Raw genomic sequence first — 44,535 nt, forward strand, 5'->3', positions numbered from 1 at the left:
AAGATCCATTGCCCCCAAGCTACCCTGCCCCGCGAAAACCTGTCGATGGGCACCCCTCCCCATCGCACCCGATCCGCCCAGTTGCCCTATCACTCACGGTCCCCAATCCGGCCCGGAAGCAACCACAACTGATAGGGCAACGGGTAGGGCGCCCTCGATCCCGGACGCGAAGGCACTTAGCATGAAGACATGTGCCGAAATATCCGGACCCTCCACAATTTTGAACCCCACGCCACGAGCGCCGAGGTGGAAGCAGCCGCACTGCAGTACGTGCGCAAGATCAGCGGCAGCACCGCCCCGTCCAAGGCCAACGAAGAGGCCTTCAACCGGGCTGTGCACGAGATCGCGCACGTCACGCAGCACCTGCTCGATTCGTTGGTGACCCATGCCCCGGCAAAGGACCGCGCGGAGGAAGCCGCCAAGGCGAAGGCCAGGGCTGCCGTCCGCTTTGGCGCCGCCTGAGGGAGGCGCCGGCGCGAAGCAGGGCTACTTGGCGAAGCCGCCCTACTTGCCGAAGCTGCGCAGCCGCAGCGAGTTGGCCACCACCAGCACGGAGCTCGCAGCCATCGCGGCGCCTGCAATCATCGGGTTGAGCAGGCCCAGGGCCGCCACCGGGATGCCCACCGCGTTGTAGAAGAACGCCCAAAAAAGGTTCGTCTTGATGGTGCCGAGCGTCCGGCGGGAGAGCTCGATCGCCTGCGCCACCTGCCTGAGGTCGTTTCCCATCACCGTCAGGTCGGCCGCCTCAATCGCGACGTCCGTGCCGGAGCCCATCGCGATGCCCAGGTCCGCCTGCGCCAGCGCCGCGGCGTCGTTGACGCCGTCCCCGGCCATGGCCACGGTGGCGCCCGCCGCCTGCAGCTTCCGCACAGCCTCGACCTTGCCTTCCGGAAGCACACCCGCGAAAACGTCTACCGGGCTGATTCCGACGGCGGCTGCCACCTGGGCGGCCACGGTGGCGTTGTCGCCGGTCAGCAGGATCGGCCGGAGCCCGAGCCCGCGGAGCCGGGTGACCGCCGCCGCGGAGCCGGGCTTGAGCGTATCGCGCAGGCTGATGATGCCGGCGGCCTCCCCGTCGACGGCGACCCAGATCGCGGTGGCACCAGTCGCCTCGGCCGCGTCGAGGGCCTCCCGCTGCACGGTGCCCGGCTCCACGCCGTTCTCCCGCAGCCAGCCGATCCGGCCCGCGGTCACGGGCCGTCCGCCGACGAGGCCCTGGACACCGCCGCCGGGGGCGGACCGGAATCCGACGACGCCGGGGAGGCGCCCGAAGTCGTCGTTCCTGCGTTCCGCCGATGCCGCAGCCGCCGTGATGGCATGGGCGATGGGGTGTTCGGAGGCGGCCTCCACGGCGCCCGCGAGGCGCAGGACCTCGGCCGGACCGAAGGGGGCGAAGGCGTTCGTCCCCTCGACGGCGAGGTGGCCGGTGGTGACCGTTCCGGTCTTGTCCAGGAGGATGGTGTCCACAGTCCGGGTGTCTTCGAGGACCTGCGGCCCCTTGATGAGGATTCCCAGCTGGGCTCCCCGCCCGGTCCCCGTGAGGAGTCCGACCGGGGTGGCCAGCCCCAGGGCGCAGGGGCAGGCAATGACCAGGACGGCAACCGCTGCCGTGAAGGCGGCCCGGAGCTCCGCCTCGCTGATGGCCGGTCCGGCGCTGAGCAGCCATACGGCGAAGGTGATGCCGGCGATGGCCAGGACAACGGGTACGAACACGGAGCTGATGCGGTCGGCGAGGCGGGCGATCGGCGCCTTCCCGGTCTGGGCCTGGGAGACCAGCCGGCCCATCTGCGCCAGGGTTGTCTCCGACCCGACGCGGGTGGCGCGGACCAGGAGCCGGCCGGAGGTGTTGAAGGTGGCACCCGTGACAGGACTGTCCGGACCGACCTCCACGGGAACGGATTCGCCGGTCACGAGGGAGGCGTCGACGGCGGAGGAGCCGTCGATCACGACGCCGTCGGTGGCGATCTTCTCGCCGGGGCGGACCACGATGACGTCTCCGACGGCCAGCTGATCGGCCGGGATTTTGTGCTCGGTGCCGTCGCGCAGGACCGTGGCGTCTTTCGCGCCGAGGTCCAGCAGGGCCTTGAGGGCGTCGCCCGCCTTGTGTTTGGCGTTGGCCTCGAGGTAGCGGCCCAGCAGCAGGAACGTGGTGACAACCGACGCCACCTCGAAGTAGAGCCCGCCGCCCATGCCCTCCATACCGGCGTGTTCGGTCATCCCGGGATCCGCCAGCAGTTGCCAGGCGGAGAAAACGTACGCCGCGGTCACCCCGATCGAGACGAGGGTGTCCATGGTGGAGGCAAAATGCCGGGCATTTACGGCGGCGGCACGGTGGAACGGCCACGCCGCCCAGCTCACCACCGGCAGGGCGAGGGCCCCCGCTACCCAGCCCCAATTGGCGAACTGGAAGGCAGCGAACATCGAAATCACGAAAACCGGCACCGTCAGGACGGCGGCGGCGATCAGGCGTGGGCGGAGGCCGGCGTCGGAGTGTGTTGCGGCGTGCCCGCCGGGGACGTCGACCGGCTCACTGACGGGGGCGGGCCCGGCGGCCTTTGCCGGGTACTTGGGCGCCCGGATGGTGGCCTTGTAGCCTGCAGCCGCGACGGTGGCCGTGATCTGGGCGTCGGTGATGGCTGCCGGGGCGGTGACATGGGCTGATTCGAGGGGGAGGTTGACCGTGGCCTCGACGCCGTCGAGCTTTCCTAGCTTGCGTTCGACCCGGTTGACGCAGGACGCGCAGGTCATGCCCTCGATATCGAGTTCAAGCACCCGGATTCCGGCGTGGTCCAGCAGTTGCTCGTTCGTCACGGTCTTCCCTGTCATGGTGGCGTACCCGGTGGTGGCTGTCGGCGGGGCGGTGCTCAGGCGTCGTTGGCCACCACCATGTAGCCGGCCTCGGCGACGGCCTCGCCGATCTCGGACGAGGACAGCGACCCGGTGGAGGTGATGGTGACGGTTGAAACGCCGCCCGCGTTGAGGTCGACGTCCACCGTTTCGACGCCGGCCAGGGACTCCAGCTCTTCGCTGACGGAGGAGACGCAGTGGCCGCAGGTCATCCCGGAAACGCTGACGATGGTGGAAACGGTGCTCATTGCTTGCTCCTTGTTGGCAGGCCGCTGGTGGTCCGGCAGCCCGATCGTGTGGTGGTGGTGTTGCCGCTACCGCAGCAGGCGCCCGATGGCATCGGTGGCCTCCTTGACCTTGAGGTCGATGGCTTCGGCCCGCAGCTCCGGATCCGGCTCGGACGCCGCACCGACGACGCAGTGGCCGATGTGTTCCTCGACCAGCCCCAGGCTGACAGCATGCAGGGCCTTGTTGACCGCGGCGACCTGGGTCAGGATGTCGATGCAGTACTTGTCCTCGTCGACCATGCGGGCGATGCCGCGCACCTGGCCCTCGATCCGCTTGAGCCGGCGCAGGTAGGCCTCCTTGTTGGAGGTGTAGCCGTGCTGCGGACGCTGGTCCGTACCGTGGGGGGCCGTAACAGGAACTGGGGGCTCGTTCATGCACCCAACATATACCCCCTAGGGGTATTGCACAAGTATCAGGTGGGTATCGCTGAGGCGCGAAGGTGGCGCGGCGGCCGGCGCGGGCCGGACACGGTCCGGACGTTAAAGAGCTCCGGAGTGCGTTATTGGGGGATACGCACTCCGGAGCAGCTATTGGGTAGACCCTCCATTGGGCTACGAATTCCAGCTTACTCGGCGGTAGTCAAAGAAAGCCAGCGCCGCGAATAAGTACTTTCGCTTTACTTTCTCGGGTCATTCTTCCGGTGTTTCCGGGGGAGTGCGGCCGCCCCCGCTGAACGGGAGCGAGAGCTGGGCGGCATGAAAGTCGAAGTGGTCGACGGGGTAGGCGTATACGTCCCCGAGCGTCATCGTCGGCCTGAACAACGGGTCCCACCGGGTCGGGAAAGACATGCTGAGGGCCAGGGTCTCCGCGGTCTCACGGCCCAGCCGGCGCTCAAGCCGTGAGGTGATGCGGTGCAGCTTGGCCGCCATCCGGCGCCGGTTGTAGACCCGGGCGGCCGCTTTGGAGCCCCAGTAGTTGACCACGTCGAACGGCACCGTTGCGGCGTCCAGGAGCCGGGCGAAGCCGCGGCTGACCGGTCGCGGGAGCCGTCCGAAGAATCTCACCAGCGGGAGCAGGGCCAGGACCACGAGGTAGCCGAACACCATGTGGAAGAGCAGTTCCTCGTTGGACCACCGGGTACCGGCGCTGCGGCGGCGGAGCTCCGGAAGCGCAGCAGCGGCCAGCGTGGCGTCCAGTCCGGCGCAGTTGCGCCGGTAGCCGGCGAGCACGGCGCCGCGTTCAACAGGCGGCCGGGCCGCGTGGCCGCGGGCGCGTGCTGGAGGGTCAGGGGCCACGATGGCCCCGGCCCGGACCGGGGGGCCCTGCCGGGACGATCAGGATGGGGTGTTGCTGATGGTGGCTGAGCCACGCGGCGACCGATCCGTTGAGTGCCTCGGAGATCCGGTGCCCCAGCCCGCGTTCGGGGGTTCCCACGATGATCATGGCAGCGCCCGCTTCCGCCGCCAGCCGTCCCAGGGCCCGGGCGGGGTCCCCGGCCAGGCTCCGCAGCGTCCATTCGACCCCCAGGCCGTCACAGGCTGCCGCGATGAAAGTCCGCAGTTCCTTGTTGACGGTCCGGATCTCGGCGTCGTCCGTGTCCGGGTGCAGCGAAAGCCGGTGCGCGGACCGGGCCGGATCCCACTCCACCAGGTAGCTTGCCTCGTCCACGTACCCGCAGACCAGCGGGACCTCGAGGCTGGCCGCCAGCGCCGCGGCGGTCTGCATCACCTCCGGATGCTGCCCCGGAACAACGCCCACCACCAGGGGCGACGCTTCGTCCCTTTCTTCTCCCGGCATACTCAATTGTTGCCCCCGCCCCTCGACTTGAACAGGGACTTCCTCCCCGTCCGGCCGGCGAGCGGGACTGCCGCGGCGAGGGCGGCGACCCCGGCGGCACCGGCCATGGCGTTCGTCATCGCCGTGTAACTTCCCAGCCAGGCCGCCAGCACCGGTCCCGCCGCCGGCGCCAGCGCCGTCACGGCAGTCAGCGGCGCGGCGAAAGTCCCCTGCAGGCCGCCGCGGCGAGGCCGGTCGGGCCGGCGCCGATCACAGCGACGGGAAGGTTCTTCGTCGGATCCATGGGTGTCCTCTGTTTCATCCGCAGTGGGTGGCGGTGCTGCCGGAAGGCCGTGGGCGACCTCAGCCGGCAGCGGCGAAGCCTGTGTCTGCGACCTGACCGAACCGCTCGAACTGGGCCAGCCCACGGTCTCGCACCACCTGAAGATCCTCGTCGACGCAGGCCTGCTCCACCGCGAAAAGCGGGGCACGTGGGCTTACTACTCGCTCGTGCCGGGCGCATTGGAGCGCACGGCCGCCGTCGTCACCGGACTCTGACACGCCCGGCGCCCGGCGCCGCGGCCTATTGATCGCCTCCGGTGCGGGGCATAACGTTGGAGGCCTAAGGAAAGGGTGTCCGCCGTGGAAATCTACATGTGGTGGCTGGACCTGGATCTGGTGAGCAAGGAGTGGCTGCGGGAAAACCTGCGCGCCACCGAGCTTCCCCTGCTGGTACTGCAGGGCATCGCGGAGGCCGGCGGCCCCCACCCCGACGACGTGGCCGGTGTGCTGAGCGATGCAGACTGGGACTTTGTCGAGACGCAATCCGAATTCGTGGACTGACCCGCCCGCGGGAACCGGGGGCGGGTCAGTGAAGTCCGCTGCCGGCGGGAAAACCATTGCGGCCATCCGGCAGGAGTGGTTGCATGGGGGTCATGGCTACCGAAGAACGTTACCTCCTGGCGATCGGCACCAAAAAAGGGCTCTGGCTGGCAATTAGCACTGACCGCAAGGACTGGTCCCTTTCCGGTCCGCATTTTTTGATGAGCGAGATCCCCAGTATCGGCATTGACACCCGCGGGGGCCGGACCCGGATCCTGGTCGGCGTCAGGTCCGAGCACTGGGGGCCCACGGTTTTCCACTCGGATGACCTGGGCGGCACTTGGAACGAGCCCGAGCTGGGCGCCATCCGGTTCCCCGAAGACACCGAGGCCGCCCTCGAACGCGTCTGGCAGATCCACCCGGATGCCGAGTCCCGCCCCGGTGTGGTCTGGGCCGGCTGCGAGCCGATCTCCGTCTGGAAGTCCACCGACGGCGGCGAACACTTCGAGCTGAACCGTGGACTCTGGGACCACCCGCACCGCACGGAATGGGGAGCCGGGTTCGGCGGCGCCGCGGCGCACTCGATTGTCCTTGACCCCACGGGCGAGAAGGTCCACGTCGCCATGAGCACCGGCGGCGTCTACCGCTCACTCGACGGCGGCACGTCCTGGGAGCCCCGCAACAAGGGAATTTCGGCGTATTTCATGCCCGATCCGAACCCGGAATTCGGCCAGTGCGTCCACAAGATCGCCGCCGACGCCGCCGTCGACGGCCGCCTCTATGCGCAGAACCACCACGGGGTCTACCGCAGCGACGATGACGCCGAGCACTGGGAGTCCATCGCGGAAGGGCTGCCGGCGGACTTCGGCTTTGTGATGCTCGCTCATCCCCACCAGGCCGGCACGGCCTGGGTGATCCCGCTGAAGGCCGACGGCGAAAGGATCCCGCCGGACGGCAAGCTGGCCGTCCACCGGACCGAGGACGCCGGCGCGAGCTGGAAGCGGCTCGACGCGGGACTTCCGGAGGCCGAGTACAACGCCGTGCTCCGGGACGCCGCGGGAGTGGACGCGGCGGAGCCGGTGGGTGTCTACTTCGGGACACGCGGAGGCAGTGTCTACGCCAGTGCCGATGAGGGCGAACACTTCACCGAGGTGGCCTCCCACCTTCCGGACGTGCTGTGTGTGCGGGCGGCTGTGGTGCCTGCCGCTCCCGTGCCCTTGGCAGGGCCGGGCGTAGACGTGAATGCCTGAGCACCCATGACTGACATCACCGTCCTGCTCCCCAGCGTGCTCCAGCCGCTCGCCGGCGGGCAGTCCATCCTGACTGCGCCCGCCGACGTGGCGGTGACGGTGGCGGGGGTGCTGGATTCGGTGACCGGAGGTTACCCTGCCCTGTCGCGACGGTTGCGGGATGAAACGGGGGCGGTCCGCCGCTACGTGAATATATACGTCAACGGGAATGAGATCCGCCGGCTGCAGGGCCTGGCCACCGAGGTTTCCCCGGGCCAGGAACTGCTGATCATCCAGTCGGTCGCGGGAGGCTAGCGGCCTCAGGCGACCCGCCAGAGGCTGCACTCGTCCGTGTTGATGGCCTTGCGTGTGCCTGACTGCCGGTCCATGATCCAGACGACTCCGATCCCGGGCGCGGTTTCCTGGACGCTGCCGCGGCGGATCACGACGTCGTCGTAGTTCGGGCCGACGCGCAGGCGGGCCTCGATCTCGTCGCCGCGATGCAACTGGTCCACGGCGCGGATACGGGTCGCATGGGGTTTGTCTTCCTTCAACATGGCGGGCCTCCTGGACTGGAGCTTGTACCTGCTATTGCCGGCACTTCCAGTGTGCCGCGCCCATGTTGCGGCGGCGTTTCGCCCCGGTAAGCGGCGCGTAAGCTTTGGGTGCCTGCCCGGTTACCCGCCGGCAGGGGGTGCCCGCCGTTTGCCCCTCCCTCAGGGCATGCGGCGGTCCGTCGGGCGCTGGATCCGGAACCAGCGGTAGCCGTAGCGGCCCAGTTCCAGTTCGAAGCTGCCGTCCTCGGCGAGGGGGACGTCCTCGCCGTCCAGCAGGTCCCGCAGTACGGCGCCCGCGAAGTGTTCTCCGGGGTCCCCCGCGGAGGCGGCGTTCGCTGCCACGGATGCCGGTTCGGCCCCGAAATTGTGTGCCAGGACGAGCGTTGACCCGGCCCGGCTGCAGCGGTGCAGCAGGACCTTCGCGGCCGGATGCTTGATCAGTTCGAACTCGCCCCAGCCCAGTTCGGGGCTTTCCCGGTAGCGCTGGATGAGTGTGGCGATGAAGTTCCAGAGCGATTCCGGGTCCCGTTTGGCGGCCGCGGCATTGATGTTCTTCGGCCCGAAATAGCCCTCAACCACGGGAGCCACCAGGTCCTTGGCCGCGGCGGTGGAGAACCCGCCGTTCTCGGCGTCGTCCCACTGCATCGGGGTCCGGACGGCGGAGCGTCCCTTCGCCGTCAGGTTCTCGCCCATACCGATCTCCTCGCCGTAGAACAGCGCCGGCGTGCCGGGCAGCGAGAACATCAGCGAATAGACCATCCGGATCCGCGCCGGGTCCCCGTTGAGCATGGTCGGCAGCCGCCGGCGCAGGCCCCGGCCGTACATCTGCATGTCCTTGTCCGGTCCGAACGCGGCGAAAACCTCGTCCCGCTCGGAGTCGCTGAGCTTGTCCAGCGTCAATTCATCATGGTTCCGGACGAACATGGCCCACTGGTTGTCCGGATGGATTTTCGGGCGGCTGCCGAGGCTCGTGGCCAGCGGCCGGGCGTCCTCCCGGGCCAGCGCAAGGTACATGTACTGCATCGAAAGGAAGTCGAACTGCATGTTCAGCTCGTTGCCTTCCGGGCCGCCGAAGTACTTCAGCTGGTCCTTGTAGGGCAGGTTGACCTCGCCCAGCAGGACGGCGCTGCCGCTGCGCCTGCCGAGGAAGCTGCGCAGGGCACCGAGATAGCTGTGCGGGTCGATCCGCGCCGCAGCATCCTTGGGCTCGCCGCGCAGTTCCAGGAAAAAGGGGACGGCGTCCAGCCGGAAGCCGTCCAGGCCCAGCTGCAGCCAGAAACCCATCGCTTTGGCGATCTCGTCCCGGACTTTGGGGTTCATCACGTTCAGGTCAGGCTGGTGCTTGGCGAACATGTGCAGGTACCACTCGCCGCTGGCCTTGTCCTGGGTCCAGATCGAGGTTTCCTCGCCGGGGAACACCACCTGGTCCGAGGTGTCCGGGGGTGTGTCCTTCCGCCACACGTAGTAGTCGCGGTACGGGTTGTCCACGGACTTGCGCGCCTGGACGAACCACGGGTGCTTGTCCGAGGTGTGGTTGATGACGAAGTCCGCGATTACCCGCATGCCGCGGTCCTTGGCGGTCCGGATGAACTCCACGACGTCCCCGAGGGTGCCGAGCCTGCGGTCCACCCCGTACATGTCGGTGACGTCGTAGCCGTCGTCCCGGTCCGGGGACGGGTAGAACGGCATCAGCCAGATGCAGGTCACGCCCAGCGCGGCGAGGTAGTCGACGCGCTGGATCAGGCCACCGAAGTCCCCGGATCCGTCGCCGTCGTCGTCGAAAAAGGTTTCCGGATCCAGGCAGTAGATCACGGCGTTCTTCCACCAGAGATCGGAGGTTTCGGCGATCCTCACAGCGGTACCTTCCGTTCGGTCCCCCGGCTGCCGGTCCCGCGCAGCTGGGGGAGGACATGCTCTGCGAACGCCTCGATGAACGGGGCCTGCTCCTGGCCGACGAAGTGCAGGTAGAGCTCCTCGAAGCCGAGCTCGACGTATTCGGCAAGCCACTCGGCGTGCTGCGCCGTGTCGGCAGAGATGTTGACGGCGCCGCGGACCTGGTTCTCGCCCACCTCGGCGCTGACGTGGTCGAAGTGGGCCGCGGTGGGGAGGTCCCACGGGATCGGCGGGGGAAAGACGTTGCTGCGCCACTGGTCCAGGGCGATCGCGACGGCGGCATCCTCCGTGGGGGCCCAGGACAGATGGACCTGCAGTGCGGCCTTGCCGCGGCCGCCGGCGTCGCGGTACGCGGCGAGCATGTCCTTGAGCTTCACGTGCGGCTGGTTCACGGTGACCAGCCCGTCCGCCCAGGCCGCGGAGCGCCGCGCAGTCTCCACGCTGACGGCGGGGGCGATCAGGAGGGGCTTGACCTGCGGAACGTCCCAGACGCGGGCCTGCTGGACGGTAACTAGGCCGGTGCGCGTGACCTCCTTGCCGGCATGCAGGTCGCGGATGATCTCGACGGACTCCTCGAGGCGCCGCTGCCGGGTCTCCTTGTCCGGCCAGGCCTCGCCGGTGACGTGCTCGTTCATGTATTCGCCGCTGCCGGTTGCCATCCAGAACCGGCCCGGAAACATGTCCGCGAGGGTGGCCGAGGCGTGGGCGATGATGGCCGGGTGGTAGCGCTGGCCGGGCGCCGTCACGACGCCGAAGCGGAGTCCGGTGGTGGCCAGGGCAGCGCCCAGCCAGGACCAGGCGAAACCGGAGTGGCCCTGCCGGGCGGACCAGGGCTCAATGTGGTCCGAGCACATGGCGGCCTCGAAGCCTGCCTGTTCGGCCAGCTGGACGTCCTTGAGGAGCTGGCCGGGACTGATCTGTTCGTGCGATGCGTGGAAACCGATGGCAGCCATCGTTAATGTCTACCGTCGCCGGCGGCGCGTGTCGAGGAAAGCCGGGCTGTGGGGCTGGCGGCCGGCGTACCGCCGGGCAAGAATGGGCCCTATGCGACTGCCACTGATGCCCCCGATCGCGCCGATGCTGGCCAAATCCGTGAGTGCGATCCCCGGAGCCGGGACAAACGCCGAGGCCGGGGACGCCGGGCCCGCGTGGAGCTTCGAGCCGAAGTGGGACGGGTTCCGGTCCATCATCTTCCGCGACGGCGAGGACCTGGAGATCGGCAGCCGCAACGGCAAACCCCTGACCCGGTACTTCCCCGAACTGGTCGAGGCGCTCAAGGCGAACCTGCCGCCCCGCTGTGTGGTGGACGGCGAAATCATCCTGGTGGGCGCCTCCGGTGACCGGCTCGACTTCGACGCCCTACAGCAGCGCATCCATCCGGCCGCGAGCCGGGTCCGGCTGCTCGCCGGCCAGACTCCGGCCAGTTTTGTCGCGTTTGATCTGCTGGCACTGGCCGATGAGGACCTCACCGCGCGGCCGTTTGTTGAGCGCCGGGCCGCGCTGGACCGGGCGTTTGCCGGCTGTGCAGCGCCCGTCCACCTGACGCCGGCCACCCGGGACCGCGAGACGGCCGGCCGGTGGTTCAGCCAGTTCGAAGGGGCCGGACTGGACGGGGTTGTGGCCAAAGCCCTGGACAGCACGTACCAGCCGGACAAACGCGTGATGTTCAAGATCAAGCACGAGCGCACCGCGGACTGCGTCCTCGCCGGATACCGCGTGCACACCTCCGGACCGGACCGGGTCGGATCCCTGTTGCTGGGACTTTACGACGACGACGGCGTGCTCGCCAGCGTCGGCGTGGTGGGCGCCTTTCCCATGCAGCGCCGCAAGGACCTCTTCGAGGAGCTGCAGCCCCTGGTGACCGACGCCGGGCCGCACCCCTGGACCCCGGCCAGGCAGGAGGAGGGCAGCCGCACGCCGCGGAACGCCGAGGGCAGCCGGTGGAGCGGTGGCAAGGACCTGTCCTTCACGCCGCTCCGCCCCGAACGCGTCGTGGAAGTGAAGTACGACCACATGGAGGGCGTCAGGTTCCGCCACACGACGCAGTTCGTGCGCTGGCGCCAGGACCGGGATCCGCGCTCGTGCACCTATGAACAGCTCGAGGAGCCGGTCTCCTACGACCTCGCCCGGGTCCTGGACACCGGCCGCCGGTAATTCCCCCGCGAACGCCGACGGCGGCCCGCCCCGGGAAGGGGCGGACCGCCGTCGTCCGTTCTGCCACGGAACCTCAGCGCAGGCCGAGCTGCTTGGTGGGGACCTTGAAGGTCTCCTTGGCGGTCAGGGCCGAGGCGGCCGCGACCACGCAGATGATGCTGGTGAAGATGGTGATCTGGACCCAGCCGCCGGGCTTGATGCCGCCCATGGCCGCCACGATCGCCGGGGCGAAGCCGGCCATCAGGAAGCCGAGCTGGGTGCCGATCGCCAGGCCGGAGAAGCGGACCTTGGTGCTGAACATCTCGGCGTAGAAGGAGGGCCAGACGGCGTTGGAGGCCGCGTAGCCGAAGGAGAAGAAACCGATGGCGGCGAGGAACATCAGCGGGACGCTGCCGGATTCCAGGCTCAACAGGAACACCGGGGTCAGCACCGCGCTGGACAGTGCGCCGTAGATGAAGACCGGCTTCCGGCCGATCCGGTCGGCCAGCATGCCGAACAGCGGCTGGGTGCCCAGGGCCACCAGGTTGGCGCCGACGACCAGCCAGAGCGTGGTGGTGCCGTCCACACCGGCGACGTTCTTGGCGTAGCTGATGGCCAGCGTGCCGAACACGGTGGAGACTGCGGCGATGAAGGCGCAGGCCACGACGCGGAGGACGTCGCGCCAGTGGTGCTTGAGGAGGTCCGCGACGGGGAGCTTGGAGATCTGGGCGTTCTTCTGGGCTTCCTCGAAAGCCGGCGGTTCGTGCAGGGTCCGGCGGATGAAGAACGCGACCATCACAACGACGGCGCTGAGCCAGAACGGGATGCGCCAGCCGATGCCGTACTTGATCTCGTCGGGCAGGGCCAGGACCGGGATGAAGACGAGGGCGGCGAGGATCTGGCCGCCCTGGGTGCCGGTCAGCGTCCAGGAGGTGAAGAAGGAGCGGCGGTTGTCCGGTGCATGCTCCAGGGTCATGGAGGAGGCGCCGGCCTGCTCGCCGGCCGCGGAGAGGCCCTGGCAGAGGCGTGCCAGCACCAGCAGGGCCGGGGCCCACCAACCGACGGTGTTGAAGTCCGGCAGGCAGCCGATCAGGAAGGTGGAGGCGCCCATGAGCAGGAGGGTGAACATCAGGACCTTGCGGCGTCCCACGCGGTCCCCGAAGTGGCCCAGGATGACAGCGCCGATGGGCCGGGCGACGTAGGCGAAGCCGAAGGTCGCGAAGGACATGATGGCCGCGTTGGCGCCGGCGTCCGGGAAGAAGACCTTGGGGAAGATCAGTGCGGCGGCAGAACCGAAAATGAAAAAGTCGTAGTACTCGACGGCGCTGCCCAGGAAGCTGGCGAGGGCCGCTTTCTTCGGTGTCCCGGCCGGTGCGTCAGTGCCCGGCGTCGTGGACGGGAGTGTCTGGCTCATGGTGTTCCTTTGTGTGACGACATTGTCGCGGATGGATCAGGAAGGTCTCAGTCGCCGATGGCTTAAGTGTGCGGCAGCCGGAGGTTCGTGGAAAGACCCGGACCAGTAGCCACATGGTGGGAGCTACTTGTGCGATACAGCAATGATGGCTGTGAGCGTGATCACTTGTCAAGCAAAATAATCACTATCTAGAAATAGCTCTCACGATGTGAGAACATCAATGCATGAGTGTGAACCAAGACACAGACCTGGCCGAGGCCGACGCCACCGTTCCGGCGGGAGCGGCAACGCCTGCCGGGCAGGCCAAGGCTCCCAAGGGGGGCAAGCCCGCCAAGGAGGATGCCCGGACGGACATGGTGGGCAAGGCGCTCGGCCTGCTGGTCCTGCTGGGCGACGAGCCGCGCGGGGCCAGTGCCGCGGATCTGTCCCGCCGGGCCGAACTGCCGTTCAGCACCACCTACCGGCTGCTGGGCTCCCTGACCCGGGACGGGTTCGTCGACTACGAGCCGGACGGCCGCCGTTATCATCTGGGCCTGCGCGTCTTCCAGCTCGGACAGCGGGTCTCCAACCACCACGGCTTTGCCGGGACGGCCCTGCCCATCCTGCGCCGGGTCACGGAGGAGACGGGCGAGGCCACCATCCTCTCGGTCCGCGACGGCGTCCACCACCTCACGGTCAACAAGGTGGACGGTCCGCAGACCTTCCGTGTCACGAGCGACCCCGGCTATCTCGGAGCCCTGCACACCACATCGGTGGGCAAGGCGCTCGTGGCCTTCGCCGATGACGACACCCGGGCCGAACTGGTGGAGGGCCTCGAACTCGAACCGCTGACGGGGCTCTCAATCACGGACCGAGGGGCCTTCCGCGAGGAGATCGAGCTGGTCCGGCGCCGCGGCTACGCCACCATGGACGAGGAAAACGAGCTCGGCATGCGCGCCGTCGCCGTCCCGGTCTGCAACTCCCAGGGCAACGCCTTCGCGTCGCTGGCCACGGCCGTTCCCGTTTTCCGGATGAGCATGGAGGCCCTCGTAGCCCTCGTGCCCCTGCTGCAGTCCGCCGCTGCGGAGCTGTCCGCCCGGCTTCCACAACAGTAGATGCGCACATGACTGCCGAAACGTTGTTCGCTACTAGAACAATCGTGCAAGATGTGAACATTTACGCTACAGTAATCCCCATCACCCGGCCCGCCGCAGACGCCCCGAGCGTCACCGCCCGCCGAGTGCCGTTGTCAAAGGAGCTACACGGATGAGCAGTCGAGCAGAGTCCTTCCTCGTGGGACTGGTGGGTGATGGCGTCGTGCCGTCGCTGACCCCCTATATGCACGAACGCGAAGGCGACCGCCAGGGCCTCCGGTACCTGTACCGCCCCATCGACCTCCGGGAGCTTGCGCTCCCCGGCGCTGCCGTGGGCGAGCTCCTCACCGGCGCGCAGCGGCTCGGCTTCAACGGGCTGAACATCACCCACCCGTGCAAGCAGCTGGTCCTGGAATACCTGGACGAAGTCACCCCCGACGCCCGGCGCCTCGGCGCGGTGAACACCGTGATCATCCGGGACGGCCGGTTCATCGGCCACAACACCGACTTCTCCGGCTTCGCCGCGGCCCTTGCGTCGGGCCTGCCCGGCGCAAGGCTGGACCGTGTGGTGCAGCTGGGCGCGGGCGGTGCCGGGTCCGCCGTCGCCTACGCCCTGCTGACCGCGGGGGTCCGGGAACTCGACCTCGTGGACACCGACGCCGGACGCTGCGCGGCCCGCGCGGCCGAGCTTGCCGGGTTCTTCCCGGACCAGAAAGTCACGGCCCGGACGACGGCGGAGCTGCCGCGGCTCATGCCGCACGCCGACGGCCTGGTGCACTGCACCCCGGTGGGGATGGCCGCGCACCCCGGCGTCCCGCTGGACATGTCCCTCCTGGAGTCCCGGCACTGGGTCGCGGACATCGTCTACCGGCCGATCGAGACCGAACTGGTCCGCGAGGCCCGGGCGAAAGGCTGCTCCGTGCTCGACGGCGGTCGGATGGCCGTCGGCCAGGCCGCCGACGCCTTCCGGATCTTCACCGGCCTCGAGCCCGATGCGGAGCGCATGCGGGCCCACTTCCTGGAGCTTGTCGCCGCGGAAGAGGTGGCCGCCTGATGCGTACGGGAATCGCCACGGTCTGCCTGTCCGGCACGCTGCGGGAAAAAATGCAGGCCTGCGCGATCGCCGGCTTCGACGGGATCGAGATCTTCGAGCAGGACCTTGTCACGTCCCCGCTCAGCCCCGAGGACGTCCGCAAAATGGCCGCGGACCTCGGCCTGAGCCTGGACCTCTACCAGCCGTTCCGCGACTTTGACAGCGTCCCCGAGGAGCTGCTCACGGCCAATCTCCGCCGCGCGGACGCCAAGTTCCGGCTGATGTCCCGGCTCGGCATGGACACCGTCCTGGTCTGCTCCAACGTGGGCACCGCCAGCATCGACGACGACGAACTCCGCGCCGCACAGCTTTCCCGGCTGGCCGGGCTCGCCGCGGACCACGGCGTCAAGGTGGCCTACGAGGCGCTGGCCTGGGGCAAGTACGTCAACGACTACGAGCACGCGCACCGGCTGGTGCAAACGGTGGACCACCCCAACCTGGGTACGTGCCTGGACTCGTTCCACATCCTCTCCCGCGACTGGGACACCGCGCCGATCGAATCCTTCAACGCGGACAAGATCTTCTTCGTGCAGGTCGCCGATGCGCCCAAGCTGTCCATGGACGTGCTGTCCTGGAGCCGGCACTACCGCGTGTTCCCGGGTGAGGGCCAGTTTGAGCTCGCCAAGTTCATGGGCCACGTGGTCCGGGCCGGCTACACCGGTCCGGTCTCCCTGGAGGTCTTCAACGACGTCTTCCGCCAGTCCGACGTCGAACGCACCGCCGTGGATGCCATGCGCTCGCTCATCTGGTTGGAGGAACAAAGCGCCAAGTGGCTCGACGCCAACCCCGCGGCCGGTCCGGCCGGTCCGGCGGCCGGCGGCGCTGCGGCCTCCCGCCGCCGGTACCCGATGGAACTGGCTACCCTCCCGCACGTGGCCGAACCCGCCGGGTTCAACTTCGCCGAGGTCAGGGCAGGGGACACCGCCGCGCTCGAGACCCTGCTCGGCCAGCTCGGCTTCACGTCCAACGGCAGGCACCGGACCAAGAACGTGCAGTTGTGGTCCATGGGCCACGCCCGCGTCATCATCAACGAAGAACCCGCCGGCGGCGCAAGCGCCGGGACCTCCGCCCCGGCCATTTCCGCGTTGGGATTCGACGTCGACTCCCCGGTGATTGCCGCCGCCCGCGCCCAGCAGCTCAAGGCCCCGGCGGTGCCGCGCAAAAGCCAGGCCAATGAGGAGATTTTCCAGGGCTTCGCCGCCCCGGACTCCACCGAGATCTTCCTGTGCCAGGGCAATCCCGACGGTACGGCCGTGTGGACCCGGGAATTCGGTGACGGCCTGGACGTCGCGGCGGCGGACCGGGCCGGGGACCCGGGGACCGTGATCGACCACGTCAACCTCGCCCAGCCGTGGCAGCACTTCGACGAAGCCGTGCTCTTCTACACCAGCGCCCTCGCCCTGGAACCGCAGCCGTTCGCCGAGGTGGCCAGCCCCACCGGACTGGTCCGCTCCCAGGTCATGCTGACCCGGGACCGGGGCGTGCGCCTCGTGCTGAACCTGGCCCCGCTGATCCAGCAGGAAGGCGCCACGCCTGGCGCGGCAGGGACTGCAGGCACCGGTCACCGCCCCGGCTACCAGGAACACATCGCTTTCGCGGTGGATGACCTCGTGGCCGCGGCCCGCGCCGCGCAGGCCCGGGGCCTGGACTTCCTGCGCATCCCGGAAAACTACTACGAGGACCTCGACGCCCGGTTCGCGCTGGAACCCGAATTCCTGGCCACCCTCCGGGAGCTCAACCTGCTTTACGACCGCGACGCCGACGGCGAATTCCTGCACTTCTACACCGCCACCGTGGGCAGCGTGTTCTTCGAAATGGTGGAACGCCGCGGTGCCTACGACGGCTACGGGGCCCCCAACGCCCCGGTGCGCCATGCCGTCCAGTACGACCACCTGCACCAGCAATCCACCGCCTGAGGGCAACCAGTACCACCACCAACGAAAGGAGGCTGCTGTGCCTGAAGAGATCAACCTTGAGGTCTACAACGCGGACCCGCTCACCGAGGACGTGTCCGACGGGGCCGCACCAAAGACCTACGCGAGTGCTGTCCCTGCCGGGGACACTGCCGCGGAGTCGCAGGCGGACCTCACCGCCGAAATGAAGGCCCTGGGCGACGCCTATGCACTGGCGCTCAGGAACGGCGCCCCGGCCGAGATCCAGCCCCGGCTGGACTACGCGCCCTATCGCAGCAGCGTCCTGCGCCACCCCACCAAGGACCTGCACCACGCGGACCCGGAAACCATCGAGCTGTTCTCCCCGGCGTTCGGGCACATGGACGTGCACGCGCTGGAATCGGACCTCACCATCGCGCACAACGGGGAACCGCTGGGCGAACGCATCGTCGTCTCGGGCCGCGTGCTCGACGGCGACGGCCGTCCCGTGGCCGGGCAGCTCGTGGAGATCTGGCAGGCCAACTCCGCCGGCCGCTACATCCACAAACGGGACCAGCACCCGGCACCGCTCGACCCGAACTTCACCGGCGTCGGCCGCTGCATCACGGGGGCCGACGGCTCCTACAGTTTCACCACCATCAAGCCCGGCGCCTACCCCTGGAAGAACCACCTCAACGCCTGGCGCCCGGCGCACATCCACTTCTCCCTGTTCGGCCAGGAATTCACCCAGCGGATCGTCACGCAGATGTACTTCCCCGGGGACCAGCTCTTCCCGCTGGACCCGATCTACCAGTCGATCGTGGACCAGGACGCCCGGGACCGGCTCGTGGCCACGTACAACCACGAGCAGACCAAACCCGAATGGGCTCTGGCGTACACCTGGGACATTGTCCTGACCGGGTCGAAGCGGACCTGGACCGAGAACGAGGCCCTGGGCGCAGAAAGTGATGACCATGAGTAACCCCACCAAACTCACCCCCACCCCCGGACAGACGGTAGGCCCGTTCTACGGCTACGCCCTGCCCTATCCGAAAGACCGCGAGCTCCTGTCCCCTGGTTCCCCGGATTCCATCCGGCTGCAGGGCACCGTGTACGACGGCGGCGGCCACCCGGTCCCGGACGCGATCCTGGAGATCTGGCAGGCCGACGCGGACGGGAACATCGCGCAGCGGACCGGTTCGCTCGTCCGCGACGGCTACACCTTCACCGGCTTCGGCCGCAGCGCGGTGGGCAACACCGGCGCCTTCACGTTCACGACCGTGAACCCCGGCCCCACCGGGCCGGGAGCGGCGCCATTCATCGCCGTCGCGGTCTTTGCCCGCGGCCTGATGAACCGGCTCTTCACCCGGATCTACCTGCCGGAGAACCAGGAGGCCCTCGCCGCGGACCCGCTGCTGTCCTCCCTGGACCCGGAGCGCCGCAAGACCCTGATCGCCCGCCGCGACGCCGACGGCGGCCTCACCTGGGACCTCCGGCTCCAGGGCGAGGGCGAAACCGTGTTCCTCGACTTTGAGGGCGCCTCGAAGTGAATGCGCCCGAAGCCGGCGGCAATGCCGCCCTCGACGGCGATTTTGGCCTGCTGAGTCCCGTGTCGGCCTCGCCCGCCGTGGCGGCACTGACCGGGGACAGGGCAGTCCTGGCCGCCATCCTGCAGGTCGAGGCCGCCTGGACCGCAGTCCTGGAAGAGGCGGACCTCGCCCCCGCCGGTTCCGCCGCCGTGGTGGCCGCGGCCGCGGATGCGGGCCGCTATGACGTCGCGGACATTGCCGTGCGCGCCCAGGGCGGCGCCAACCCGGTCATTCCGCTGCTGGCCGAGCTCCGCGGGCACGTCATGGCGCTTGACACCGCCGGCATCGGCGCGGGCAAGGCCGTGCACACGTCGCTGACCAGCCAAGACGTCCTCGACACCGCCCTCATGCTGCTGGCCCGGAACGCGGTCCGCGGGCTCCTCACCGAGGTGAAAGCAACGACGTCGGCGCTGTCCGCCCTGGCGGCACAGCATGCGGACACGCTCTGCGTGGGCCGCAGCCTGACCCAGCACTCGCTGCCGTTCACGTTCGGGCTCAAAGCCGCACAATGGTTCGCCGGACTGGCCGCCGCCGCGCGCCGGCTGGAGTCCCTCGACCTGCCCGTGCAGACCGGCGGGGCGGCAGGAACCCTCGCCGCGGGCACCGTGCTGACCACAGGCACCGCCGTGACGCCCTTCGACCTGTCCGACCGGCTGGCCGCCGGACTCGGCCTGGCACCCGTGCCCGCGCCGTGGCACACCAACCGGCTCGCCGTCACCGGGCTGGGCGACGCCCTGGCCGCCGTGACCGACGCCGCCGGCAAGATCGCCGCCGACGTCCTGTTCCTGAGCCGGCCGGAAGTGGCCGAGCTCGCCGAGCCGCGCGCCGCCGGCCGCGGTGGGTCCTCGGCCATGCCGCAGAAGCAAAACCCCGTGCTGTCCGTGCTGATCCGCAGCGCCGCGCTGCAGGCACCCGGGCAGGCCGCCCAGCTGCACCTCGCCGCCGCGACCTTCAACGATGAACGCCCCGACGGTGCCTGGCACACTGAGTGGCCGGCCCTCCGCCGGCTCCTTCGCCTCGCCCTGGGCGCCGCCGGACAGCTCCGCGAACTCGCCGAAGGCCTCCAGGTGTTCCCCGACGCCATGCGCCGGAACCTGGACCTCGCCGGCCCGCTGCTGCTCAGCGAAGCTGTCACGGCCGCCGTCTCCCCGCTCCTGGGAACCGACGGTTCAGGGCAGGACGGCAAGCAGCGTCTCCAGGCGGTCGTGGACCAGACGCTCCGGACCCCGGCGGCCGCGCAGGCTGCCACGTACCGGCGGCTGCTCCGCGCGGCCGTCCCACCTGAGCAGCTCCCGGACCGTCGGCTCGAGGAGCTGCTGGACCCGGCCAACTACCTCGGCCAGGCGGCCGAAATTTCCCGCCGCATCCTCGCGGCATACCCGGAGTACACCGGCACGGCAGCCCGGGCCCCCGGCGCAGCACGGACCCTCGACCTGAACGGAGCCTCCCGTGGCTAGACCCACCCTCAAAGCTGTACTGCTCTCGCCCCAGCGGCCCCTCGGGGACAAGCCCCTCCTGGTGGTGGGGCCGTCGCTGGGCACCTCCACGTTCCTGTGGTCCCAGTCCGGCGCGCTGCTCGGCGGCGTCGTCGACGTCGTCGCCTGGGACCTTCCCGGCCACGGCATCTCTCCGGCGGCCACCGGACCCTTCAGCATCGCCGAACTGGCCGACGCCGTCGTCGAGCTGGTCGACACCGTTGCCCCCGGCGCGCGCTTCCACTACGCCGGCGTGTCCCTCGGCGGCGCCACCGGCCTGCAGCTTGGCATCAAGCACGGCGAACGGCTCAAGAGCCTGTCCGTGCAGTGCAGCGGCGCGAAGCTCGGCACCCCGGAGGGCTGGCTGGAACGCGCCGAAACCGTGCGCACACAGGGAACACCCGTGATGATCCAGGCCTCGGCGGGGCGCTGGTTCGCCCCGGGCTTCATGGAACGCGAGCCCGAGCGCAGCAGCCGCCTGCTGCACGCCCTGCGCGACGCCGACCGCTTCAGCTACGCGTTCTGCTGCGAGGCCCTCGCAGGCTTCGACGTCCGGAACGAACTCGGCAGCATCCGGGTCCCCACCCAAGCCGTGGCCGGTGCGGAGGACAGTGTGGCCCCGCCACCGCTCGCCGCCGAGATCGCCGAAGGAATCACCGCCGGCGGCGGCACCGCCAGTGCCGTGACCCTCGAAGGCGTGGCCCACCTGGCGCCGTTTGAAGCACCCGCCCACGTTGCCGAACTGCAGCGGAGCCTCATGGCCTGGGCCGAATCCCGCGGAGCCGAAAAGTGACGGGCCCGGAGATCAACGGCCCCGGGCGCACCGGCCGGGAACGGCATGGAGCCGTCCAGCCGGACGCCACTAGCCGGGAGATCTACGACGGCGGCATGACGGTCCGCCGCGAGGTGCTTGGCGCCGCGCACGTGGACCGCGCCAACGCCAACAAGGATGCCTTTACCGAGGACTTCCAGGACATGATCACCCGGATCGCCTGGGGCGGCATCTGGACCCGACCCGGCCTGACCCGGCAGATGCGCTCCGCGGTCACCATCACCGCCATGGTGGCGCACGGGCATTGGGAAGAACTGGCCATGCACATCCGCGCCGCCGTCACCAACGGCCTGAGCAGGGACGAGATCAAGGAAATCCTGCTCCAGACCGCCATCTACTGCGGAGTCCCCTCCGCCAATACCGCCTTCAAGACCGCCCAGCAGGTGTTCCAGTCCATGGACAAAGCAGCAACGGGCGCCACAGAAATGGACCACACACCATGAACCAGGCCTACCTGTACGACGCCGTCAGGACCCCGTTCGGCAAATTCGGCGGCAGCCTCGCCGCGGTCCGCCCGGATGATCTCGCCGCGCATGTGATCGCTGAGATCGTCAGGCGCGCCCCGAAGCTCGACGTCGAACGGATCGATGAGGTGGTGTTCGGCAACGCCAACGGCGCCGGCGAGGAGAACCGCAACGTCGCCCGGATGGGCACCCTGCTCGCAGGGCTGCCCGTCTCGATCCCGGGGACGACTGTCAACCGGCTCTGCGGGTCCTCCCTCGACGCGGCGATGATCGCCTCCCGGCAGATCACCACCGGCGACGCCGAACTCATGCTGATCGGCGGAACAGAATCGATGTCCCGGGCCCCCTGGGTGCTGCCCAAGACCGAGAAGGCCTACCCGGCCGGGGACCTGACCCTGGCCTCCACCACGCTGGGCTGGCGGCTGGTCAACAAGGCGATGCCTGCCGAGTGGACCATCTCCCTCGGCGAGGCGACCGAGCGGCTGGCCGAAAAGTACGGGGTGACCCGCGAGGCGCAGGACGAATTCTCCGCCGGCTCGCACAACCTGGCCGCCGCGGCCTGGGATGAGGGCTTCTACGACAACCTCGTGACCCCGGTTCCGGGTACGGACCTGGTCCGGGACGAGGGCATCCGCGCCGGGTCCTCGGCCGAGAAGCTCGCCGGGCTCAAGACCGTGTTCCGGACCGGGAACGGCACCGTTACGGCCGGGAACGCCTCCCCGCTCTCCGACGGCGCCTCCGCGGCCTGGCTGGGCTCCGAGAACGCCGCCGGCCTGCTGGGCCTGGAACCGCTGGCCCGCATCGCCGGCCGCGGCGCGCACGCGAACGATCCCCAGTACTTCGGCTACGCCCCCGTGGAGGCCGCGAACAAGGCCCTCGCGAAGGCCGGCATCGGCTGGGACCAGGTGGGCGCCGTCGAACTCAACGAAGCGTTCGCCGCGCAGTCCCTGGCCTGCGTCAACGCCTGGGGCATCGACCCCGCAATCGTGAACCGGCACGGCGGCGCGATCGCCATGGGACATCCGTTGGGCGCCTCCGGCGGCCGCATCCTCGGCACCCTGGCCCGCAGCCTGCAGGCCTCCGGTGAGCGTTGGGGTGTCGCCGCGATCTGCATCGGCGTCGGCCAGGGCCTGGCAGTCGTCCTCGAAAACGTCACCGCATGCGCCGCGGCGCCGGCAAAACCAGTCTCAGTAAAGGGATAGGACATGCTGAACTTCGTAGACAGCGTCGGCGCGGCCGTCGCCGGCATCAAGGACGGCTCCACGGTGATGATCGGCGGCTTCGGCAACGCCGGCCAGCCGTTCGAGCTCATCGACGCGCTGCTGGAGTGCGGCGCCACGGACCTGACCGTGGTCAACAACAACGCCGGCCAGGGCGACCAGGGCCTCGCGCTGCTCATCAAGGAGGGCCGGGTGCGGAAGATGATCTGCTCCTTCCCGCGGCAGTCCGACTCCTGGCACTTCGATACCAGGTTCCGGGCCGGCCAGATCGAGCTCGAGCTCGTCCCGCAGGGCAACCTCGCCGAACGGATCCGCGCCGCCGGCGCCGGGATCGGCGGTTTCTTCACGCCCACCGGCTACGGCACCATGCTCGCCGAGGGCAAGGAAACCCGGATCCTCGACGGCCGCGGCCAGGTCTTCGAAACTCCCATCCACGCCGACGTCGCCCTCATCAAGGCGCTCACCGCGGACGGCAAGGGCAACCTCGTCTACCGCAAGACTGCGCGGAACTTCGGCCCCATCATGGCCGCAGCCGCCAAACACACCGTGGTCCAGGTGTCCGAGATTGTCCCGACGGGCAGCCTGGACCCGGAGAACATTGTGACCCCCGGAATCTACGTCAACAGCATCGTCCGTGTGGCCGCAGCCGAAGGCAAGACAGAAAGCGTGGCCTGACATGAGCATCCAGACTGCATCCATCCAGACCAGCGGGGCGCCCCTGGGCCGCGACGACCTCGCCCGCCTCGTGGCCCGGGACATCAAGCCCGGCTCCTTCGTGAACCTCGGCATAGGCCAGCCCACCCTGGTCTCCAACTACCTCGAGCCGGAGCAGAACATCACGCTGCACACCGAGAACGGCATGCTGGGCATGGGCCCGGAGGCCACCGGCGACCAGATCGACGGCGACTTGATCAACGCCGGCAAGATCCCGGTGACGGAGCTGCCCGGGGCGTCCTACTTCCACCACGCCGATTCGTTCGCGATCATGCGCGGCGGGCACCTGGACATCTGCGTCCTCGGCGCGTTCCAGGTCTCCGCCACCGGCGACCTCGCCAACTGGCACACCGGAGCCGCCGACGCGATCCCGGCGGTCGGCGGCGCGATGGACCTCGCCACCGGGGCCAAGGACGTCTTCGTGATGATGACCCTGCTGACCCGCGAGGGCGTGTCCAAGCTGGTGGAGACGTGCACGTATCCGCTGACCGGGATCGGCTGCGTGACCCGGGTCTACACCGACAAGGCCGTCTTCCTGACCGGACCCGGCGGCGTCGAAGTGCGCGAAACGTTCGGCTGCACCCTGGCGGAGCTGCAGGCGATGGTGCCGGTGCCGCTCAAGGCCGCCCCCGCCGTCGGAACCGCCGTCGGAAGCTGAGCACACAGCTGTCCCGCGTATAAGGTGTTGGCAGAGCATGAGGGGCAGAAAATGATTGAGGCAGCAAAAGGCGCCAGTGGCGCGCCCGCGGCCAGCGACCAGTACGTCCAGTCGCTGGCGCGCGGGCTGGCGGTGATCCGGGCGTTCGACACGGACCACCCGAAGATGACGCTGAGCGAGGTGGCCGCCCGGACCGACCTGACCCGGGCCACCGCCCGGCGGTTCCTGCACACCCTGGTGGAGCTGGGCTACGTCCGCACCGACGGCAAGATCTTCGCCCTGACCGCCAAAGTGCTGCAGCTGGGCTACGCCTATCTGTCCGGGCTGTCCTTGCCCCAGCTCGCCAAGCCGCATCTTGAGGAGCTGTCGCACCAGCTGGGCGAGTCCACCTCGGCCGCAGTGCTGGACGGGACGGACATCGCCTACATCGCCCGCGTGGCCACGCGCCGGATCATGACCGTCGGCATCACGGTGGGGACCCGGTTCCCCGCCTACGCGACGTCGATGGGCCGGGTCCTGCTCGCGGCGCTCCCTCCCGCGGAGCTGGGCCGCTACCTCGCGGCCGCGGACATCCGCCCCCTGACGCAACAGGCGATCGGCACCCCGGAGGCGCTGCTTGCCGAGCTGGACGCCGTGCGCGCGCAGGGCTGGTGCCTGTTGAACCAGGAACTCGAAGTGGGGCTGATGTCCGTCGCGGCCCCGGTCCATGACGGACCCAAGGTGGTCGCGGCGATCAATGTCTCCCTGCAGGCCCAGTCCGTGGCCTCGCAGCCGGACCCGGAGGCCTATCTGGTCTCGGTGCGGAAAGGGGCCGTAGCCACTGCGGAGCTCATTTCCGCGGACCTTTCCGGCGGCCGGTAGGGCTCAACCCTCGGTGTCCTTGCTGGGCGCCGTGGACACGGTGATGGTGACCCCCGAGGAGTCATCGAGGATCTTGAGGTGCAGGTCCCTGCCCACAAGCGAGGCATGGATGTCCTCGCTGTCCTCCGGCGCGAGCTGCTCGGCCAGCCGTGTGACGGCCAGCGCCATCGCGCGCCCCCAGTCATGGGGATCCATGCTGGATGCCTCAGCCTCGGCTGAGTAGTATTCCTGTGGTTCGGTCATGTGCCCCCGCTTCCAGCGCCCGGAGCGCGGCCCGTCCGGCTGATCCGGTCAGGCATCCGGCCGGCTGTTCCGACAAGCCCGGCCCGTTCCAGTACATAAGCATGGCCAGTTTAGTGACGCCGGGACAAGAACGTCCATGTTCGGCGGCCGGGGCGCCTAAGTTACGTCCGGAACTCCCGCTAGGATTTCACTGCAGACACTTCCCGCCCGCCCGCCCTTGAAGGACGCCATGACAGAGAACAACACCGCGCCTGCCAGGCGCGCCGCCGTGATCATCAACCCCATGAAGTCCTCGGGAGAAGACTTCAAAGCGGCCTTCTATCGGCTGTGCGAGACGCAGGGCTGGGCGGAGCCGCTCTGGCTCGAGACCACTGCAGAGGACACCGGCCTGGGCCAGGCCCGCGAGGCTTTGGCGGCGGGGGTCGACGTCGTCATCGCCGCCGGCGGGGACGGCACCGTCCGCTGCGTGGCGGAGATCCTAGCCGGCACCGGAACCCCGATGGGCCTCGTTCCGCTGGGCACAGGGAACCTCCTGGCCCGCAACCTCGGGATCGACATCACCGATCCCGTCGCCGCCAGCCATGACATCCTCAACGGCACGGACGCCGCCGTGGACGTGGTCAAGGCGAGCCTGGACCACGCGGAGGACGAACAGCTCTTTTTGGTCATGGCCGGGCTCGGCTACGACGCCGCGATCATGGCGAACACGGTGGACGAGCTCAAGGACCGCGTGGGCTGGCTCGCCTACGTGGAGGCCGGCATCCGGCACCTGCCGGGCAAGCCCGTCAAAGCAAAGATCAGCATCGACGGGCAGCACCCGGTCCGCCGCCGGATCCGCAGCGTGATGGTGGGAAACTGCGGCAAGATCATGGGCGGCGTGGAGATCTTCCCCGACGCCAAGGTGGACGACGGCATCCTCGACGTCGTGATCCTGGCCCCCGCGGGGAAGCTGGGCTGGCTCCCCGTCCTCGCCGGAGTCTTCGGCCGGAAGAACAGCAAAAACTCCTCCGTGGAGTACTTCACGGGCAAGTCCGCGGAGATCAGCCTGGACCACGAGCAGGAGTTCCAGCTCGACGGCGACCACCTCGGCAAGGCCAAGCACCTTAAGGTCACCGTGGAGCACGAGGCGCTCAAGATCCGGATGTAGGCCTAGGCAGTTTCCGCCGGCGCGGCCGGGCGGTACGCGAGGATCTCGGCGAGCTCGGCCAGGCGGTGGGCGCGTGCGGACTCCGCCGGCGTGAACGGTTCGCCCGGCCGGGAGAACGTGATCGGTCCGTGCCAGGCGGTCGGGATCCTCAGGACGGTGCCGTCGACGGCGGTGCCCGCGCCGGCGTCCGGCGCCGCTTCGATCCGCGCATGCAGCAGTTCCGCCACGGCCAGCGGCAGTTCCTCGGGGTTTGCCGCGATCCGGGCCGCCAGGCTCAGGGCACCAGTCTGCCCGTCGGCCATGGCCAGGGCGGTGGTGGGCCACACCTGCGGTTCGCTGCCCCCGCCGTCGCGCAGTGCCCGCAGCAGTTCGCCCTCGCGCAGGTCGCCGGGCGCCGAGAGCACGAACTCGTCGAGCACACCGCCGGCCACGGGGTGGACATGGATGCTCAGGATATTGGTGTCCAGCCGGGCCAGTGCATGCGTCACCTTCTGCAGGGCACCGGGCCTGTCCTTCAGTACGGTCCGGGCCCGCCACAGCGACGGCGCCGCGCCCAGCTTCTTGCGGTGGCGCAGGGCGGGCGCGTGCAGCCAGCTCCGGAGGACCCGGGCCGCGGAGGGCTCCGCGACCCAGATCACCAGGATCGTGGCAGTCATGGTGAGGACCAGGACCTTGGCTACATAGGGCAGATGGGTTCCCACCACCGCGGCGTGCACGAGCAGTTCGATCGGCAGCATCACGGCGATATTGGCCAGCGTCAGCCGGGCCTTGGTCGGTTCGGGCAGCTGGCCGCAGACGTCGCAGCTCAGCTCGGAGGTTGCATGGGCTGTCGGCTTCATGGCTCCATGATGTCCGCCTGCTGTTACGGCCCCGTTGCCGGCCGGTGACTTTTTCAGTCGGCCTAGCGGCTGCGTCCGCCGGCATGTTCGGCTGTGGGCTGATCGGCGTGGTCAGCCGCGTGCTCACCGGTGTAATCAGCCGAACGTTCGGCCGCGTGTTCGCCGGACCGTTCCGGGGCCGCGAACTGGGCCAGCAGGTCTCGGATTTCGGCGAGCAGGGCGGTGTCCGCGGGCAGGGGCTCCTCTTCGGGTTCCGCCGTAACGAGGCGCTGCTTGACGATCGTGTTGATCCGGTTCATGGGCGCCACGAAGATGAAGTACACCACCGCCGCTGTGATCAGGAAAGTGACAAAGGCCGTGATGACCGCGCCGAAGTTGACGAAGGTTTTCTGGTTGCCCGGCCAGATGGGGAAGCCCAGGCCCTCGGTCTCGACGCCACCGGCAGCGGCGATGATGGGGTTGACGATGTTCGAGGTGAACGCGCTGACCAGGGTAGTGAAGGCGGTGCCGACCACCACCGCGATGGACAGTTCGATCACGTTGCCGCGCAGGATGAAGTCCTTGAATCCTTTGAGCATGGGGGTCCTCCGGGGTGCCTTGGCGTACGTCGTGCAGTCGTGACTCCGCTGGCCGGAATCAACCGCTAGACGCTACCACTTCCCGGCCTGTTTCCGCGGACCGTGACGGGTTCCGCTCAACGGAGCGCGATGCTGCAACGGCGTCGTTCCGGCGTAGAGTCCAATCAGGATGCCAGTGCCGCCGTCGCAATTATTCGACTGCAAGGAAGGCGTTCCTCCCCGTGAAACTGCTGGCCGAGATGTTCACCATGGCACCCGGCAACAAGGACCACCAGGTCGCCCTCCGGTGCGCTGCCGGCGTCTTTGTCCCGCTGACCACCCTGGTGCTGCTGGGCCGCCTGGACCTGGCCGTCTTCGCCTCCTTCGGTGCCTTTACCGGGATCTATGGCCGGCACGAGCCGCACGCCCAACGCTTCGTGACACAGCTCCGGGCCGGGATGCTGATGCTGCTGATCATGCTGCTTGCCGCCCTGACCGCCCGGACGGGCGTGGCACTGGGGCTTTCCACGACTGAGACCATATGGATGCAGGTCGCGGCCACCGCCCTGGTGGCCGGCGGCTGTTCACTCCTGGTTGCCTTCTGGCGGCTCCGCCCGGCCGGTTCGCTGTTCCACATCTTCGCGTTCGCAGCCATCGCCTCCATCCCCAGCCAGCCGCCGCTCTGGCAGGGTATGGCAGTGGCGGTCCTCACCATTGCCCTGTCCCTGCTGATCGGCATGTCCGCGCGGGTGGCCAGGCGGCGGCGGACGCCGTGGGCCCGGCCGCAGGCAGCAACCCTGTCACCGGCCGAGAAACGGGCCGCATGGCTCGAAAGTCTCGGCTACCTCGTGGCTGCCGGACTGGCCGGAACGATCGCGACCCTGGCCGGCGAGAGGCTGGGCTTCGGCCACAACTACTGGGCCATGGTGGCAGCCGTAGTCCCGCTCGCAGGGCACACCACCCGCCACCGCGTGAGTCGCGGGGTGCAGCGCATCGTAGGCACCGCTGTGGGGCTGGTCCTGCTGGCCGGGATCCTGCTGCTGCAGCCGGCGCCGTGGCAAACCGTGCTGGTGATCGCCGCCTGCCAGTTCGGCGCCGAGATGTTCATCGCCCGGCAGTACGTGCTCGCCCAGATTTTCGTCACGCCGCTGGCGCTGATCTCGACCCTGCTGGTGGCGCCTTCGGCTCCCGGGTTGCTGCTGCGGGACCGGATCCTGGAGACCGTCATTGGCGCCGCCGTCGGCATCGGCGTCGTGCTGGCCCCCACGGTGTGGCGCCGGCTGCGTGCCCGGCTGGGCACGCAGCACGCCGCCGCCTGACGGACTAGTCGTCCCCGGGGGCGGGCGCCCCGGCCGCGTGTGTCCCGGCCGGTGCTCCTGCCGGTGTGCCTGCCAGGGGCGCCTCGTGGGAGATCCGCTGCGGCACAATGGCCAGCGCGGCCACGGCAATCACGGCTGCGGCGGCAAAGGTGTAGACACCCCACGGGTAGGCGATGCCGGCTGCCACCAGGGTGCCCGTCACTGCGGGGCCGAGGATCGCACCCAGCCTGCCGACGCCGGCAGAGTAGCCCAGTGCCGTGGCCCGCAGGCGGCTGGGGAAGAGCTGGCTGACCCAGGCGTAGACGAGGACCTGTGAGCTGAAAACGAAGACGCCGGTGACGAAGACCGTCGCGTTGAGGAGCAGCTCATTCTGAAGCTTGATACTCAGCACGGCGAGGAAGACTGCTGACAGGCCGAACCACAGCAGGACCACTTTCTTGGCTCCGTGCTTGTCCGCGAGGATGCCGGCGATGACGAGTCCGACGATGGCACCAACATTGAGCACCAGCAACTGCCCGATGCCCGCGGCGATGGAGTAGCCCGCGGATGCCATCAGCTGCGGAAGCCACGTGTTCAGGCCATAGACGAGCAGGAGCCCCATGAACGACGCGATCCCGACCCCGACTGCCACCACGGGGTAGGGCTTCCTGGTGAAGTCGCGGAAGCTGGCTGCCTCAGCAGGTTCGTTCCCCTCCTTGACCGGGGGCAGGGACTCGGGCAGCTTGAACCACAGGAATGGCAGGAGCGCCAGCCCGGCCATGCCGCCGATGACGAACATCATCCGCCAGTTGGGGATCAGCAGGAGTGCCAGGAACGCAGTGACGACGGCCCCGACGTGGTAGCCGGTCATGGTCCTCGTGGTGGACCGGCCGGCCGAGCCCTCCTGGATGGCATAGTCGTTCATGTAGGCCAGTGCGGCGGGCAGGCAGGCGCCGAGACCCAGGCCGGCCAGCAGCCGGAACGTGCTGAACACCAGGACGTTGGGGGCGATCACCACCGCCAGGGTGAACACGGAGAACCAGGCGACGCAGGCGATCAGCAGCCGGCGGCGGCCGAACCGGTCCGAGAGCGGGGCGATGAAGAGCGCGCCGAGGCCCACGCCAACCAGGGAAATCGTGGCGGCCAGGGTGGCTCCCACGGCGTCGAACCCGAGTTCCTGGGTCTTGATCAGCGTCGGGATAACGGTGCCCAGCACTACCAGGTCGAAGCCATCAAGCACCATGGCCAGCCAGCAGAGCCAGACAGGCCAGCGGGAAGTGCGGTCAGCGGACGTCATCGGCATGGCTACCTCGAAGTTAGGGCTCGGCGTCGAGCGGGTATGAAGGCGAAGGCCGGAGCGGCGGTTTCCGGTGCGCGTCAACGGGCACTTCGGTTGCTTCCGACACGAGAGTTGTATCACCGGCAGGTGTAATGTGGGACACAACAAACCGTTCAATGGAATGCCGAGGGCCGCCCAGGGCGTGCTCAAGGAAGCAGGATCGTGGCCAACTCAAGCACGGGCGACTCGGTCGTGGACCGCGTGGTGCGGGTCATCGGGGCGTTCCCCGAGGGCGTCACAGTGCTGCAGCTCTCGGAGCTCGCGGCCAGGGCGCAGCTGCCCGTGACCACCGCCCACCGCCTGGTCCGGCAGCTGGCCGGGCACGGGCTCCTGGAATTGGGCAGCGGCGGCTCCGTCCGGCTGGGACTGCGGCTGTGGGAGCTCGTGAACCGGAATTCGCCCACCCTGGCGCTCCGCCAGGCCGCCATGCCGTTCATGGAGGACATCCAGCAGGTGCTCAACCAGAATGTGAACCTTGCGGTGCTGGACGGCTGGGAAGCGCTCTTCGTCGAACGGCTGTCCCGCCGCGGGTCGGTGCCGAACCGGGCGCAGATCGCCGGCCGGATGCCCGTCCACATCTCCTCCGCGGGGCTGGCGCTGATGGCCGGCCAGCCCCCGGCCGTCCAGGCGGACTATCTGCGGCAATTCCACGACCCCGCCGGCAAGCTGGGCGCGGACAAGCTCCGGACCCTGCTCCAGGAGGCCGCCAGCCACGGCTTCGCCCAGCTGGCCGGTGTGGTGGATCCGGACACGTGGGGAATTGCCGTTCCCGTGCGGGACGCCAGGAACCGCACGGTGGCGGCGCTCGGCGTCGTCGTCCCGCTCCGGGAGATGCGCCTGCAGGCGCTGGTTCCGGCCCTGCAGACCGCCGCCCGGGGGATCGGGCGGCAGCTGAACGACGCCAAAAACCCGGCAGCATTCCGTTCAGCGGAATCCATGTAACGTCCGTCACGTCACCGGACGCAGACTGTAGCCAGAGATTTCCCGAGCCGCAACGAAGCGAGGAACACATGGCCAACCGTCGAATCATCACCACCCAGGTCGCCATTCTGGGCGCCGGCCCGGCAGGGCTCATGCTCTCCCACCTGCTGGCGCGGGCCGGGATCGAATCCACCGTCATCGAGGTCCGCAGCCACCAGGACATCTCGGAAACCGTCCGGGCCGGCATCCTGGAGCACGGCTCGGTGAACCTGCTCGTGGACAGCGGCGTTTCGGACCGCGTCCTGCGCGACGGCGACCGGCACGACGGGATCGAACTGCGCTTCAACGGCGAAAGCCACCGGATCGATTTCCAGGACCTCGTCGGGGAATCCGTCTGGCTCTACCCGCAGACCGAGGTCTTCGCCGACCTCGCCGCCCGGCGCCGGGCCGACGGCGGCGACGTCCGGTACAGCGTCACCGACACCACGATCCACGGCATCGAAGGCAAGCCGAAGGTCTGGTTCACGGACGCCGACGGTGTGGAATACGAGCTCCGGGCGGACTTCATCACCGGCGCCGACGGCTCGCGCAGCCACTGCCGCTTCCAGATCCCGGAGGCCAGCCGCAAGTGGTACTTCCACGAGTACCCCTTCGCCTGGTTCGGCATCCTGGCCGAGGCGCCGCGCAGCTCCGATGAACTGATCTACGCCAACTCGGAGAACGGCTTCGCGCTGATCAGCCAGCGGACCGAGGCCGTGCAGCGGATGTACTTCCAGTGCGATCCGGACGAGGACGTCCGGAACTGGAGCGAAGACCGCATCTGGGACGCCTTCCGCAGCCGGGTGAACGGCAACGGCTTCGAACTCAAGGAAGGCCCGGTCATCGACAAGATGGTCCTGAAGTTCCGCAGCTTCGTGCACACCCCTATGCGGCACGGCAACCTGTTCCTGGCCGGGGATGCGGCCCACACCGTCCCGCCGACCGGCGCGAAGGGCCTGAACCTGGCACTCCACGACGTCAAGGTGCTGTTCGAAGGGCTGGACAGCTTCTACCGGACCGGCAGCACGCTGCTCCTGGATGGCTACAGCGACCGCGCCCTGGACCGGGTCTGGAAGGCGCAGCAGTTCTCCTACTGGATGACATCCATGCTGCACACCCCGGCCGGCGCAGACGACTTCGCCCGCGCCCGCCAGCTCGGCGAGCTCAACTCGGTGGTCTCGTCACGCCACGGCCGCGCGTACCTCGCCGAGGCCTACACCGGCTGGCCGGGCAACCCCTAGGCGCTGGCTCCCGTTACGACCCGGCTCCCGCCGGGACCGGCGTCGTGCCTTGCTTGTCGCCGGCTCCGGCCGCCGCTTTTTTGGACGGTTTCCGGCTGGATCGGCCGTAGACGAGGTACATGGTCACTCCTGTGATGACCATCAGCAGCACCGTGTAGACGAAGGTGTTGGACACTCCGTCAACGCCGTCGGCGCCGTCCGTGTTGGCCTTGATGACCAGGCCCAGGGGCTGGAACAGCGGGTGGGCCAGGAAGATGGCAGTGTCGTAGTCGTCGAGCATGCTGTTGAAGTTCAGCGCCGTGATCGCGGCCGCCGCGGGCAGGACGATCGGCAGCAGGATCCGGCGGAACACGTACAGGGTCTTGGCGCCCATGATGTTGGCGGCCTCCTCGAGCGAGGAGTTCACCGAGGCAAACGACGCCTTGAGCATCCGCAGCGTGAACGGGATCTTGACGGTCACGAACGCGATCAGCAGGATCACCGTGGTCCCGGTCAACACGGCGCCGCCGACCAGCGGATTCGGGTGGTCGTAGCTGAGGATCAGGCCCAGGGCGAGCAGTGCCGAGGGGAGGATCCACGGGATGTGGAGCAGGTACTCGAAAATGCCCGTTACCCAGTTCCGGTATTTCTGCAGGAGCCGGGCGACGAACAGCAGCCCGCCGACGGCGATCACCGCAGCCAGGGCACTGTAGATAATGCTGATGATGAAGGGCCGCAGTCCGGAGGGCTGGGTCAGCACCCGGACGTAGTTGTCGAAGGTGAGGCGGCCCGGCGAGAGCTGTCCGGTCTGGATCGCGGCGCTGTCGGCGAAGGAGAACAGCACGATCAGCACCACGGGGAGCGTGTAGACCGCGAACAGCAGGTAGGCGACGGCGTGGACCGCCGCGTTCGCCACGGGATTGCGGATCTGCTGCTTCTGCAGGCCCGAGGAGACCTTGGACACCGAGAAGTAGGTGCCGCCCTTTTCCAGCCGGGTCATGACGGCGAGCATCAGCATGGTGGCCACACCGAGGATGACGGCGAGCAGCGCGGCGAGGTCCCGGGAGGTCGGGCTGTTGGTGAACGTGAGAATCATCGGCGTGATGGTCTGGAAGTCCCGGCCGCCGAGGACCTGCGGTGCGCTGAGGGCTCCCAGACCGGTCAGGAAGGACAGCACGGTCACCGCAAACAGAGTGGGCTTGAGCATCGGCAGCACCACGCGCCGCAGGATGGTCCAGGTGGAGGCTCCCATGTTCCTGGCCGCTTCGATGGTCTGGTAATCCACGCCCTTCAGCGCGTTGGTGAGGAACAGCATGTGGTTGGTCGTGGTGGCGAACGTCATGACGGCCAGGACGGCGAAGAAGCCGGAAAACCAGCCGGGGTCCATGCCGGGAAACAGTCCGAGCAGGAAGCCGGTGACGATGCCCTTGTCCCCGTAGATGAACTTGTAGCCGGCCGCCAGCACAATGCCACCGTAGATGAAGGTGGTGGCGTAGCCGAGGAACAGGATCCTGGAGCCGCGGATCTTGAAGTACTGCGTGACCAGCACGATGAAGATGCCCACCACGTTGACGGTGACGGACAAGGCAACAGCCAGCAGGAAGCTGTTGCCCAGGGACTTCATCGCCCGCTGGGAGGAGAGGAGCTTCTCGGCGGCCCGGCCGGAGAAGCTCCCGTCCGGGAAGAACGTCTGGATCAGCACGTTGGCATTGGGCCAGACCAGGAACGCCGCGATGAACCACGTCAGCGCGACCCCGACGATCAGGACGGCGGGGGAACGGAGCATGCTGCGGGTGCTGGCGCCGTCAGAGTTGCCCCGCCGGCGTGCGCTGCTCAAGGGCGGGCTGCTTCCTGCAGCCGGCTGCCGAGGGCGGCGCCGGTTCCCGGGTGGTACTGCAGGACGTGGGACGGCTTCACGTACACGGTGGCCTGGCTGCCCGCTACGGGATGTGCCCCGCCGTCTTCCCTTACCAGCAGCCGGATGTCCGCGCCGTGACAACGGACGACGTACCGGCTGTGCAGGCCGTGGTAGGTCTTCGAGACCACGGTTCCGTTCACGGGGACGGCCTGGCCGTCCCCGCCGGCGTCCAGGGACACTTTCTCCACCCGCAGATAGGAGTTGGCCGCGGGATCGAGGGCATGCCTCGACTGCCGGTTCAGTTCCGCGACGAACGCGGCTGTGAGCCGGGAGCTGTCCCCGATGAAGTTGCACACGAATTCGGTGGCGGATTCGTCGTAGATGCTCTGCGGTGTGCCCACCTGTTCCACCACACCCTCGTTGAAGACCGCCACCCGGTCGCTCATCGCCAACGCCTCGTCCTGGTCGTGGGTGACATAGACGGTGGTGATGCCGAACTCGCTCTGGAGATCCTTGAGCTGCTGCCGGAGCTGGTGCCGGAGTTTGGCGTCCAGATTGGACAGCGGCTCATCGAGCAGCAGGATCTTGGGCTGCAGCACCAGCGCCCGGGCGACGGCGACGCGCTGCTGCTGGCCGCCGGACAGCTCCGCGACATTCTTGCGCAACTGGTCTTCGGAGAGGTCAACGCGCCTGGCGATATCGCGGACCAGCCTGTCGCTCTCGGCCGGCTTTTCCTTGCGGACCCGCAGGCCGAAGGCGATGTTCTCCCAGACGCTCATGCTGGGAAAAAGGGCGTAGTTCTGGAAGACCATGCCCACGTCGCGTTGGTCACTAGGGAGCCGGGTGACTGCCTTCCTGTCGACGTAGACCTCGCCCGCGGACGGTTCGATGAACCCGGCCAGGGTGCGCAGGGCTGTCGTCTTCCCGCAGCCCGACGGGCCCAGCAACGTGAAGAACTCACCCGGTTCCACCTGCAGGTTCAGCTCGGGGATGGCGGTGAAATCACCGAACGTGACCTCGATGTTCTCTAAACGGATCATGGCAACCTGTCTTTTCTGGCGGCAGTCGGCGTCGGGTGGTCAGCTCATGTATTCCAGTTCGATCTTTTCAACCCATTTGCCCATGTTTTCCTGCACGAAGCTCCAGTCGATGTCCTGTTGCTTGAGCGTGTTGAAGAATTCGACCACCTCGGGCTTGGCCTGGGCGACCGCCGCCTTGTTGACCGGCATCGAGCTGAACTGCTGCGCCCACTCGCCCTGGGTCTGTGCGCTGCCGAACCAGTTGATGAACTTCAGGGACTCATCCTTTTTGTCCGTCCCCTTGACCAGGGCCACCTGCTCGATGGCCAGCGGGACGCCGACGGACGGCATGACGGTTTCGACGTTGACCTTGAATGATTTTTCGCGCTCGGTAATGATCGAGGACGGCATCTGACCCATGTCCGTCTCGCCCGAGGCGATCCGGGCGAACAGGTCGGTCTTGGCGACCGCGGGGCTGCCGTTCTTGAAGTAGCCTTCGATCTGCTTCCAGCCCTCGTCGGAGACGCCCAGATCGCCGCCGTCGTCCTTGTACCGCGTCAGGATGCTGGCTAAGACCAGCTGCGCGGTGGCGGTTCCGACGCCGGTGACGCGCTCGTAGCGGGACTTGAACTTGTCCTGGGCCCACAGATCGGTCCAGTCCTTGGGGGCCTCGTCCTTGCTGAACTTTTCGGAGTTGTAGCCGAGGAGGATCGCCTGCTGCACCAGCGGCCAGTAGGCCTTGCTGTCCGATTTGTCGCCCTTGGCCGTGTCGACTTCGCCGGACCAGGAGGGGGTGTACGCCTCGATCGCACCCGCGGATTTGATCTGCTCGAAGTACATGTTGTTCAAGCCGAAGGCGACGTCCGCGATCGGGTTGTTCTTTTCCGCGATCAGCTTGTTGGTGGCATCAGCGCCGCCGGCGCCCACGATTTCGATCTTGAAACCGGCGTCCGCGGCCTTCTTGGTGAGCCACTCGCCGCGGCCTTCACCGTTGGAGTTGGTGTAGACGATCACGGTTTCGCCGGAGGGCGGTCCCGAGGGGGCGACGGCGGCGGGGCCGGGAGCCGCCCCGGACGAGGCCGCCGGAGTTGCCGTGCCCCCTCCGCAGCCAGAAATCAGGGTGACGGCGACGGCGGCGGCAACCAGGGTTTTCAATCTGCGCACGGGTGGGACTCATTTCTGAACGGGACCGGAGGGCGTTGTTCGGCCAGCCTATAGCGGCACACGCCGGATCTGACCGATTATTCCTATCGATTCGATGAAATAATCTGGCCGCTGCATGTGAGTCTGGTGCGTCCGGCGGAACGGAATGGGTCCATCGCCTTAACCGGCAGTGAACATCCGCCGGATGCGCCGCCGCTCCCGCGCCGCAGGTGCTGCGCTAGTCCTGGTCCAGCGTTTCCGTCAGGTGGTGCGTGGGGATCCGGTCCCGGTCGTAGGTGATCTCCGTGTAGCCGTGCGGCTCCGGTGTGCCGTTATGGCTGAGGTTAACGAACACGATCTCCTCGATGGTGAGGATGCTCTGCCGGGTGATCATGTTGCGCACCTCGGCGCGCATGGTCAGCGAGGTCCGGCCGAACCGGGTGGCGGTCAGGCCCATCTCGATCAGATCGCCCTGGACGGCGGAGCTGACGAAGTTGATTTCGGAGATGTATTTGGTGACCGCGCGGCCGTTGCCGAGCTGCAGGATGGCGTAGATCGCCGCTTCCTCGTCTATCCACTTCAGCAGACTTCCGCCGAACAGCGTGCCGTTCGCGTTGAGGTCTTCGGGCCGCACCCACTTGCGGGTGCGGAAGGTGATGTCTGCCGGTTCCATAGTGCGAGGTTAACCCACGCCGGCACACCGCCGGGAGTGTGACGGATCCCGCCGGGCCGGGGCCGGCCGTAGACTCTGGGCATGGACGCTCTATCCGTCGTCGGCGGCGGCATCGCGGGGCTGGCGCTGGCAGCACACCTTGACCCGGACCGCTTCCAGGTCACCGTCCACGAGCGGCGGGGAGAGCCGGCGCCGGTGGAGACGTCCCTGGCCATGTGGCCGGAAGCCCAGCGCGCCCTTGATGAGATGGGTATCCTCCCGGCGGTCCGCGCGGCCGGCTCGGGGTTCGGCGGGATGGCACTCCGGGACGGCGCCGGGAGTGTCCTGCTGCGGGCCCGGGCATCCGGCGTCATCGGGGTGTCGCGTGCGGAGCTGCTCCGGCTGCTGGACGCAGCCGTGCCCGCCTCCGTACTCAGGGCCTACGGCGCCGTGGCATCGCTGCCGCGTGCGGACCTGGTGGTCGGCGCCGACGGAGTGCACAGCGTTGTCCGCCGGAGCGTCTGGGGCGAACACGCCAGGGCCCGCCTCAGCCCGTACCTTGCGCTGCGCGGCATCATCGACGGGCCGGTCCCGCCCGGCCGGGGCGGTGAATACTGGGGCCGCGGGCAGTTGTTCGGCATCACGCCCGCGTCCCGTGGCCGGACCTACTGGTACGCCTCCTACCGCTCGGGGCTGGGGCCCGGCGGCATCGACGTCGAAGAGGCCCTGGCCCTCACCCGCGCGCATTATTCCGGCCGTGACGCCGGCATGGACCATGTCCTGGCTGCGGCGACGCCGGGGGAGACGCTGGCGCAGCGGGTCTGGACAGTGCCGTACCCGGGCCGCTACGCCCGGGACGGTGCGGTGCTGGTGGGGGACGCGGCGCACGGCATGACCCCCAACCTGGGGCGCGGCGCCTGCGAGGCGCTGATCGACGCCGTCACGCTCGCCGATCTGCTCAACTCCCGCCCGCTCCCGGAGGCGCTGCGGGCGTACAACCGGCGAAGAATGCTGCGTAGCCAGGCCTTGCGCGTGGCGTCGTCCGCGATGGCCCGGCTGGCGCTCGCGGAAACGGCCCAGCCGCTGCGGGACGGGCTGCTGCGGCTGGCCGGCAGGGCCGGGCGCGCCGGCGCCGGACAGAACGATCGATAGGGGATCCCCCGCGCTCTTCCAGAAGCCAGTGAATCCGGACTGTGGAGTTCAGCGCTTTGTGGTGGCGTTCTGCGCCAGATTCCTTGATCCGTGCCGGCGGGTGGTCGTCCGCTTGCGGGGTGCCCGTAGGCGGAACCCTCACCGGGTCAGGTGCTGCTTGACCTTGTTTTGCGGTGGCCTGCGGTGGCCTGCTTTGGCAGGCCAATATCCGCCCTGATGGGACCGTGAAAGTGGAGGTGGCGCTTGAACGGGCGGAGCAGGCGGTCGCGCAGTTCCAGAGCGAACCGCAGGCGGTTGTGGCGGTCGCGGCCTTCCACAGTGCTGCGCTGGCCCTCTTCGGCCCGCTACTCACCAAGTTGAACGCCCCGGGCCGGCCCGGCGTTACCTTGAGCGACTTCGACGTAGCCCAGGAAAGCTTCCCCGCCCTCACCCAGGATCACGACCTGGTCATCGCCCGCCGGTGGACAGGCAGTCCGCCGTGGCCGGGATCGGTGCGCGTGGAACCGCTGTTGTTCGAACCCCTGGACCTCGTCATCCGCAAGGACCACCGGCTGGCGGCCAAAGACTCCATTGACCCAGAAGACCTCCGCGGAGAAACCTGGGTGGCCGTCCACCAGGGGTTTCCTCTCGAGAACGCCATCGAACAAATCGCCGGCATTGGAGGCGCCGAAGCGCGCATCGCGCACCGGATCAACGAATTCTTCGTCGCCGCTGCCGTAGTCGCCGCCAGCGACTGCGTGGCATTGATGCCCCGCTACACCACCGATATGCATCATCATCCGGACCTGCTCCTCCGACCGATTTCCCGCCTTGGAACCGGCCGGCACATCGACTGCCTCGGCCGCCCCGAAACACTCGAACGAGCGAACGTGAAAACCGTCCTAGCCCTACTCCGGGCCATCGCCACCAGCCCCGCTGCGCCGCCACTTTCTTCTTGAGACCGTGGCAAGGGGAGCCATAGGGGCGAAGGTCGGAGGAGCCCGCATCGGGTTCCTTTGGTGCGGCCCGCGTTCCGTTGGCGCCCCGCAGCCGCTCCCGTCAGTTGCCTCGTAAGCCGCTCCTTCAGCGGACAGTCTCTCGACCCTAAGGCCTGGCAATACAGGCTAATTGGGCAGATTCGGGTGTCAGTCTTTCTTCAGTTCCTCGGCGAGCATTACGAGAATTCCGCTGGGGCCGCGGAGGTACGTGAGTTTATAGACGTCCTTATAGGTCGCCACACCGCGTAGCGGATGGCATCCGTGCTTTGCAGCCACCTCGAGGGCCTTATCGATGTCGTCTACCGAGAAGGCCACGCGGTGCATGCCAATGTCGTTGGGACGAGTCGGGTTCGACTCGATCGCTTCGGGATGGATGTATTCGAAGAGCTCGAGTCGACCATGACCATCTGGGGTCTGGAGCATCGCGATATTGGCATGGTTTCCATCAAGTCCATCGGCAGTATCGGACCACTCGCCGCTGACCGTGTCACGGCCGATGAGTGTCAGACCGAGATCGGTGAAAAAGGCGATTGCCGCTTCGATATCGCGAACAGCTATACCCACATTCTCAAATTGGATGGCCATGCGTTGAAAGCTACCAAGGCGGAGCGATTAGCTCCAGTGGCGAGGCGCCACTGTCTGTCCGTTGGCCGGTCCTCCACCGGGCACCCCACCGTCTACTTTGCTGTTTTCTTAGGGGTGGAGGTTGCCTCGCCCGTCCTGCAACCTTGCCTTGTCGGCCAATCTCGACTGGTAATGGCCATCACGGGATGCCCGATGGAGAATGTCGCCATGGGCGGATCGATGTACGAGCGTAGGGACGTTGTCCCGCACGACTCCCTGCGTGACCGCATTTGGGCCGAACTAGAAGCCTTCGGACCCTACGCAGTCCGCACGGACACAAAGGGAATCGAGCCGGGCAGCGTTCCTACGCCCGTACTTCGTGGCACAACCGGAGAGACTGTCGTTGCACACTTCGCCCTGGCTTCAGGACCGGCTGCCGGAGCCGACGCACCAGAGTTCCTGGCGACCTTTAAGCCAAGTCGACCCGGCCCCCGTCACGCAGCATTCCTCAGCACAGCCCTTGCCACCGAAATGACCGACTTTGCCAGGAGGCGGTTGCTCTCGGGCCTCGCCGACACCCTCAGATCTATCAGCCTCACGCAAGGCACCGCACATAGCGTGAACGTCGACGGCGACGTCGACGTCGACCGCGTCCTCGGTTGGGCCCTGCTCACGAACGGCGCAACTGGAATAGCCTGTGAACACCATGACCGGGTAATTATGTGGCTTGGAACGGAGCACGCGGTCATGCCCGAGTCAATCTATACAAGGACGATGGGCAGGCCCAATGTGACCGGGCGTATTTGCTGAGCACACCCCAGGGCATGTCCTGCTTCCTTCAATTGGGGTTAGACCGAGTCGGGCTAAGCTGGCGGCCATGGCGTACGGGGGAAATGAAAATGGGCCGCGGTTGGCCACCTGGGTAGCATTGGGCGGATTCCTGCTTGTGGTGGGTTATGCAGTTGCTGGCGCGCTACAGGTGCTTGTCTGGAATCCTCTGGCGGCTGTTCCGGGCGCAACGCTTAGTGAAATCCATGCTGTTATGGACCGGGCGAATGAATCGCTTTCAGGCCCGACAGTTCTCATCTGGGCGGCCGTGGGAAGCTTGTTGGGCGCAGCCGTTCTGATTGCCGCACTGAGGCATGCCCTTTCATGGAATACAACTGCAGCCCTCAACCTGTTGCTGCTGGCGTTGGGAGCACCAGCACTTTGGATGGCCTCATTCCCGGCCGGTATGGGCCTGGCTGATGCCTTTGCAATATCAGGCGGGGACTACGCGCCTTGGGGCAAGGTGCTCTATGCCGTCAGCGCCATTTCGCTGGCAGCGCTGGTCGCCCTCGTCGTACGCATGAATCGCACCCCAGAGGCACGATCAGTTTGACTCCTCCTCGCACTGTTGACTTGTTCCGGGTCATCCACGGTCGCCTCACGAATCTGCATGGAGACAGCGCATTGGGCCAGTAGGGCACGTCTCCTAATTCCTTGAGCCAAATGGTGATGGCGCGGAGGACGACTCCGCCGCGGTAGGTCAGGGCGAGCTTGTCGTACCGGGTGGCGGGGCCGCGCCATTGCTTGAAGATGTTGAAGGACCGTTCGACGACGTTTCGTCGCTTGTATGCTTCAAACTGTTAGTCCGGAACCCCCCTGCCGGCCGGAAGCCGTCGGAAACTGGCCTTTTCCGGGATTGTTACTCCGGCGGCCGCGGCCGCAGCGAGAAGACCTGCAGCCAGCCCTGCGCGGCCGTGGCCCGGGCTTCAGAGTTTCCGAACCCCGCGGTGTGCTGCCTGTACGGCAGCCCACCGTGCTTGGTTCGCGGCCTTTTTATTCCCTGTCAGTGTGAGGACAACTGCGTGGGCCATCTCGGGCATATTGGGGGACTTGGGTTCCTCTGTTCTTCCGTGCAGCTGAGACGTAGCCTGAAGTCACCATCCGGAAAGGCCAGAAGCCGAAGGGGGAACACCATGACCATTCCGCCGCAACACGAACCAGCGCCGTTCCCGCCAGACCCTGTTCCTGCTCCGGGATCCCCGGATCCGACGTCGCCTCCGGCGCCGGCACCGCCACCGGTTCCTGAGCCGGCTCCTGCTTCGCCGGACCCGACGTCCCCGGTGCGTCCGGGCCCGGGTCCCGTACCGGATCCGGGACCACCAACAGAGGATCCCACCCACCGGTCCTGAAGGCCGCGGCCGGGAGCCCGCCGCCTCCGGGACTGAAGGGGCAGGAATCTGATCAGGACCCCCGACCAGCGGAAGTGTGACGATCCCGACGCTGCCCCCAATCTTTGAATCGTCTTTCAGCAGTCGCTCGGCCTTATGCAACGCCTGCTCGGACTCGTGCCTGGCCACCGGGATGTCCTGGGGGCCGGGTCCGTCAGTTCGGTCTTGTCCGTTCGGTCTCGTCCGCCGGGGTCGAGAGCACGAGCACGATGGTCTGAAGTTCTGCGCGCAGTGTGTCGGTATCGACCGCTGCGCTGGCCAGGACTGAGCGTTCCAGGTGGCGTGCCTTTTCGCGTGCAGAGATGCCGGCGTCGGTGATGGAAACGACCTGGCTGCGGCGGTCGGACTCGCTGCGTTGTCGCCGGACGAACCCATGGGCCTCCAGCCCCGTGAGGGTCTTGCCGATGGTCTGGGCCTGGACCCTGACGATCTGCGCGAGTGCAGCCTGGGTCATATGCCCGCTGGCCGCCAGGACGTCCAGGGCGATCACCCCGGCATGCGTCAGCCCGATATCGCCGATCTTCTCATTCCACGCGTACTCAACGAGCCGCGCCGCGGTCGATAACAGGCGGCCGGTGGGCCACAGTCTCATATCAGGCATAGGCGCAGTATGGAACCGGCCGGTCTGCACGGACGGTGCTTCCCGTCCGTCAGTGGTCCGTGGGGTCATTTGGCCAGGTCCTGCATCAGCCAGACCATTGCATCGTTCCTGGACGTGAAGAAGCGGGTGGGACATGGCGGGATGTGGACACCCAGGAAGAAGTTTGCCAGAACTCGGTCGACCGGACTGGTGCCGAGCAAGGCGATCCGGGAGGCTGCACAAGGGATAGAGAAAACAGCGCGGGCATGACGGTGCACGGACTCCGTGGTCGCCATGTCGACCAGCATTGGGTATTCCGACCCCTTGCCGGCCTCATTAACGGCAGCCATTGCCGCATGGGCATCGACAGCGTCGATGTTGACTCTGTCGTTCCAGACAAGGTGGATTATCCCGTCGGCCTTGAGTTCCACGGTACCTTTGCCGCCTTCGACCGCCATGGGTTCCATTGTCCGCCTCTCATTCCCCGGCTTTAGGTACCGAGTCCGGGCTGTGTCGCGTCAAAGAACTATTGCTCCGGCGGGGGTGTTCGGGTTCCTTCTGCCTTGGCCCGGAGGAAGTCCAGGTCCTCCCGGGAAAGCGTTGCCTGCCCGTGCTGGTCACAGTCAGCGCTTACGCCGGTTTCCTGGCAGATCGTTTCGGCCAGGGTGCGCGGCAGGATCAGGCAGCCGGGGTTGTCTGTGAGCCATTGCCGTGTGGCGGGGCTGAGCCGGTCCCAGTGATCCCGAATGTTCATCGCCATTGATGCTGCCTTCCTGAGGGGACCCGGAGCCGATCCCGGGCTCCGGTACTTGGTTGTGAGCACAGGGTAGGCCCGGCGGATCGGTGAAGAACACTGGTCGGAGGGGTGTCGGTGCCGGGGTTCTGTTGGGAGGGGGTCAGTAGGCGTGTCGGTTGCGTGCCTGGCCGATGGCTCCTTGGAGGAACAGAACACGGTTGAGGACGTCCGCGCGTTCTTGGGCCGAGTAGACGGGGACCTGTTCGGTGTAGGAGTAGCCGCGTGCCTGGATGTGGACGGCGATAAATCCGCTGATGCGGGTTTCACGGGCCAGCAGGAAAAGCAGGCTCAGCAGAAAGAACCAAATGAAGAGGAAGACCATCACGATGGCCCACGCTGGGGTGTGGGTTGTCGTTGAGGTCTGGTCTGAGGTAGTCACGTTCACGTCAGCGAGTGGCCACGTACCGGCCGGCGTGATGACGTGCTGCTCGGTGACGTGCACGTTGCCGATACTGAGCAAAAGCGGCGGCACACCAGGTGAACGGACGGGGTCTAGGGTCATGGATTCTGACTCTAGCAGCGAGGACACGCTCCGGTTCCATGCTCCCCTCCAAGGTGCTGCCTATTTGCCAGCCCATGCAGAAGGCTACCCAACTCGCCAGCACTGCACTGTCCAGCACAACACTCAGATGGGTAGCCCACAGCAAGCATACCGTCGCTACCTGTCAGCCCACGGAGTGCGGTGCGGCTCCTGTGGCCGCTTGTCATGTTCCGCGCTGCGGTCACTCCGCGTGGAGGTTGGATCTGAACTGGATGATCCTCGTCGCACAGGCGGCGGCAACGAGGATGGCGGGAGGGCTGTGCACAATCACCGGCAGCTTCAGGCGAGCGATGGGACCAAGGGCGGGCCTGGCGGTTGTGTGCAGCTGGGCCGTTGGTCCCTGTCGTCCACGCGTTCAGGGCTTGTGCCGTTCGCCTCTTCCCGGTCCAGGAGTTTCTTCCCGGCCCGGTCCAGTGCCACCGCGTGATGGTTGCTCTTGCCAACGTCAACGCCGATGAAGACGTCGACGAGTACCTACGCCAATCCCAACGGCGCTGGTCCTGTCCCCATTAGCGATCCCGTGGCGCCTATCGGACCCCGGTGACCCCCGGATCAGGCGCTTCGCGCATCCGTTGCGGACGGCCTGCCGCTGCGGAGTTCCCCGCACCAGCCTTCACAGCATGTCCGGGGAACTCTGTCTCCAGGGAGGAGTTCAACCGCCTACACCTGGCGCGCCGCTCTGGCG

48 protein-coding genes and 2 pseudogenes are annotated in these 44,535 nt (G+C 67.8%); 26 read left to right on the forward strand and 24 right to left on the reverse strand.

Going from position 1 to position 44,535, the window contains the following annotated elements:
* Positions 1-189 precede the first annotated feature (189 nt).
* Positions 190-462 carry a DUF2277 domain-containing protein gene (locus ABIB51_RS20465; RefSeq protein WP_354191189.1) on the forward strand — a complete coding sequence of 91 codons (273 nt, stop codon included), beginning with the start codon at positions 190-192 and terminating at the stop codon, positions 460-462.
* A gap of 42 nt (positions 463-504) precedes the next feature.
* On the opposite strand, the gene ABIB51_RS20470 is transcribed toward ABIB51_RS20465, so the two are convergent.
* The 6 genes from ABIB51_RS20470 to ABIB51_RS20495 all read right to left on the reverse strand — a co-directional run bounded on the left by ABIB51_RS20470 (position 505) and on the right by ABIB51_RS20495 (position 5,054).
* On the reverse strand, positions 505-2,811 hold the full coding sequence (locus tag ABIB51_RS20470; RefSeq protein WP_354191190.1) for a heavy metal translocating P-type ATPase: 2,307 nt from the start codon (positions 2,809-2,811) through the stop codon (positions 505-507).
* 53 nt (positions 2,812-2,864) lie between these two features.
* Positions 2,865-3,095, reverse strand: coding sequence for a heavy-metal-associated domain-containing protein (locus tag ABIB51_RS20475; RefSeq protein WP_354191191.1), 231 nt, complete (start codon positions 3,093-3,095; stop codon positions 2,865-2,867).
* 66 nt (positions 3,096-3,161) lie between these two features.
* A complete protein-coding gene (locus ABIB51_RS20480) occupies positions 3,162-3,509 on the reverse strand; it encodes a metal-sensitive transcriptional regulator (RefSeq protein WP_354191192.1) in 348 nt (115 codons plus the stop codon).
* 255 nt (positions 3,510-3,764) lie between these two features.
* Positions 3,765-4,370, reverse strand: a complete 606-nt coding sequence (locus ABIB51_RS20485) for a DinB family protein (RefSeq protein ID WP_354191193.1) — start codon at positions 4,368-4,370, stop codon at positions 3,765-3,767.
* Positions 4,360-4,872: a universal stress protein gene (locus tag ABIB51_RS20490; protein WP_354191194.1), complete on the reverse strand. Its 513-nt coding sequence runs from the start codon at positions 4,870-4,872 to the stop codon at positions 4,360-4,362. The genes ABIB51_RS20485 and ABIB51_RS20490 overlap by 11 nt, the downstream gene beginning before the upstream one ends.
* A gap of 2 nt (positions 4,873-4,874) precedes the next feature.
* Positions 4,875-5,054, reverse strand: a complete 180-nt coding sequence (locus ABIB51_RS20495; protein WP_354191195.1) for a hypothetical protein — start codon at positions 5,052-5,054, stop codon at positions 4,875-4,877.
* Positions 5,055-5,223: 169 nt separating this feature from the next.
* On the opposite strand from ABIB51_RS20495, the pseudogene ABIB51_RS20500 reads away from it, so the two are divergent.
* The 4 genes and pseudogenes from ABIB51_RS20500 to ABIB51_RS20515 form a co-directional block, all read left to right on the forward strand.
* Positions 5,224-5,409 (forward strand): annotated as a pseudogene (locus tag ABIB51_RS20500) (ArsR/SmtB family transcription factor); the annotation flags it as partial.
* An 84-nt stretch (positions 5,410-5,493) separates the two neighbouring features.
* Positions 5,494-5,694 (forward strand): hypothetical protein, encoded by a 201-nt coding sequence (locus tag ABIB51_RS20505; RefSeq protein ID WP_354191196.1) that lies wholly within the window; start codon positions 5,494-5,496, stop codon positions 5,692-5,694.
* An 83-nt stretch (positions 5,695-5,777) separates the two neighbouring features.
* Positions 5,778-6,923, forward strand: coding sequence for a WD40/YVTN/BNR-like repeat-containing protein (locus tag ABIB51_RS20510; protein ID WP_354191197.1), 1,146 nt, complete (start codon positions 5,778-5,780; stop codon positions 6,921-6,923).
* A gap of 6 nt (positions 6,924-6,929) precedes the next feature.
* Positions 6,930-7,217, forward strand: coding sequence for a MoaD/ThiS family protein (locus ABIB51_RS20515; protein WP_354191198.1), 288 nt, complete (start codon positions 6,930-6,932; stop codon positions 7,215-7,217).
* A 5-nt stretch (positions 7,218-7,222) separates the two neighbouring features.
* On the opposite strand, the gene ABIB51_RS20520 is transcribed toward ABIB51_RS20515, so the two are convergent.
* From ABIB51_RS20520 to ABIB51_RS20530, 3 genes are all read right to left on the reverse strand, one after another.
* A complete protein-coding gene (locus tag ABIB51_RS20520; protein ID WP_354191199.1) occupies positions 7,223-7,459 on the reverse strand; it encodes a hypothetical protein in 237 nt (78 codons plus the stop codon).
* 159 nt (positions 7,460-7,618) lie between these two features.
* Positions 7,619-9,313: an alpha-amylase family protein gene (locus ABIB51_RS20525; protein WP_354191200.1), complete on the reverse strand. Its 1,695-nt coding sequence runs from the start codon at positions 9,311-9,313 to the stop codon at positions 7,619-7,621.
* Positions 9,310-10,305, reverse strand: a complete 996-nt coding sequence (locus ABIB51_RS20530) for a TIGR03885 family FMN-dependent LLM class oxidoreductase (RefSeq protein WP_354191201.1) — start codon at positions 10,303-10,305, stop codon at positions 9,310-9,312. Before ABIB51_RS20530 ends, ABIB51_RS20525 begins: the two co-directional genes overlap by 4 nt.
* A 91-nt stretch (positions 10,306-10,396) precedes the next feature.
* Between ABIB51_RS20530 and ABIB51_RS20535 the strand changes: the two genes are divergently transcribed.
* Positions 10,397-11,506: an ATP-dependent DNA ligase gene (locus ABIB51_RS20535; protein WP_354191202.1), complete on the forward strand. Its 1,110-nt coding sequence runs from the start codon at positions 10,397-10,399 to the stop codon at positions 11,504-11,506.
* A 73-nt stretch (positions 11,507-11,579) separates the two neighbouring features.
* Here ABIB51_RS20535 and ABIB51_RS20540 read toward each other — a convergent pair whose 3' ends face one another.
* Complete coding sequence (locus ABIB51_RS20540; RefSeq protein WP_354191203.1) at positions 11,580-12,899, reverse strand: MFS transporter; 1,320 nt, start codon at positions 12,897-12,899, stop codon at positions 11,580-11,582.
* Positions 12,900-13,123: 224 nt separating this feature from the next.
* Between ABIB51_RS20540 and ABIB51_RS20545 the strand changes: the two genes are divergently transcribed.
* The 12 genes from ABIB51_RS20545 to ABIB51_RS20600 all read left to right on the forward strand — a co-directional run bounded on the left by ABIB51_RS20545 (position 13,124) and on the right by ABIB51_RS20600 (position 24,749).
* The gene (locus ABIB51_RS20545) at positions 13,124-13,993 is read left to right on the forward strand and encodes an IclR family transcriptional regulator (RefSeq protein WP_354191204.1); all 870 of its coding nucleotides are present in this window, start codon (positions 13,124-13,126) and stop codon (positions 13,991-13,993) included.
* Positions 13,994-14,144: 151 nt separating this feature from the next.
* Positions 14,145-15,026 carry a shikimate dehydrogenase gene (locus ABIB51_RS20550; protein WP_354191205.1) on the forward strand — a complete coding sequence of 294 codons (882 nt, stop codon included), beginning with the start codon at positions 14,145-14,147 and terminating at the stop codon, positions 15,024-15,026.
* Entirely contained in the window at positions 15,026-16,981 is a 1,956-nt protein-coding gene (locus tag ABIB51_RS20555; protein WP_354191206.1) for a bifunctional sugar phosphate isomerase/epimerase/4-hydroxyphenylpyruvate dioxygenase family protein, read from the forward strand. Before ABIB51_RS20550 ends, ABIB51_RS20555 begins: the two co-directional genes overlap by 1 nt.
* 37 nt (positions 16,982-17,018) lie before the next feature.
* A complete protein-coding gene (pcaH, locus tag ABIB51_RS20560; protein ID WP_354191207.1) occupies positions 17,019-17,918 on the forward strand; it encodes a protocatechuate 3,4-dioxygenase subunit beta in 900 nt (299 codons plus the stop codon).
* Positions 17,911-18,486 carry a protocatechuate 3,4-dioxygenase subunit alpha gene (gene pcaG, locus ABIB51_RS20565; RefSeq protein ID WP_354191208.1) on the forward strand — a complete coding sequence of 192 codons (576 nt, stop codon included), beginning with the start codon at positions 17,911-17,913 and terminating at the stop codon, positions 18,484-18,486. The genes pcaH and pcaG overlap by 8 nt, the downstream gene beginning before the upstream one ends.
* The gene (locus ABIB51_RS20570) at positions 18,483-19,982 is read left to right on the forward strand and encodes a lyase family protein (RefSeq protein ID WP_354191209.1); all 1,500 of its coding nucleotides are present in this window, start codon (positions 18,483-18,485) and stop codon (positions 19,980-19,982) included. Before pcaG ends, ABIB51_RS20570 begins: the two co-directional genes overlap by 4 nt.
* Positions 19,975-20,793 carry an alpha/beta fold hydrolase gene (locus ABIB51_RS20575; RefSeq protein ID WP_354191210.1) on the forward strand — a complete coding sequence of 273 codons (819 nt, stop codon included), beginning with the start codon at positions 19,975-19,977 and terminating at the stop codon, positions 20,791-20,793. Before ABIB51_RS20570 ends, ABIB51_RS20575 begins: the two co-directional genes overlap by 8 nt.
* On the forward strand, positions 20,790-21,275 hold the full coding sequence (pcaC, locus tag ABIB51_RS20580) for a 4-carboxymuconolactone decarboxylase (protein ID WP_354191211.1): 486 nt from the start codon (positions 20,790-20,792) through the stop codon (positions 21,273-21,275). Before ABIB51_RS20575 ends, pcaC begins: the two co-directional genes overlap by 4 nt.
* On the forward strand, positions 21,272-22,498 hold the full coding sequence (locus ABIB51_RS20585) for a thiolase family protein (RefSeq protein ID WP_354191212.1): 1,227 nt from the start codon (positions 21,272-21,274) through the stop codon (positions 22,496-22,498). The genes pcaC and ABIB51_RS20585 overlap by 4 nt, the downstream gene beginning before the upstream one ends.
* 3 nt (positions 22,499-22,501) lie before the next feature.
* Positions 22,502-23,191 carry a 3-oxoacid CoA-transferase subunit A gene (locus tag ABIB51_RS20590; protein ID WP_354191213.1) on the forward strand — a complete coding sequence of 230 codons (690 nt, stop codon included), beginning with the start codon at positions 22,502-22,504 and terminating at the stop codon, positions 23,189-23,191.
* A gap of 1 nt (position 23,192) precedes the next feature.
* On the forward strand, positions 23,193-23,888 hold the full coding sequence (locus tag ABIB51_RS20595) for a 3-oxoacid CoA-transferase subunit B (protein WP_354191214.1): 696 nt from the start codon (positions 23,193-23,195) through the stop codon (positions 23,886-23,888).
* 51 nt (positions 23,889-23,939) lie between these two features.
* Positions 23,940-24,749 (forward strand): IclR family transcriptional regulator domain-containing protein, encoded by an 810-nt coding sequence (locus tag ABIB51_RS20600; protein ID WP_354191215.1) that lies wholly within the window; start codon positions 23,940-23,942, stop codon positions 24,747-24,749.
* A 3-nt stretch (positions 24,750-24,752) separates the two neighbouring features.
* On the opposite strand, the gene ABIB51_RS20605 is transcribed toward ABIB51_RS20600, so the two are convergent.
* A complete protein-coding gene (locus ABIB51_RS20605; RefSeq protein WP_354191216.1) occupies positions 24,753-24,992 on the reverse strand; it encodes a hypothetical protein in 240 nt (79 codons plus the stop codon).
* 229 nt (positions 24,993-25,221) lie between these two features.
* Between ABIB51_RS20605 and ABIB51_RS20610 the strand changes: the two genes are divergently transcribed.
* Complete coding sequence (locus tag ABIB51_RS20610; protein ID WP_354191217.1) at positions 25,222-26,139, forward strand: diacylglycerol/lipid kinase family protein; 918 nt, start codon at positions 25,222-25,224, stop codon at positions 26,137-26,139.
* Between the two features lie 2 nt (positions 26,140-26,141).
* Here ABIB51_RS20610 and ABIB51_RS20615 read toward each other — a convergent pair whose 3' ends face one another.
* Positions 26,142-26,978 (reverse strand): ACT domain-containing protein, encoded by an 837-nt coding sequence (locus ABIB51_RS20615; protein WP_354191218.1) that lies wholly within the window; start codon positions 26,976-26,978, stop codon positions 26,142-26,144.
* Positions 26,979-27,040: 62 nt separating this feature from the next.
* Entirely contained in the window at positions 27,041-27,556 is a 516-nt protein-coding gene (gene mscL / locus ABIB51_RS20620; protein ID WP_354191219.1) for a large conductance mechanosensitive channel protein MscL, read from the reverse strand.
* A gap of 221 nt (positions 27,557-27,777) precedes the next feature.
* Here mscL and ABIB51_RS20625 point away from each other — a divergent pair, with 221 nt between their 5' ends.
* Positions 27,778-28,854: an FUSC family protein gene (locus tag ABIB51_RS20625; RefSeq protein ID WP_354191220.1), complete on the forward strand. Its 1,077-nt coding sequence runs from the start codon at positions 27,778-27,780 to the stop codon at positions 28,852-28,854.
* A gap of 4 nt (positions 28,855-28,858) precedes the next feature.
* Here the strand turns inward: ABIB51_RS20625 and ABIB51_RS20630 are convergent, their stop codons facing one another.
* Complete coding sequence (locus tag ABIB51_RS20630) at positions 28,859-30,136, reverse strand: MFS transporter (protein ID WP_502916186.1); 1,278 nt, start codon at positions 30,134-30,136, stop codon at positions 28,859-28,861.
* Positions 30,137-30,334: 198 nt separating this feature from the next.
* Here ABIB51_RS20630 and ABIB51_RS20635 point away from each other — a divergent pair, with 198 nt between their 5' ends.
* Together ABIB51_RS20635 and ABIB51_RS20640 are read left to right on the forward strand one after the other, a co-directional pair.
* Positions 30,335-31,114: an IclR family transcriptional regulator gene (locus tag ABIB51_RS20635; RefSeq protein ID WP_354191222.1), complete on the forward strand. Its 780-nt coding sequence runs from the start codon at positions 30,335-30,337 to the stop codon at positions 31,112-31,114.
* A 68-nt stretch (positions 31,115-31,182) separates the two neighbouring features.
* Positions 31,183-32,373 (forward strand): 4-hydroxybenzoate 3-monooxygenase, encoded by a 1,191-nt coding sequence (locus ABIB51_RS20640; protein WP_354191223.1) that lies wholly within the window; start codon positions 31,183-31,185, stop codon positions 32,371-32,373.
* Positions 32,374-32,386: 13 nt separating this feature from the next.
* Here the strand turns inward: ABIB51_RS20640 and ABIB51_RS20645 are convergent, their stop codons facing one another.
* From ABIB51_RS20645 to ABIB51_RS20660, 4 genes are all read right to left on the reverse strand, one after another.
* On the reverse strand, positions 32,387-34,138 hold the full coding sequence (locus ABIB51_RS20645; protein ID WP_354191235.1) for an ABC transporter permease: 1,752 nt from the start codon (positions 34,136-34,138) through the stop codon (positions 32,387-32,389).
* Between the two features lie 47 nt (positions 34,139-34,185).
* Positions 34,186-35,250, reverse strand: coding sequence for an ABC transporter ATP-binding protein (locus tag ABIB51_RS20650; protein ID WP_354191224.1), 1,065 nt, complete (start codon positions 35,248-35,250; stop codon positions 34,186-34,188).
* A 39-nt stretch (positions 35,251-35,289) separates the two neighbouring features.
* The gene (locus ABIB51_RS20655; RefSeq protein ID WP_354191225.1) at positions 35,290-36,393 is read right to left on the reverse strand and encodes an extracellular solute-binding protein; all 1,104 of its coding nucleotides are present in this window, start codon (positions 36,391-36,393) and stop codon (positions 35,290-35,292) included.
* A gap of 217 nt (positions 36,394-36,610) precedes the next feature.
* Positions 36,611-37,045: an acyl-CoA thioesterase gene (locus ABIB51_RS20660; RefSeq protein ID WP_354191226.1), complete on the reverse strand. Its 435-nt coding sequence runs from the start codon at positions 37,043-37,045 to the stop codon at positions 36,611-36,613.
* Positions 37,046-37,126: 81 nt separating this feature from the next.
* Here ABIB51_RS20660 and ABIB51_RS20665 point away from each other — a divergent pair, with 81 nt between their 5' ends.
* Both ABIB51_RS20665 and ABIB51_RS20670 read left to right on the forward strand, forming a co-directional pair.
* Positions 37,127-38,176: an FAD-dependent monooxygenase gene (locus ABIB51_RS20665; protein ID WP_354191227.1), complete on the forward strand. Its 1,050-nt coding sequence runs from the start codon at positions 37,127-37,129 to the stop codon at positions 38,174-38,176.
* A 173-nt stretch (positions 38,177-38,349) separates the two neighbouring features.
* Entirely contained in the window at positions 38,350-39,114 is a 765-nt protein-coding gene (locus tag ABIB51_RS20670; RefSeq protein WP_354191228.1) for a LysR substrate-binding domain-containing protein, read from the forward strand.
* A gap of 186 nt (positions 39,115-39,300) precedes the next feature.
* On the opposite strand, the gene ABIB51_RS20675 is transcribed toward ABIB51_RS20670, so the two are convergent.
* Complete coding sequence (locus tag ABIB51_RS20675; RefSeq protein ID WP_354191229.1) at positions 39,301-39,738, reverse strand: VOC family protein; 438 nt, start codon at positions 39,736-39,738, stop codon at positions 39,301-39,303.
* 192 nt (positions 39,739-39,930) lie between these two features.
* On the opposite strand from ABIB51_RS20675, the gene ABIB51_RS20680 reads away from it, so the two are divergent.
* Both ABIB51_RS20680 and ABIB51_RS20685 read left to right on the forward strand, forming a co-directional pair.
* Complete coding sequence (locus ABIB51_RS20680) at positions 39,931-40,527, forward strand: hypothetical protein (protein ID WP_354191230.1); 597 nt, start codon at positions 39,931-39,933, stop codon at positions 40,525-40,527.
* Between the two features lie 100 nt (positions 40,528-40,627).
* Positions 40,628-41,098 (forward strand): hypothetical protein, encoded by a 471-nt coding sequence (locus tag ABIB51_RS20685; protein ID WP_354191231.1) that lies wholly within the window; start codon positions 40,628-40,630, stop codon positions 41,096-41,098.
* Positions 41,099-41,186: 88 nt separating this feature from the next.
* On the opposite strand, the pseudogene ABIB51_RS20690 reads toward ABIB51_RS20685, so the two are convergent.
* The 5 genes and pseudogenes from ABIB51_RS20690 to ABIB51_RS20710 form a co-directional block, all read right to left on the reverse strand.
* Positions 41,187-41,333, reverse strand: a pseudogene (locus tag ABIB51_RS20690) (IS5/IS1182 family transposase); the annotation flags it as partial.
* A 754-nt stretch (positions 41,334-42,087) separates the two neighbouring features.
* A complete protein-coding gene (locus ABIB51_RS20695) occupies positions 42,088-42,534 on the reverse strand; it encodes a MarR family winged helix-turn-helix transcriptional regulator (RefSeq protein WP_502916187.1) in 447 nt (148 codons plus the stop codon).
* Between the two features lie 65 nt (positions 42,535-42,599).
* Positions 42,600-42,980: a DUF7793 family protein gene (locus ABIB51_RS20700; RefSeq protein ID WP_354191232.1), complete on the reverse strand. Its 381-nt coding sequence runs from the start codon at positions 42,978-42,980 to the stop codon at positions 42,600-42,602.
* Between the two features lie 59 nt (positions 42,981-43,039).
* On the reverse strand, positions 43,040-43,273 hold the full coding sequence (locus ABIB51_RS20705; protein ID WP_354191233.1) for a hypothetical protein: 234 nt from the start codon (positions 43,271-43,273) through the stop codon (positions 43,040-43,042).
* Positions 43,274-43,409: 136 nt separating this feature from the next.
* Positions 43,410-43,811 (reverse strand): hypothetical protein, encoded by a 402-nt coding sequence (locus ABIB51_RS20710; RefSeq protein ID WP_354191234.1) that lies wholly within the window; start codon positions 43,809-43,811, stop codon positions 43,410-43,412.
* Positions 43,812-44,535 lie beyond the last annotated feature (724 nt).

It is taken from the genome of Arthrobacter sp. UYCu712, from assembly GCF_040547005.1.
Classification (GTDB): domain Bacteria; phylum Actinomycetota; class Actinomycetes; order Actinomycetales; family Micrococcaceae; genus Arthrobacter.

Bases quoted from the DNA above. Each gene is read 5' to 3' on its own strand.
- ABIB51_RS20610 (WP_354191217.1), top strand. From the start codon at position 25,222: ATGACAGAGAACAACACCGCGCCTGCCAGGCGCGCCGCCGTGATCATC.
- ABIB51_RS20490 (WP_354191194.1), bottom strand. From the start codon at position 4,872: ATGCCGGGAGAAGAAAGGGACGAAGCGTCGCCCCTGGTGGTGGGCGTT.
- ABIB51_RS20695 (WP_502916187.1), bottom strand. From the start codon at position 42,534: ATGCCTGATATGAGACTGTGGCCCACCGGCCGCCTGTTATCGACCGCG.
- ABIB51_RS20550 (WP_354191205.1), top strand. From the start codon at position 14,145: ATGAGCAGTCGAGCAGAGTCCTTCCTCGTGGGACTGGTGGGTGATGGC.
- ABIB51_RS20595 (WP_354191214.1), top strand. From the start codon at position 23,193: ATGAGCATCCAGACTGCATCCATCCAGACCAGCGGGGCGCCCCTGGGC.
- mscL (WP_354191219.1), bottom strand. From the start codon at position 27,556: ATGCTCAAAGGATTCAAGGACTTCATCCTGCGCGGCAACGTGATCGAA.
- ABIB51_RS20665 (WP_354191227.1), top strand. From the start codon at position 37,127: ATGGACGCTCTATCCGTCGTCGGCGGCGGCATCGCGGGGCTGGCGCTG.
- ABIB51_RS20480 (WP_354191192.1), bottom strand. From the start codon at position 3,509: ATGAACGAGCCCCCAGTTCCTGTTACGGCCCCCCACGGTACGGACCAG.
- ABIB51_RS20615 (WP_354191218.1), bottom strand. From the start codon at position 26,978: ATGAAGCCGACAGCCCATGCAACCTCCGAGCTGAGCTGCGACGTCTGC.
- ABIB51_RS20590 (WP_354191213.1), top strand. From the start codon at position 22,502: ATGCTGAACTTCGTAGACAGCGTCGGCGCGGCCGTCGCCGGCATCAAG.
- ABIB51_RS20675 (WP_354191229.1), bottom strand. From the start codon at position 39,738: ATGGCCATCCAATTTGAGAATGTGGGTATAGCTGTTCGCGATATCGAA.
- ABIB51_RS20705 (WP_354191233.1), bottom strand. From the start codon at position 43,273: ATGGCGATGAACATTCGGGATCACTGGGACCGGCTCAGCCCCGCCACA.
- ABIB51_RS20585 (WP_354191212.1), top strand. From the start codon at position 21,272: ATGAACCAGGCCTACCTGTACGACGCCGTCAGGACCCCGTTCGGCAAA.
- ABIB51_RS20530 (WP_354191201.1), bottom strand. From the start codon at position 10,305: ATGGCTGCCATCGGTTTCCACGCATCGCACGAACAGATCAGTCCCGGC.
- ABIB51_RS20645 (WP_354191235.1), bottom strand. From the start codon at position 34,138: ATGCTCCGTTCCCCCGCCGTCCTGATCGTCGGGGTCGCGCTGACGTGG.
- ABIB51_RS20605 (WP_354191216.1), bottom strand. From the start codon at position 24,992: ATGACCGAACCACAGGAATACTACTCAGCCGAGGCTGAGGCATCCAGC.
- ABIB51_RS20600 (WP_354191215.1), top strand. From the start codon at position 23,940: ATGATTGAGGCAGCAAAAGGCGCCAGTGGCGCGCCCGCGGCCAGCGAC.
- ABIB51_RS20515 (WP_354191198.1), top strand. From the start codon at position 6,930: ATGACTGACATCACCGTCCTGCTCCCCAGCGTGCTCCAGCCGCTCGCC.
- ABIB51_RS20510 (WP_354191197.1), top strand. From the start codon at position 5,778: ATGGGGGTCATGGCTACCGAAGAACGTTACCTCCTGGCGATCGGCACC.
- ABIB51_RS20545 (WP_354191204.1), top strand. From the start codon at position 13,124: ATGAGTGTGAACCAAGACACAGACCTGGCCGAGGCCGACGCCACCGTT.
- ABIB51_RS20680 (WP_354191230.1), top strand. From the start codon at position 39,931: ATGGAGAATGTCGCCATGGGCGGATCGATGTACGAGCGTAGGGACGTT.
- ABIB51_RS20630 (WP_502916186.1), bottom strand. From the start codon at position 30,136: ATGCCGATGACGTCCGCTGACCGCACTTCCCGCTGGCCTGTCTGGCTC.
- ABIB51_RS20465 (WP_354191189.1), top strand. From the start codon at position 190: ATGTGCCGAAATATCCGGACCCTCCACAATTTTGAACCCCACGCCACG.
- ABIB51_RS20640 (WP_354191223.1), top strand. From the start codon at position 31,183: ATGGCCAACCGTCGAATCATCACCACCCAGGTCGCCATTCTGGGCGCC.
- ABIB51_RS20660 (WP_354191226.1), bottom strand. From the start codon at position 37,045: ATGGAACCGGCAGACATCACCTTCCGCACCCGCAAGTGGGTGCGGCCC.
- ABIB51_RS20540 (WP_354191203.1), bottom strand. From the start codon at position 12,899: ATGAGCCAGACACTCCCGTCCACGACGCCGGGCACTGACGCACCGGCC.
- ABIB51_RS20555 (WP_354191206.1), top strand. From the start codon at position 15,026: ATGCGTACGGGAATCGCCACGGTCTGCCTGTCCGGCACGCTGCGGGAA.
- ABIB51_RS20710 (WP_354191234.1), bottom strand. From the start codon at position 43,811: ATGACCCTAGACCCCGTCCGTTCACCTGGTGTGCCGCCGCTTTTGCTC.
- ABIB51_RS20535 (WP_354191202.1), top strand. From the start codon at position 10,397: ATGCGACTGCCACTGATGCCCCCGATCGCGCCGATGCTGGCCAAATCC.
- ABIB51_RS20475 (WP_354191191.1), bottom strand. From the start codon at position 3,095: ATGAGCACCGTTTCCACCATCGTCAGCGTTTCCGGGATGACCTGCGGC.
- ABIB51_RS20650 (WP_354191224.1), bottom strand. From the start codon at position 35,250: ATGATCCGTTTAGAGAACATCGAGGTCACGTTCGGTGATTTCACCGCC.
- pcaG (WP_354191208.1), top strand. From the start codon at position 17,911: ATGAGTAACCCCACCAAACTCACCCCCACCCCCGGACAGACGGTAGGC.
- ABIB51_RS20700 (WP_354191232.1), bottom strand. From the start codon at position 42,980: ATGGAACCCATGGCGGTCGAAGGCGGCAAAGGTACCGTGGAACTCAAG.
- ABIB51_RS20520 (WP_354191199.1), bottom strand. From the start codon at position 7,459: ATGTTGAAGGAAGACAAACCCCATGCGACCCGTATCCGCGCCGTGGAC.